This window comes from Catellatospora methionotrophica (assembly GCF_011297335.1).
In the GTDB taxonomy this organism is placed as follows: domain Bacteria; phylum Actinomycetota; class Actinomycetes; order Mycobacteriales; family Micromonosporaceae; genus Catellatospora; species Catellatospora methionotrophica.
Genome location: NZ_JAAOTJ010000013.1, coordinates 167,940 through 211,736, shown reverse-complemented (window position 1 = coordinate 211,736; position 43,797 = coordinate 167,940). Strand labels below are relative to the sequence as shown.

General features: G+C 71.8%; 37 protein-coding genes and 4 pseudogenes (1 of these 41 cut by a window edge). 17 read left to right on the top strand and 24 right to left on the bottom strand.

Annotated elements, in window-relative coordinates:
- Positions 1-123: 123 nt before the first annotated feature.
- Together HAV40_RS26100 and HAV40_RS26095 are read right to left on the bottom strand one after the other, a co-directional pair.
- Positions 124-888 carry a sulfite exporter TauE/SafE family protein gene (locus tag HAV40_RS26100; protein WP_205694006.1) on the bottom strand — a complete coding sequence of 255 codons (765 nt, stop codon included), beginning with the start codon at positions 886-888 and terminating at the stop codon, positions 124-126.
- 155 nt (positions 889-1,043) lie between these two features.
- A complete protein-coding gene (locus HAV40_RS26095; protein ID WP_166385692.1) occupies positions 1,044-2,486 on the bottom strand; it encodes a sigma-70 family RNA polymerase sigma factor in 1,443 nt (480 codons plus the stop codon).
- A gap of 204 nt (positions 2,487-2,690) precedes the next feature.
- Between HAV40_RS26095 and HAV40_RS26090 the strand changes: the two genes are divergently transcribed.
- Positions 2,691-3,206, top strand: coding sequence for a DinB family protein (locus HAV40_RS26090; protein WP_166385690.1), 516 nt, complete (start codon positions 2,691-2,693; stop codon positions 3,204-3,206).
- A 1-nt stretch (position 3,207) separates the two neighbouring features.
- Here the strand turns inward: HAV40_RS26090 and HAV40_RS26085 are convergent, their stop codons facing one another.
- The 4 genes from HAV40_RS26085 to HAV40_RS26070 form a co-directional block, all read right to left on the bottom strand.
- Positions 3,208-4,251 carry a coiled-coil domain-containing protein gene (locus HAV40_RS26085; protein ID WP_239086675.1) on the bottom strand — a complete coding sequence of 348 codons (1,044 nt, stop codon included), beginning with the start codon at positions 4,249-4,251 and terminating at the stop codon, positions 3,208-3,210.
- Positions 4,252-4,421: 170 nt separating this feature from the next.
- Positions 4,422-4,916 (bottom strand): GNAT family N-acetyltransferase, encoded by a 495-nt coding sequence (locus HAV40_RS26080; protein ID WP_166385688.1) that lies wholly within the window; start codon positions 4,914-4,916, stop codon positions 4,422-4,424.
- A 106-nt stretch (positions 4,917-5,022) separates the two neighbouring features.
- On the bottom strand, positions 5,023-5,361 hold the full coding sequence (locus tag HAV40_RS26075; RefSeq protein ID WP_120319291.1) for an RNA polymerase-binding protein RbpA: 339 nt from the start codon (positions 5,359-5,361) through the stop codon (positions 5,023-5,025).
- Positions 5,362-5,535: 174 nt separating this feature from the next.
- Positions 5,536-6,984 carry a cellulase family glycosylhydrolase gene (locus HAV40_RS26070; protein WP_166385686.1) on the bottom strand — a complete coding sequence of 483 codons (1,449 nt, stop codon included), beginning with the start codon at positions 6,982-6,984 and terminating at the stop codon, positions 5,536-5,538.
- A 251-nt stretch (positions 6,985-7,235) separates the two neighbouring features.
- Here HAV40_RS26070 and HAV40_RS26065 point away from each other — a divergent pair, with 251 nt between their 5' ends.
- Both HAV40_RS26065 and HAV40_RS26060 read left to right on the top strand, forming a co-directional pair.
- The gene (locus HAV40_RS26065; RefSeq protein WP_166385684.1) at positions 7,236-7,775 is read left to right on the top strand and encodes a dihydrofolate reductase family protein; all 540 of its coding nucleotides are present in this window, start codon (positions 7,236-7,238) and stop codon (positions 7,773-7,775) included.
- A gap of 152 nt (positions 7,776-7,927) precedes the next feature.
- Positions 7,928-9,169: a lipocalin-like domain-containing protein gene (locus HAV40_RS26060; protein ID WP_166385682.1), complete on the top strand. Its 1,242-nt coding sequence runs from the start codon at positions 7,928-7,930 to the stop codon at positions 9,167-9,169.
- Between the two features lie 39 nt (positions 9,170-9,208).
- On the opposite strand, the pseudogene HAV40_RS38640 reads toward HAV40_RS26060, so the two are convergent.
- The 3 pseudogenes from HAV40_RS38640 to HAV40_RS38635 form a co-directional block, all read right to left on the bottom strand.
- Positions 9,209-9,634 (bottom strand): annotated as a pseudogene (locus tag HAV40_RS38640) (cellulose binding domain-containing protein); the annotation flags it as partial.
- A 69-nt stretch (positions 9,635-9,703) separates the two neighbouring features.
- Positions 9,704-11,689: pseudogene (locus HAV40_RS38110) on the bottom strand (cellulase family glycosylhydrolase); the annotation flags it as partial.
- Positions 11,690-11,791: 102 nt separating this feature from the next.
- Positions 11,792-13,342, bottom strand: a pseudogene (locus tag HAV40_RS38635) (glycoside hydrolase family 6 protein); the annotation flags it as partial.
- Between the two features lie 478 nt (positions 13,343-13,820).
- Here HAV40_RS38635 and HAV40_RS26050 point away from each other — a divergent pair.
- Both HAV40_RS26050 and HAV40_RS26045 read left to right on the top strand, forming a co-directional pair.
- A complete protein-coding gene (locus tag HAV40_RS26050; RefSeq protein ID WP_166385678.1) occupies positions 13,821-14,462 on the top strand; it encodes a response regulator in 642 nt (213 codons plus the stop codon).
- A 252-nt stretch (positions 14,463-14,714) separates the two neighbouring features.
- Complete coding sequence (locus HAV40_RS26045; protein ID WP_166385676.1) at positions 14,715-15,413, top strand: response regulator transcription factor; 699 nt, start codon at positions 14,715-14,717, stop codon at positions 15,411-15,413.
- On the opposite strand, the gene HAV40_RS26040 is transcribed toward HAV40_RS26045, so the two are convergent.
- Positions 15,385-16,971, bottom strand: a complete 1,587-nt coding sequence (locus HAV40_RS26040; protein WP_166385674.1) for a cellulose binding domain-containing protein — start codon at positions 16,969-16,971, stop codon at positions 15,385-15,387. The genes HAV40_RS26045 and HAV40_RS26040 overlap by 29 nt on opposite strands.
- Positions 16,972-17,086: 115 nt before the next feature.
- Here HAV40_RS26040 and HAV40_RS26035 point away from each other — a divergent pair, with 115 nt between their 5' ends.
- From HAV40_RS26035 to HAV40_RS26025, 3 genes are all read left to right on the top strand, one after another.
- Positions 17,087-17,662, top strand: a complete 576-nt coding sequence (locus tag HAV40_RS26035; RefSeq protein ID WP_166385672.1) for a TetR/AcrR family transcriptional regulator — start codon at positions 17,087-17,089, stop codon at positions 17,660-17,662.
- Positions 17,663-17,676: 14 nt separating this feature from the next.
- Complete coding sequence (locus HAV40_RS26030; RefSeq protein ID WP_203671588.1) at positions 17,677-18,345, top strand: lysophospholipid acyltransferase family protein; 669 nt, start codon at positions 17,677-17,679, stop codon at positions 18,343-18,345.
- Positions 18,346-18,538: 193 nt separating this feature from the next.
- Positions 18,539-19,051, top strand: a complete 513-nt coding sequence (locus HAV40_RS26025) for a hypothetical protein (RefSeq protein WP_239086674.1) — start codon at positions 18,539-18,541, stop codon at positions 19,049-19,051.
- A 12-nt stretch (positions 19,052-19,063) separates the two neighbouring features.
- On the opposite strand, the gene HAV40_RS26020 is transcribed toward HAV40_RS26025, so the two are convergent.
- From HAV40_RS26020 to HAV40_RS26010, 3 genes are all read right to left on the bottom strand, one after another.
- Positions 19,064-19,966: a hypothetical protein gene (locus HAV40_RS26020; protein ID WP_166385670.1), complete on the bottom strand. Its 903-nt coding sequence runs from the start codon at positions 19,964-19,966 to the stop codon at positions 19,064-19,066.
- A gap of 173 nt (positions 19,967-20,139) precedes the next feature.
- Positions 20,140-21,102, bottom strand: coding sequence for a CU044_5270 family protein (locus tag HAV40_RS26015; protein ID WP_166385668.1), 963 nt, complete (start codon positions 21,100-21,102; stop codon positions 20,140-20,142).
- The gene (locus HAV40_RS26010) at positions 21,099-21,641 is read right to left on the bottom strand and encodes an RNA polymerase sigma factor (RefSeq protein ID WP_166385666.1); all 543 of its coding nucleotides are present in this window, start codon (positions 21,639-21,641) and stop codon (positions 21,099-21,101) included. The genes HAV40_RS26015 and HAV40_RS26010 overlap by 4 nt, the downstream gene beginning before the upstream one ends.
- 149 nt (positions 21,642-21,790) lie before the next feature.
- Here HAV40_RS26010 and HAV40_RS26005 point away from each other — a divergent pair.
- The 4 genes and pseudogenes from HAV40_RS26005 to HAV40_RS25990 form a co-directional block, all read left to right on the top strand.
- Positions 21,791-21,898, top strand: a pseudogene (locus tag HAV40_RS26005) (helix-turn-helix domain-containing protein); the annotation flags it as partial.
- 88 nt (positions 21,899-21,986) lie between these two features.
- Complete coding sequence (locus HAV40_RS26000; protein ID WP_166385664.1) at positions 21,987-22,460, top strand: hypothetical protein; 474 nt, start codon at positions 21,987-21,989, stop codon at positions 22,458-22,460.
- A gap of 13 nt (positions 22,461-22,473) precedes the next feature.
- A complete protein-coding gene (locus tag HAV40_RS25995) occupies positions 22,474-22,914 on the top strand; it encodes a hypothetical protein (protein ID WP_166385662.1) in 441 nt (146 codons plus the stop codon).
- 97 nt (positions 22,915-23,011) lie between these two features.
- A complete protein-coding gene (locus HAV40_RS25990) occupies positions 23,012-23,881 on the top strand; it encodes an AraC family transcriptional regulator (protein ID WP_166385660.1) in 870 nt (289 codons plus the stop codon).
- A 35-nt stretch (positions 23,882-23,916) separates the two neighbouring features.
- On the opposite strand, the gene HAV40_RS25985 is transcribed toward HAV40_RS25990, so the two are convergent.
- Both HAV40_RS25985 and HAV40_RS25980 read right to left on the bottom strand, forming a co-directional pair.
- Complete coding sequence (locus HAV40_RS25985; protein ID WP_166385658.1) at positions 23,917-24,342, bottom strand: DNA-binding protein; 426 nt, start codon at positions 24,340-24,342, stop codon at positions 23,917-23,919.
- A gap of 99 nt (positions 24,343-24,441) precedes the next feature.
- Positions 24,442-25,092 carry a hypothetical protein gene (locus HAV40_RS25980; protein WP_166385656.1) on the bottom strand — a complete coding sequence of 217 codons (651 nt, stop codon included), beginning with the start codon at positions 25,090-25,092 and terminating at the stop codon, positions 24,442-24,444.
- A 198-nt stretch (positions 25,093-25,290) separates the two neighbouring features.
- On the opposite strand from HAV40_RS25980, the gene HAV40_RS25975 reads away from it, so the two are divergent.
- Positions 25,291-25,740 carry an SAM-dependent methyltransferase gene (locus HAV40_RS25975; RefSeq protein WP_239086672.1) on the top strand — a complete coding sequence of 150 codons (450 nt, stop codon included), beginning with the start codon at positions 25,291-25,293 and terminating at the stop codon, positions 25,738-25,740.
- 17 nt (positions 25,741-25,757) lie between these two features.
- Here HAV40_RS25975 and HAV40_RS25970 read toward each other — a convergent pair whose 3' ends face one another.
- The 3 genes from HAV40_RS25970 to HAV40_RS25960 all read right to left on the bottom strand — a co-directional run bounded on the left by HAV40_RS25970 (position 25,758) and on the right by HAV40_RS25960 (position 33,072).
- Positions 25,758-26,435: a potassium channel family protein gene (locus HAV40_RS25970; protein WP_166385652.1), complete on the bottom strand. Its 678-nt coding sequence runs from the start codon at positions 26,433-26,435 to the stop codon at positions 25,758-25,760.
- A gap of 749 nt (positions 26,436-27,184) precedes the next feature.
- Positions 27,185-31,795 carry a galactose-binding domain-containing protein gene (locus tag HAV40_RS25965; protein WP_166385650.1) on the bottom strand — a complete coding sequence of 1,537 codons (4,611 nt, stop codon included), beginning with the start codon at positions 31,793-31,795 and terminating at the stop codon, positions 27,185-27,187.
- Positions 31,796-32,259: 464 nt separating this feature from the next.
- The gene (locus HAV40_RS25960; RefSeq protein ID WP_166385648.1) at positions 32,260-33,072 is read right to left on the bottom strand and encodes an alpha/beta fold hydrolase; all 813 of its coding nucleotides are present in this window, start codon (positions 33,070-33,072) and stop codon (positions 32,260-32,262) included.
- 71 nt (positions 33,073-33,143) lie between these two features.
- On the opposite strand from HAV40_RS25960, the gene HAV40_RS25955 reads away from it, so the two are divergent.
- Complete coding sequence (locus HAV40_RS25955; protein ID WP_239086671.1) at positions 33,144-34,166, top strand: sigma-70 family RNA polymerase sigma factor; 1,023 nt, start codon at positions 33,144-33,146, stop codon at positions 34,164-34,166.
- On the opposite strand, the gene HAV40_RS25950 is transcribed toward HAV40_RS25955, so the two are convergent.
- Positions 34,163-35,407: an MFS transporter gene (locus HAV40_RS25950; protein WP_166385646.1), complete on the bottom strand. Its 1,245-nt coding sequence runs from the start codon at positions 35,405-35,407 to the stop codon at positions 34,163-34,165. The two genes, HAV40_RS25955 and HAV40_RS25950, sit on opposite strands and share 4 nt — an antisense overlap.
- Positions 35,408-35,752: 345 nt before the next feature.
- Here HAV40_RS25950 and HAV40_RS25945 point away from each other — a divergent pair, with 345 nt between their 5' ends.
- Positions 35,753-38,560 carry an AfsR/SARP family transcriptional regulator gene (locus HAV40_RS25945; protein ID WP_166385644.1) on the top strand — a complete coding sequence of 936 codons (2,808 nt, stop codon included), beginning with the start codon at positions 35,753-35,755 and terminating at the stop codon, positions 38,558-38,560.
- A 213-nt stretch (positions 38,561-38,773) separates the two neighbouring features.
- On the opposite strand, the gene HAV40_RS25940 is transcribed toward HAV40_RS25945, so the two are convergent.
- Complete coding sequence (locus HAV40_RS25940) at positions 38,774-39,238, bottom strand: hypothetical protein (RefSeq protein ID WP_166385642.1); 465 nt, start codon at positions 39,236-39,238, stop codon at positions 38,774-38,776.
- A gap of 255 nt (positions 39,239-39,493) precedes the next feature.
- Positions 39,494-40,057 carry a TetR/AcrR family transcriptional regulator gene (locus HAV40_RS25935; RefSeq protein ID WP_166385640.1) on the bottom strand — a complete coding sequence of 188 codons (564 nt, stop codon included), beginning with the start codon at positions 40,055-40,057 and terminating at the stop codon, positions 39,494-39,496.
- Between the two features lie 102 nt (positions 40,058-40,159).
- On the opposite strand from HAV40_RS25935, the gene HAV40_RS25930 reads away from it, so the two are divergent.
- The gene (locus tag HAV40_RS25930; RefSeq protein ID WP_166385639.1) at positions 40,160-41,419 is read left to right on the top strand and encodes an MFS transporter; all 1,260 of its coding nucleotides are present in this window, start codon (positions 40,160-40,162) and stop codon (positions 41,417-41,419) included.
- 107 nt (positions 41,420-41,526) lie between these two features.
- Positions 41,527-42,387, top strand: a complete 861-nt coding sequence (locus tag HAV40_RS25925; RefSeq protein WP_166385637.1) for an SAM-dependent methyltransferase — start codon at positions 41,527-41,529, stop codon at positions 42,385-42,387.
- A 4-nt stretch (positions 42,388-42,391) separates the two neighbouring features.
- On the opposite strand, the gene HAV40_RS25920 is transcribed toward HAV40_RS25925, so the two are convergent.
- The 3 genes in view from HAV40_RS25920 to HAV40_RS25910 are tightly spaced (at most 52 nt apart) and all read right to left on the bottom strand, a layout consistent with a single transcriptional unit that may run on beyond the window.
- The gene (locus tag HAV40_RS25920; RefSeq protein ID WP_166385635.1) at positions 42,392-43,006 is read right to left on the bottom strand and encodes a dihydrofolate reductase family protein; all 615 of its coding nucleotides are present in this window, start codon (positions 43,004-43,006) and stop codon (positions 42,392-42,394) included.
- Between the two features lie 52 nt (positions 43,007-43,058).
- The gene (locus HAV40_RS25915) at positions 43,059-43,346 is read right to left on the bottom strand and encodes a DUF1905 domain-containing protein (protein ID WP_166385633.1); all 288 of its coding nucleotides are present in this window, start codon (positions 43,344-43,346) and stop codon (positions 43,059-43,061) included.
- A 40-nt stretch (positions 43,347-43,386) separates the two neighbouring features.
- Positions 43,387-43,797, bottom strand: the end of a protein-coding gene (locus HAV40_RS25910; RefSeq protein ID WP_166385631.1) for an alpha/beta hydrolase family protein. Its footprint extends 1,182 nt past the window's final position; 411 of the gene's 1,593 nt are visible here — the last part of the coding sequence; its start codon lies beyond the right edge, outside the window; the stop codon is at positions 43,387-43,389.

Here is a 43,797-nt window from a genome sequence, read left to right as displayed (position 1 = left end):
CGGCTACAAGGTCACCATCGAACCGGCAGCCGCCTGACCGCGATACAACGACAAACCCTGTCCCGGCTCCGCTGCGCTACGCCGAGACGCTGCCGCCTGCCCACTCACCCTCAAGTTTTCGGACTAGGTGAGGAGTTGGAGCATGGCGGCTAGGCCGATGATGACGATCAGGGTGCGCAGGGCGGCGGGGGGTAGGCGGCGGCCCCAGCGGCCGCCGATGAGGCCGCCGACGACCGAACCCGCGGCGATGAGCAGCGCGGGCTGCCAGGAGACCATGCCCAGGGCGATGAACAGCACCGCAGCGACGCCGTTGACCAGCGCGGCCAGCAGGTTCTTGATGCCGTTGACCCACTGCAGGTCGGTGGACAGCAGCACGCCGAGCAGCCCCAGCAGCAGCACGCCCTGGGCCGCGCCGAAGTAGCCGCCGTACACGCCCGCACCGAAGACGCCGAGCAGCAGCAGCGGGCCCACATGCCGGTCCCGCTCGGGGCGGCGCGTAGCCAGCGACCTGGCCAGCCTCGGCTGCAGGATCACCAGCACCAGGGCCAGTCCGATCAGCACCGGCACGATCGCCTTGAACGCGCCCGGCGGCAGCCACAGCAGCAGCACCGCGCCCAGCAGCGCGCCCAGCGCGGAGGCGGTGCCCAGGCGCAGCAGCAGCGGGCGCTGCCCGGCGAGCTCCTTGCGGTAGGCGTACGCCCCGGAGAGTGAACCGGGCACCAGGCCGACCGTGTTGGAGACGTTCGCGACGACCGGCGGGTAGCCCAGGGCCAGCAGCACCGGGAAGGTCACCAGCGTGCCGGAGCCCACCACCGCGTTGATGCCGCCCGCGGCCATGCCCGCCAGCAGCACCGCCACGCCCTCGGCGACGGTCAGTGTCGTCTGCATCCTTGCCACGCCTTCCCCGGGCCGGTCGCCGCCGACAGGTCGCCGCCACCCGGTTCATCATGATCCGATGACGAGAGCCTAGGCGGCCGGGCAGCACGGCCCGCCACGATGCGGCGTAGGTCACCGTGGCCGTGTCGCGGCGCGCGAGCAGAGGATCAGCGGAAGCCGAACATCTGGGTCCAGTAGTAGCGGTAGCCGCCGCCGGTGGCCCGGCCGACACCCATGGCCTTGTACGAGCAGTTCAGGATGTTCGCCTTGTGGCCGGGCGAGTTCATCCACTGGTTCATGCTGGCCTTGGCGGTGGCGTTGCCCGCCGCGATGTTCTCCGCCGACGGCTGGGTGTAACCGGCGGCCTTGGCCCGGTCCCACGGGGTGACCCCGTCCGGGGTGGTGTGCGAGAAGTAGTCGCGCTTGACCATGTCGGCGCTGTGCAGGCGGGAGGCCTTGTCCAGCTTCGGCTCGGCGCGCAGCGCGCCGCATCCGGCGCTCTTGCGGGCCTGGTTGACCAGGGCCAGCATCTGGGCCTCCAGCGTCGCCGGGGCGGCCTTGGTGGGGCTGGGCCGCACCGACGCGGTGGGCGACGGCGACGGCGCGGCCGACGGGCTGACCGGGGCGGTCGAGGGCGAGGCCGAGGCCGGCACGGCGCCCGACGGGGAGGCGGAGCCCGAGGCGGCACCCGCCGCGGCGGCGACAGCGGCGGCGCCCGGCCGGTCCGCGCCGGGGCTGTGGTCGATGACGGGGACCAGCGCGTACACGCCGGTCGCGGCCAGCACGGTGGCTGCCGAGCCGAGGGCCAGCTTGCCGGGCAGGCGCAGGCCGCGCCCACCCGCGGCGGCGATCGCGGCGGCCGGGCTCTGCTGCGCCGAGCCGCCCGGCACGGGGCCGTCGGTCAGCGCCAGCAGCGCGGCGAACACCGCGTACGCGCCGTTGCGGGCGGACAGGCGGCTGCACTGGTCGCAGCCGCGTACGTGCCGGTCGACCTGGGAGCGTTCGCGGGAGGTCAGCCGCCTGCGGCCGTGCACGATGGCGTCGAGCCCGGCGCAGCGGCCGTGGCGGCGGGCGATGAGCACGGTGCGCACCGCGCTGCCCAGCGCGGCACGGGACCGGTGCACCAGCACCGCCGCGTGGGCGGTGCCGACGCCGAGGACTTCGCCGATCTCGCGGGTCGACAGGTCCCAGCGCACGTTGAGTTCCAGGACCGCACGCTGGCGCGGTTCGAGTCCGTGGGCGGCGGCCCAGACCAGTTCGTACGCCTCCCGCTGCTCGGCGGCCTGCTCCGGGTGGCGGCCGGGGGCGTCGTCGACCAGCAGCGCCGGATCGGGCAGCGGCGCGGGAGCCACCCGGGCCGCGACCGACATGGCCCGGCGGTACGCGATGGAGAACAGCCAGGTCCGGATCACGTCGGGATCGCGCAGCTTGGCCAGGTCGCGCCAGGCCACCAGGAACGTCTCCTGGACCACGTCCTCGGCGGTGTGCCGGTCGCCTACCTGCCGGAACACGAAGCCGAGCAGGCCCGGCCGGTACAGGCGGTAGAGCCGGTCGAACGCCTCACGGTCGCCTGCCGCGGCGGCCCTGGCGAGGGACGTGTCTGACCGCATGACTGCCTCCCGAGGTAGCGGTGTGTCGCTGATAAGTCCCGCCACCCGTCGCGCCATTACACCCAACGCGAGAAATTCTGTCCACGCGAGCGGCCCGTCCGTTCGCGTGACGAGGATCAGATCGCCGTGGTGACGTTGCGTCGGCGGATCGTTCCGGGCGGCGGCGGGGCCGCCGGTGTCGGTGTCCCGCCATACCCTGTCGCGATGACGATCGATGAGGTGGCGGTGGTGTCGCGAGTCCGGCCGCCGGAAGACGGCACGGAGCGCGAGACCCTGGCCGGGTTGCTGGACTTCCTGCGCGCGACCGTGGTGAACAAGGTCGCCGGGCTGACCGACGAGCAGGCGTTCAGCCGACCGGTGCAGCCGTCCGCGCTGACCCCGGCGGGGCTGGTGCGCCACCTGACGGGGGTGGAGCGGTTCTGGTTCAGCATCGACTTCGCCGGGCTGGACGTGCCCTGGCCCTGGACCGAGCAGGAGCCCGACGGGGCGTTCCCGGTCCGGCACGGAGAGACGCTCGCCGGGATCGTGGCGGGCTACCTCGCCGAGTGCGAGCGGTCCCGGCAGGCGGTACGCGACGCCGGGCTCGACGAGCGGGCGAAGGCCGAGGGCAACACCTTCAGCCTGCGGTACGCGTACGCGCACATGATCGAGGAGACCGCACGCCACTGCGGCCACCTCGACCTGCTGCGCGAAAGCCTCGACGGGCAGACCGGCGCGTGAGCTAGTAGACCGACAGGTGCACGTGGTCGGTGTGGTCGGCCGACGGCGAGTCCCCGCACTTCGCCCCGGTCGGGGAGTACCGGTGCCAGCCGCCGCCGGTGGCGGTCCACACCTGGCAGAACCAGATGACGTACATGACTCCCAGCGCCCTGGCGTTCTTGACGAAGTATGCGGCGAGCTTGTTGCCGTAGGTGCGGTCGCCGCCCGCGGCCGTGCCGCCGAAGCCGCCCGCCGCGGCCGAGAAGTCGCAGGCCCGGCCCTTGGGGTGCTCGTACATGTCGCCGGGTCGCCAGCACGAGGTGTAGCGCTTGAACCCGTCCTCGCGTGCCTGCTCGTAGGCGTGCAGGGTGCGCGGGGTGATGCACGCGCTCGACGACGGCCGGGTGGGGTCGTTGATGCTGCAGATCTCCTTGGGCCAGGTGCCGTCCGCGTTGCGTTTGGCAGGAATGGCCAGCGGCGAGTCCGGGTCGACCCAGCCGAGGGTGGCCCCGCCGCCCAGCGCGCTGAGCGCCTTGTCGGCGGCCTTGCGCAGCTTCGCCATCTCGCCCAGGTGCTTGGCCTGCTCCTTGACGGAGGCGTCCACAGCCGCCTTGGCGGCGGAGATCTCGGCCTTGACCTGGACCAGTTCGCTGATGCGGGCCTCGTCGCGGGCGGTCATCTTCTCCAGCGCGGCGGAGCGGGTCAGGAACTCGTCGGGCGAGTTCGCGTTCAGCATGACGCCGACGACGCCCAGACGCCCCGACTTGTACGCCTCGGCGGCGTACTTGGCCACGCTGGTCCGCACGCGGGTGTACCGGTTCTCCGCCGCGAGCAGCGTCTGGTTCATGGTGCTCTGCTCTTTTTTGGCCTTCGCCAGCGCCGCCTCGGCCTCCAGATACTGCCCGGCGGCGCTCTCCAGCGCCTGGCGCGCCTGGCCGACCTTGGTCGACGGGATCTCGTTGGGCTCGGCGTAGGCGGACGTCCCGAAGCCGGTGATCAGCAGCACGGCGGCCACGAGCAGGGCGAACAGGGACGCGGGGCGGGGGCTGCGCACCGGGGTGGGCACGTACTGGATCCTTCCGTCGTCCGCCGCGCAGGAGCCGGGGCGCGCAGCGGCGGCCGCCAGGGGTGAGGGGGACTCTGCACGGGCGCGGCCGCCTGGCAGATTACCGCGATGCGGCGGCGCGGGAAAGTCTTCGAGGTCGCGGTACGTGACCGCGCAGCGCTATCGGACCCTCACTCTGCCGGATTCACCAGGTCACGGACGTACCGCTCGCCCGGCCGATCACCGAGCGTGATCGGGCCGTCGACGGTGAACCCGTTGCGCCGGAGCACCGCGGCCGAGGCGGGGTTGTCGAGGGTGGTCACGGCGGTGAGCCCGGTCAGCCCGTACGCGTTCGCGGCCAGCGCGCAGACCTGCGCCACCATCGCCGTGGCCAGTCCCCGGCCGGCGGCGCTCGCGGCGATCCGGTAGCCGAGCTCCGCGCTGCCGTCGGCGACGTCGACGAGGTTGACCCGGCCCGCGATCTCACCGGCCGGGTCGACGACCACGTGGAAGTGGTGCAGCCCGGCCGCCTGCTCGGCGAGGATCGCGGTGTGCCGCTGCGCGAAGTGCGTGAAGTAGTCCTCGCCCCGGTCGGGGATGGTCCGGGCGAACCAGGCCCGGTTGGCCGTCTCGAAGGCCAGCAGCGCCGGGGCGTGTTCGGCGGTCAGCCGCCGCAGCGTGTACATGCGGGTGGACGCTACCCGAGCGGCACCGCCGGTCGCGTCGTGCGGCGGACACGCGAAAGCCGGCGCGGTCCCGCAGGACCTGCGCCGGCGTCGGCGGTATCCGGGATCAGCGGCCGCGCTTGGTGCGCACCTCGGCCAGGCGCTCGTTCAGGATCTCCTCGAGCTCCTCGATGGAGCGGCGCTCCAGCAGCATGTCCCAGTGCGTACGCGGGGGCTTGACCTTCTTCTGCTCCGGCTCGGTGCCGTCGACCAGCCGCGCCACCGCGCCGTCGAACTTGCACTCCCACGTCGAGGGCACCTCGGCGTCCACGGCGAACGGCACCTCGAAGCGGTGTCCGTTGACGCAGGAGAACTCACGGGTCTGCCGGGGCGCGAACTCGGTGTTGCGGTCAGACTCGTAGCTGACGGCGCCCAGTCGGCTTCCCCGCAGCACGCGCTCGCCCATACCAGCTCCTCACGGTTGAATTGGCCTCTGGTGACGCAACGACGCGCACACCCGTCGTGTTTCCCAGCGGCAGACGACAGTACGCGTCCGGCGCCAGCCTCGACAACCCGACACGACACGGCGCGGCCCCCTTCGCCGGGCACGAAGGGGGCCGCGCCGCTGTTCAGGGGCGGGTCAGCTGGTCGGGAAGTTGTCGGCGGTCCGGATCCGGCTGCGCATGAAGTTGCCGGACTCGGTCAGCACCGAGGTGCCCGCGTACTGGCTGCCGTTGCAGGTGCCCGGCTTGAACGCGGCACTGCCCTCGCTCGCGTCGGAGTAGGTCCAGTTCGCGTAGCCGATCTTCAGCCGGTCCAGCATGTCCAGCCAGGCGGTGCTGCTGGACTGGTCGACCGCGCCGCCGCCGGTGTAGGTGACCGTGCCGAACTCGGTGACGAAGATCGGCAGCGCGGCGGCGGCCCGCTCGACCTCGGCGCGGTAGTTGTCCTTGTGCGACGCGGCGTAGAAGTGGAACGCGTACATGATGTTGGTGGCGTTGACCTTGTTGTTGATGATCTCGGTGGAGTTGCCGCCCTCCGAGACGCCCAGCGACGACCAGCCGCGGGTGCCGACGATGACCACGGCGTCCGGGTCGTTGGCGCGGATCACCGGGATGACCTGCTCGGCGTAGTTCTTGATGGTCGACCAGCTCACGCCGTTCGGCTCGTTGGTGATCTCGTAGATCACGTTGTTCTTGGCCGCGTGGCGGGCCGACACGGCCGCGAAGAAGGTCTTCGCCCGCTCCAGGTTGTACATCGGGTCACCCGGCGTCAGCGTGTGGAAGTCGATCATCGCGTACAGGCCCCGCTCGGTGGCCTCCTCGACGAGGTTGTTCACCTGGTTGGTGAACCCGGCCGGGTTGGTCTCGTAGCCCTGCTCCTGCACGTACATCGACACCCGCAGCAGGTCGGCCTGCCAGTCGCCGGCCAGCGCGTTGAGCGAGTTGTCGTTGTAGCAGTTCGCGAACCACTGCAGGCCGTGCGTGCTCATGCCGCGCAGCTGGATCGGGCGGTTGAACCGGTTGCACAGGTTCACCCCGCAGACGCGCAGCTGGCCGTTGATCGCGACGGGCGTCTGCCCGACCGGCTGCGACGGGCTCGGCGAGGCGGACGGCCGGGGCGACGCCGAGCTGCTCGGCGCGGGCGAGCTGGGGGTCGTCGAACCGGTGCACACCGTGCCGTTGAGCGTGAACGACGTCGGCACCGGGTTGGCGCTGGTCCAGCTGCCGTTGAAGCCGATGCCGGTGGAGGCGTTGGTGGCCAGCGAGCCGTTGTAGCTCATGCTCGCCGCGGTGACGTTCGCGCCGCTCTGGGCGTACGTGGCCGACCAGCCCTGGGTGACCTGCTGGCCGGAGTTCGGGAAGGTGAAGCCGAGCGTCCAGCCGTTGAGCTGGTCGCCGAGGTTCTTGACGGTGACGTTGGCGGTGAAGCCGCCCTGCCACTGGTTGGCGATGGTGTAGGTGACGGAGCAGCCGCTGGCGGCCATCGCGTTGACCACGGGCAGCGCGACGGTGACGCCCATGGCGAGCGCGCCGACCGCGCCGGCCGCGATCAGGGCGCGCCGGGACGCGCGCGGGAGGAGTCTCATGACGAGCCTTTCGTCGGGATCGGGCATGGGCGCGCGCAGACGCGACCCTCGTCGGGCAACAAGGGGGCAGCAAACGCCCTGGCCAGCGACCGGGAGCGCTCCCATCGACCAGAGCTTAAGGCTCCGGTAATCCCTTCGCAACATATGCATCCATCGAAGCCTCATATCGCCGCAGAGCCACTGAAACTTTCAGAAATACGTCTCGTCGTGATCGGATGTAGCGCATACGCCGCACCACGGGAGGAACACGCATGGGCAAGGTGCTGTGGCACATCACGATGTCGCTGGACGGCTTCGTCACCGGACCGGGCGGCGACATGTCGTGGATGGCGGGATACGAGGGCCCGAACCCTGCCGTCGACGAGGTGATGTCGCGCATCGGCGCGGTCCTGATCGGCCACCGGACCTACTTCGGCCCCGACGGGCAGGGGCCGAGCGACGAGGGCCGGGTCTACGGCGGAGCCTGGACCGGCCCGCAGCTGGTCTACACCCGCGACGCCCCCGACGACCCCGACCCGGACTACATCTTCGTCGACGACCTGGCCGAGGCCGTGGCCACCGCGAAGGCCGCCGCGGGCGACGGGTACGCGGTGCTGATCGGCGCGGCCATCGCCCGTGACTGCCTGGACGCCGGACTGCTGGACGAGGTCCTCATCCACGTGGTCCCCACGCTGCTCGGCGACGGCACCCGACTGTTCGACCGCCCCGGCGGCGACGGCACCCGCCTGGAGCAGCTCAGCGTCACCCACACCCCCGCCTGCACCAACATCTGGCTCCGCGTCCCCCGCTGACCCCGCCCCCTTGATCACCTGACCTCGGCTCACGGCCAGGTTGGCGATCTCGCCTACACGCAGGTCGAACGCGAGCTACATTACGCAAACCAGGGCAATAGGGTGATCCACCTGAAAGGCCGGCGCTGCGGCGTGATGGGACGGCGAGCACGATGAGTGAGGTTCCCGGAAGGTTCTCCCGCCGCACGGCGCTGCGGGCACTGGCAGCAGGATCGTTCGTCGCGCTCCCCGGGCTGTCCGCGTGCAGCCGGTCCGCGCCGACCGGCCCGCCCGCCCAGGGCCCCACGCTCAACCGCTACGGCACCACCCCGAACGACTACGCGCTGCTCAACCTCAAGCCTGACACGTTCTACGCCTGGGAGGACGGCTTCCGCACGGCCGCCACCAACGAGGACCCCAGGACGTACGAGTGGTGGCACACCGAGCTGACCGGCGACGACGGCATCGTGGTCTCGTTCACGCTGAAGACCCGCCCCGGCGACGGGCTGGGCACCGAATCCGACCGGCGACCGGCGGTGAACCTGCTGATCACCACCCCGTGGGGCAACGAGTTCAGCGTGTTCCAGACCTACGACTGGCGCGAGTTCGCCAGCGCCCCGGACCACTGCAACGTCAAGGTGGGGCCGTTCACGCTCACCGGCGACCTGAAGAGCTACCAGCTACGGGGCAAGGCCAACGACATCACCCTGAACCTGAACCTGACCAGCACCGCCGCGCCGTTCCGGCCGGGAACGGGCTACGTCTACCTGGGCGGGCCGGAGCAGTACCAGGCCTGGTTCGCCGCGGTCCCGTCGGGCAAGGCCGAGGGCCACATCGTGTTCTACAACGAGAAGCGCGACTTCATCGGCACCGGCTACCACGACCACACGTGGGGAAACCTGCCACTGCCGCAGTTCGTCGACCGGTGGCGCACCGGCATGGGCGTCGCCGACCGCTACTCGGTGATCGCCCGCGACATCCACCTGCGCGGCAAGTACGACTCGACGGACCTGACGGTGCTGCTCATCGACGACATCGAGGCGGGCAAGCGGCTGGTCGCGGCGTACAACGACGACACGCTCAACGCCACCGAGATGCAGACCGGTGAGGGCGACGACGACTTCGCCGAGGTGCAGTGGAACTACACCGGCGACAACTCCGCGATCGTGACCATGTCGGCGACCGAGCGCCTGGTGCCCGGACGGCCGTACGTCAACGGGACCGGCTCGGTGCTGCCCGCCTCCCGCACCAGCGAGGCCCCGCGCAAGCGCTGGTACACCCGCAACGAGGCCGAGATCGCGCTGAGCCTGGGCACGATGGGCCCCGGCTACCGGGTAACCGGCAAGGGCACCCTCGACAACGCCCAGTTCGAGCTGCTGTCGGGGCAGCCCACCCCGAAGCCGAAGCCGTCCTGAGCGGCCGGCGCGCGGGGCGACGCGCGCCGGCCGCCGCTTTCAGGAGGGGATCACGCCCCACGCGAGCGACGAGCCCACGTGCGCGGTGATCTTCGGGGCGTCGGCGAAGGAGCTGCCGGTGCCGTAGCTGTAGTCGTTGTTCTCGTTGAACGCCGACCAGTCGTTCTTGTTCATCCGGACCTGGATGTCACCGGTGCCGCCACCGGCGGCGAGGCTGCCGCCGGTGAAGGCGATCTCCAGGTACGCGTCCGCGCCGTTCTTCGGCGAGGCCATGCTGACCACGGTCGCGGTCAGGTTGCCGCAGCCGACCACGGCCCAGTCGCAGTACACGCTGATCGGGGCCGAGCCGTCGCGGGTGAAGTAGTAGCGCACCTTCACCGTGTTCAGCGCGACCGCCGACGTGCCGGTGTTGAGCACCTGCACGACCGGGCGGATCTCCCCGTCGGAGGCGTTGCCGCCGCCGTTGCGGTACTGCACCTTGAGCCCGCCGGCCGGCGTGGACGGCTGCGTCGTCGCGCTCACGCTCGACGAGGCCGCCGACACGTTGCCCGCCGCGTCACGCGCCCGCACCGAGTAGCTGTACGCCGTCGCGGGCGTCAGGCCCGCGTCGGTGTACGCCGTCGCGGTGACCGGGTTCGCGTTGACCTTCGTCGACCCCCGGTACACGTCGTAGCCGGTGACGCCGACGTCGTCGGTCGACGCCGTCCACGACAGGGACACGCTGGTCTGCGTGGTGCCGGTGACGGTCAGCCCGCCCGGGACGGACGGGGCCTGGGTGTCGCCGCCACCGCCGGTGGTGGTGCCGGTCGCCGAGGCGGACGCCGCCGAGACGTTGCCCGCCGCGTCCCGTGCCCGGACCGTGTAGGTGTACGCGGTCGAGGCGGTCAGGCCCGCGTCGGTGTAGGTCGTGCCCACCACCGGGTTGGCGTTGACCTTGGCAGTGCCCCGGTAGACGTCGTAGCCGGTGACCGCGACGTTGTCCGTGGACGCGGTCCACGACAGCGACACGGTCGACGACGTGGTCCCGGTGACGGTCAGGCCGCCTGGGACCGACGGGGCCTGGGTGTCGGTGGTGCCGCCGTACAGGTCGGTCAGGCTGATGCCCGTCGTGCTGCCCGTACCGCCGAGCTTGACCTGGTGGTCGAGGCTGACGAACTTGCCGCCCGAGGACCACAGCGCCGGCTTGAGCATGGCGTACTTCGCCTCGTCCCAGGTGGCCCAGTCGTCGAGCAGCAGGCCGCCGGTGTCACCGGAGTTGGGGTTCAGGCACCAGAACGTCTGGTGCAGCCGGTGCTCGACGATGGTGTCGCGCAGCGCCAGCATCCACTTGTCCTGCCGGGCGTCCATGCCCAGCCGGCCGCCCCACTCGCCGATGAGCAGCGGAGCCTTGTTCTGCTTGTGGATGTAGAGCCAGTTCGGGTCCCACACGTCGGTGGTCAGCGAGGCCTTGTCGAACGGCTTGTCGAACCACGGCTGGTTGTAGACCAGCGGGCCGTAGTCGTGCGGCGAGTACACCAGCTGGTCCTGGTTGACACCCAGGTTCACCGGGTAGTTCGCGACGCCGCGCAGGTTGCCGCCCCACCAGTTGAAGTGGTAGTCGCCCTCGACGGTCGAGGACCAGTTGGTGCCGTTCTTCGGGAAGATCTCGATGCCCTCGCAGAGGATGAGCACGTTCGGGTTCTTCGCGAGGATCCGGTTGCCGGCGACCTGGCAGGCGTTCTTGAAGTTGTCCTGGTCGGTCGAGTTGTCCCACTTGGCGCGCGGGCTCTCGTTGTGCTTGCCGTGCGGCTCGTTCTTGACGTCCATGGCGACGACCGTGTCGTTGTTCTTGTACCGGTCGGCGACCCACTCCCACGCCTGGTAGAACTGCTCGCTGGTGACCGAGCCCTTCCACCACACCGGGTAGATGTGCCCGGAGTTGTCGGCCTCGGCGCTGTGCACGTCGATCATGACCTTGATGCCGTACTGCTCGCACAGCCCCAGCCAGTAGTCCCACACCTGCAGCGTGGTCTTGCCGACCAGCTCGGGGTTGGCGAACGTGTTGACGCCGCTGGGCACCGCGGCCTGGCCGTTCTTCCACTCCAGCAGCAGCTGGGTGGAGATCGGCACGCGCACGATGTTGATGCCGCGCTGCGACATCGACCGGGTGATCGAGGTGATGTTGCCCGACCACAGGCCGTGGAACACCTTCTCGGTGGCGTTGAAGCCGAACCAGTTCACACCGGTCAGCCAGACCTCGTTGCCGCTCTCGTCGACGATCTTGTTGCCGACGGTGTGCAGCCAGTCCTTGCCGGTGCCGCCGCCGGTGCCCGAGGTCGTCGCACTGAACGCCGCCGAGGCCGCCGAGACGTTGCCCGCCGCGTCGCGCGCCCGGACCGTGTAGCTGTACGCCGTGGAGGCGGTCAGACCCGTGTCGGTGTAGCTGGTGCCGACCACCGGGTTCGCGTTGGCCTTGGTGGTGCCCCGGTACACGTCGTAGCCGGTCACGCCGACGTTGTCGGTCGAGGCGTCCCAGGCCAGCGTGATGCTGGAGGTGGTGACCGCACCCGCGCGCAGGTTCGCCGGGACGGTCGGCGCGCTGGTGTCACCGCCGCCCGCGGTCGTGGTGCCGGTGACGGACGCCGAAGCCGCCGAGGTGTTGCCCGCCGCGTCCCGCGCCCGCACCGTGTAGCTGTACGCCGTGGAAGCGGTCAGGCCCGTGTCGCTGTAGGTCGTGCCCGTGGCCGTGCCGACCTTCGTGGTGCCCCGGTACACGTCGTAGCCGGTCACGCCGATGTTGTCGGTCGACGCGGTCCAGGCCAGCGCCACGCTCGAGGCGGTCGTGCCGGTGACGGTCAGCCCGCCCGGCACGCTGGGCGCCTGGGTGTCGTTGACCGGTGCGGTCGGCACCGCCGGGTTGGCGTTGGCGACCAGCATCGCGAACTGGTCGTGGAACCAGTGCCCGGCCAGCGGCGCGTTCGGCAGCGCCCCGGTCTTGTTGCCGCCCCCGGCGGGGGCGTTGAAGTCCGGGTTGCACATCGGGTCCGCGAGCTTGCCCTCGTCGTTCGGGATCGTCGAGCTGGAGCCGTCGGACTCGCCCGGCGGCTTGACCCAGATGTAGGCGTCCAGGTGCGAGGCCGCGAACCCGCCCGGCGCCGACTGCGGCGGAGCGCCCAGCCCCGCTCCGGACGTGTTGCACCACAGGCCCCGGTGCACCCGTCGGTCCACCTTGGACTCGGTGACGTACGTGTTCAGGTTCGTGCTGGTGGAGACGGCGGTCGGCCGTCCCGCACCGCCCCAGCCGTTGCGGGACGTGTCGACGACCATGCCGATGCCCGCTGGCCAGCCCGCCCCGGTGAACGCCGTGTACAGCGCCGCGGTGAAGTCCGACTCGTCGAACTGCGGGTTCCACTCGTAGTACGTGCCGCTCTTGATCGGCTGGCCGCCCACGTTCAGGCTCGGGTCGGTCAGGAACGGCTCGGCGGTCGGCGTGTAGTTCGACACGTTGGTGACGAAACCGTCGACGCTGGCGAGCCCGGCCGTGGTGCCCTGCACCGTCTGGGTGTAGAGCTGCACCACCCCGGTCAGGTTGTTGTCCCAGCCCAGCCAGCCCGAGTGCGCGATGTCCATGTACGTGTACACGTTCGAGATCGCGTGCAGCTTGTTCAGCGCGTACTGCACCGCCTGCACCTGGAGGCCGGACGTCTTCGCCGCCTGGCACTCCGGGTCACTGGCCACGTTGGTGACCAGGTTCGGCAGGCCGTCGGGCTCGATCACCGCGATGATGCGCACGTTGGCGTACGCCGGCTTGGCGAACTCGGCCGCGATCGCGTCGATGTACTCGGTCTTGTACCGGGCCAGGCCCGCCGCGGTCAGCGGCAGTTCGCCGTTGGAGGCCAGCGCCGCGCAGTCGCGGCCGGGCAGGTCGTAGACGACGAAGGTGGCCGTGATCGGGCCGGTCCCCTTCTGCGCCACGGCCAGGTTCAGGTGGTCGGCCAGGCTCTTGCGCCCGGCGTTGGCGGCCCCGCCGTGGATGGCGGCGATCCGGTCCAGCCAGACCGCGGTCGGGTACGACTTGACCGTCTGCATCTTGGCCTTGAGCGTCGCGTCCGGCGTCTGCGCGATGGACCCGTCGATCAGGGTCGCGTAGTCGGGGTTGACGTAGGTGGTGGCCCCCGCGAACGGGTTGTCCATGTGGGCTTCGGCGGCCTCAGCCGCGCTCGCCACCGCGGTGACCAGGGCCGCCGCGGTCGCCACGGCCAGGGCGGCCGCGCCGAGACGCCAACCTCCCGGCCTTCTTCTGGTGCCTCTCATCATCGAGCCTTCCGAGTGGAGCGGATGATATTGGGAGCGCTCCCAATCTGCCCACGAGGCTGCCTCCTCGTTTCACCGCCTCAACGGCGCAGGCACTGGTGCGAGTACGGTCCGCTGGACCGGCTCCACGGGCATGACCACCAGGCCATACGCCGGAAGGAGCGCTCCCGTGGCGGTGAGCCTAGGAGCGGAATTCACCGGCGGGCAACGCACCGGCAATCGTTGGCATCAATGTCCCCGGAAAGCCGGGACAGTCGCGAAAGGATGTCCCGGACGCGCGGGGACGTACGTCGCCGCCGGTGACAGCCCGTTCACGCAATCTCTGGCCCACGGGCGGATACGCCGTTACCTTGAGCCCATGGACGAGCCCACCACCGTGCTGGTCGCCGACGACAACAGCGTCGTGCGCTCGGTGCTGCGGGAGATGCTGCACGGGCAGGGGCCGCTGTCGGTCGTCGGCGAGGCGGGCGACGGCGAGCGCGCCCTGGAGCTGGCCAGCACCCTGCGCCCCGACGTCACCCTGCTCGACCACCGCATGCCCCGGCGCGACGGGCTGTCGGTGATCGCCTCGATCAGCGCGCACAGCCGGGTTCTCATGCTCACCCGCACCGTCGACGAGGACGTGGTGCTCGCCGCGATCCGCGCGGGCGCGGCCGGTTACCTCGTACACGGCCAGTTCGGACCGGCCGAGCTGCGCCAGGCCATCCAGGCCGTCGCCGGTGGCGAGGCGCACCTGTCCCCCACCGCCGCCCGGGTGCTGGTCAGCAGCGTCCGCCGGGCGCCCGAGCCGCGCACCGCCGACCGGCACGGCCTGTCGCGCCGTGAGCGCGAGGTGATGGAGCTGATCGCAGGCGGCCTGTCCAACGGGGCCATCGCCAACCGCCTGGTCGTCGCCGTGAAGACGGTCGAGAACCACGTGAACCGCGTCTTCGCCAAGCTCGGCGCGCGCACCCGCGACGAGGCCACCGCCATCTGGCGCGGCCCCCGCCGCCGCGCCTGACCCGGCGGTTCACCCCCCAATTCCGGCCCGCCGACACCCAGCGGCTCTGGGTGCCGCCAGCGCCGCCACCTGCACCGCCGCAGCAGTAACGCGCCGAGTCGCACCCGTCTCGCACATCCGCGCACCGTCGCCGGTCCGCGCGCGGCGTGGTCTGCTCTCGATGCCCCGCGCCCGACGCGGTCACCCCGGACGGGTGGGCGCCCGCGACTCCGCCGGGCCGGTGAAGTGGTGCCGACAGGACGAGGTGACGGGATGACCGGGTGGGAGGGGCGCGTGGTGCGTCCGGCCGCCGTCGCGCAGCCGGGCGCACCACGCATGCTGGTGGTCGCGTCGCGGCCGGACGAGATCGCCGCGCTGGTCGGGTCCGCGGCGGCGGTGACCGCCCAGCTCACGCCCGCCGACCTGCTGCCGGGACGCCCGCTGGCCGTGCCCGACCTGGTGCTGCTGCACAGCGCCCAGCCGCTGCGGGACCTGGGCGCGCTGGGCCGCCTGCTCGCGCACGTGCCCTGCCTGCTGATCGCGCGCTCCGCCGCGGCGGACACGGTCGCCTGCCTGCGCGCCGGGGCGACCAGCGTGCTGGTCGAGGGGCAGTTCACCCGGTGGGAGCTGCTCGACGCGGTGCACGCCACGACGCACGGCCAGAGCCGCCTGTCCCCCGCCGCCGTCGCCGACGTGGTCGCCCACCTGCGGCGCGGAGACTCCGCACCGCCCCCGGCCCGGCCGGACCTGTCCCGCCGCGACCGCGAGATCATGGAGCTGCTGGTCGCCGGGGAGTCCAACGGCCAGATCGCCGTGCGGCTCGCGCTGGCCGAGAAGACGGTGCGCAACCGGGTCAGCCGCATCTACGGCAAACTCGGCGCGCGCAACCGCGCCCAGGCGGTCGTGTCCTGGCTGGAGGGACGGCCGTCGCCGTACGCGCCGGTCAGCCGCAGCGGCGGCCGTTCAGGGTGAACACCGACGGCGCGGGGTTGGCGACGCCCCAGGTGCCCTGGATGCCGAACGTGACGGCCTCGCCCGGCGCGAGCCGCGGGTGGTAGCCGCCGTCGTTGGCGGTGACCTCCCGCCCCGACTGGCCCACCGTCGCCGACCAGCCGTTCATCAGCTGCTGGTCGGCCGGGAACGCGAACCTCAGCGTCCAGCCGTCGACGGTCGTGCCCCCGGTGTTGGTGACCGTGATGTCGGCGATGAACCCCGGATCCCACTGGTTGCGGATGCTGTACCGCACCCGGCAGGCGGCGGCGTCCGGCTGCGGCTTCGCGCTCGGCCGCGAACTCTTCGGCGGTACGCCACCGGCGGCTGAGCTCGTCGCCCGAGGTGACCCCGCCACCGGCGAGGCGGACGGTCCCGCCCCGAGCGACGGCGACGGCGACCGGGTCACCATCGCCGACGGCGACGGCACGGCCGGCGGGAGGGCGCTGGGCGGCCGCTGCCCCGGACTCAGCGCGACGCTCACCGCCGCCGCGACGAGCGCACCGGTCACCAGCAGCGCGACCTTGGCGGCACGACCGGCGCCGACGGCCACGACGCCCGGTGGCCTGATCGGCATCCGGGCCGTGATTACCGTGCCCCGGCCCGGCGCGCTGACCACGTCCAGCTCACCACCTCCGGCGGCGGCTCGTTCGGCCATACCCACCAGCCCGTATCGGCCGCCTTCCGGGACGGGGCCCGGGTCCGCCACCGACCACGATCCCGGCCCGCCGGTCACCGCGAACCCGACGCCGTCGTCGGCGACGCGCAGCAGCACGTCGTCGCCCTCGCGGCGCAGCAGCAGCACGCCGACCCGGGCCGCTCCAGCGTGCCGGGCGACGTTGCGCAGCGCCTCGCGCAGGATCCAGCACAGGTCGACGGCGGTCTGCGGGTCGGCCTCGACCGCGCCGACCGTCAGGTCCACCGCGACTCCGGTGTCCGCCGACCACCCCCGCGCGATGTCGCCGACCAGGTCTGGCAGCGGCGCGTCGGCGGGGTGTGCGCGCAGGCCGTCGATGATCGCGCGGGCGTCCCGGGCCGCGTCGAGCGTCCCGTCGCGCAGTACGCGGGCCAGCCGCCCGGCCCGGTCGGGTTCGTCGAGCGTGTCCGGCAGCGCGGCCGCGCCCAGCGCGATCGCGTCGAGGGTCTTGCCGAGCGAGTCGTGCATCTCGCGGGCCACCCGTGCCCGCTCGGCCGCCACCGCCTCGGCCCGCGCTGCCAGCCGGTCGCGGGCCGCCCTGGCCGACGCGATCCGCCACAGCCCCGCCGCCCCGGCCAGGACCAGCGCCGCCACGGGCATACCGAGGACGACCACCGGCTCCGGACGGCCGAACACGGCGAGCACGACGAACCCGGCCAGCACGGCCGCGATCCCGCGCGCGCCCCATACCGCGCCGCACAGCGCCGACAGCCCGACCAGCACGGCCGACACGATCGGCTGCCCCGGCAGCGCCGACTCCACGCCGACCGCCACGGCCAGGGCGGCGACGCCCGCCACCGGCCACCACGCGGGCTGCCCCGCCAGCACGGACCGGCCTGCCATCACGCTCCCCATCCCGCCGACGGTCGGACTGTGGAGTGTAGATGGCCGTCGAACTCCAGCATCGCAGCGGAGTCGGCTAGTAGACACTGTCTACCGGGTCTGGTAGACAGTGTCTATGCCTGATCAGGACACCACCCTGCGGGCCCGTCTGATCGAGGTGGGCGTGGACCTGCTCACCCGGGAAGGGCCCGGATCCCTGACACTGCGCGAGATCGCCCGGCGGGCCGGGGTGTCGCACGGCGCGCCGCGCCGCTACTTCCCCAGTCACCTGTCGCTGCTGTCCGCCATCGCCCAGGTCGGCTACCAGGACCTGGGCGGGCGCATCGCCGGACTGCGCGACGAGCACGACCCGCGTGACGGGCTGCTCCTGCTCGGCCGCGCCTACCTCGACTTCGCCCGCACCCAGCGCGGCATGTTCGAGCTGATGTTCCGCCACGAACTGCTGCGCGGCAACCAGATCGGCCTGCGCGACGCCAGCCGCCAGCTATTCGGCGTACTCGTCGACCTGGTCACCCGCGCCCGCCAGGGCCTGACCCCGCCCGAGCCCGTCGTCGTCGCCGGGGCACTCTGGGCCAACCTGCACGGCATCGCGCAGCTCTGGCTCTGGGGCAGCCTGCAGATGACCGTGCAGACCGACGACGTCGACCCGCTGCTGCGCGCCGCGCTCGACGCCCACCTGGGCCAGGCCTGACCATCGGAGGACACGTGTCGATCCAGTCACTCACCCGGATGCTGCTGCTCCCGCTCTCGCGGGTGGCGTTCCGGCCGATCGTCGAAGGCCGCGAGCACGTCCCGCTGGACGGACCGCTGATCCTCGCCGCGAACCACCTGTCGTTCCTGGACAGTTTCATCATCCCGCTGATGACACCCCGCCCGGTCGCGTTCCTGGCCAAGGCCGAGTACTTCACCGGCACCGGCCTCAAGGGCCGGCTCACCCGCGAGCTGATGACCGGCCTCGAAGCCATCCCCGTACAGCGCGGCGGACACCGGGCCGCCCAGGAGTCCCTGGAACTGGCCCTCGGCGTGCTCAACGACGGCGGCGCGTTCGGCATCCACCCCGAGGGCAGCCGCTCGCGCGACGGCCGCCTCTACCGGGGCCGCACCGGCGTCGCCTGGCTGGCCCTGGCCTCCGGCGCACCGGTCGTACCCGTAGCCGTCCTCGGCACCGACCGCATCCAGCCCGTCGGCGCGAAACTCCCCCGCCCCGGCCGCGTCACGATCCGCTTCGGCGCCCCACTGCGCTTCACCCAGCCCCCCGGTCTCAGCGTCGCCCGCGCCCGCCGCCAGACCACCGACGACATCATGCGAGCCATCCAGACCCTCTCCGGCCAACCCACCGCCGACACCTACAACGACCTCTCCGCCGCCGCCTGACCGCCTCGCCCCCATGCCCCGCCGCGCCGCCGCGCGGCCGCGCGGCCCCCGCTTCATGATCACCGTTTCGGGTCATGATCTGCGGTTCCACCAGAGGTTTTGACACGAAACAGCGATCTTCGCCGGGGAAGGGTCCGGGGAGACCGCGAAACCGGGTCGCCGAGGTGGAGCCAGGTGGCGCATGCTCGGCGGTGTGGTGGTGGTTCAGCGGGTCAGGGTGCGGTGGTCGGCGGACGCGCGCGGGGCGGGCGACGCTGACCTGCGGCGCGGGTTGTCCGAGGCGCGTCGTATGCCCGAGGCGCTGCCGGACGGGCCGGTCGTCGTGCATGACGTGTTCGCCGATCACGCGGACGGCTACCGGTTCAGCGAGCAGGTCAGGTCCGGTGGGGACGCGGCGTCGCTGGAGTTCAGCGAGAGCGAGCAGGGCGTGACGGTCCGCGCGTGCGTACGCGATGCGGTGTATCCGCCGCACGATCGCGCGACCCGGCTGTTCACCCTGGCCCCCGGCAAGGTCGGGCTGTACCGGGCGAACTTCCGGTTCCGGGGACAGTGCTGCTGCTCGGCGTCCTGGTGGTACGAGGACTGGACCGTACGCGTCGCGAACGCCCCGGCCTCGCCGGAACTGTTCCTGCACCGGTCACCGCAGTACACGGCGGACCACCGGGTGCAACTCTACGGCGGCCGCGCACGCCGCACGGCCGCCTGACGAATTCACGGTTCAGGACGGGAGCAGGCACCAGGTGACGTCGGAGGGGCAGTTGTTGGCGGTGCGCTCGTAGTAGACCTGGGCGGCGGGCTCGTCGTAGCCGCTGGTGCGGAACGGCTTGCCGTGGTCGTCGATGACGAGGGTGCCGCTGCGGCCGTCGCCGACCCAGCGCAGCCGCAGCCGCCACGTGCAGTCGCACCGGCCCGGGTTCGCCTCGATGAGGAAGATCTCGGGATCGCTGTCCGAGACGCTGAACGGGAACGCCGCCGCCGGGATCTTCGCGCCACCCACGGCGACGCCGTCCTGCGGCTTGGCCTGCGGATTCGGCTGGTCGAGGGCGATGTTGAACAGCCGCGGACTCTCCTCGGCCCCGCACCCGTCCTCGATGATGAACACCGCCGGGGCGGCGGGGGCGGGCGACCGCTCGACGATCTCGACGTCCAGCCCCTGCAGAACGACGGCCTTGCCGGACACGCCCTGCACGGTGAGCACGAGGTTGCCCTTGCTCGGGGTCGCGCCGACCTTGCCCATCCAGGCGACCACCTCGTCGTCACTGGGCCGGGAACCGCGGGCGGCGCTCGCGTCGCGGTGCGGGCTCGCCAGCGTCGCCGGGTCGGCGTCGACCACGTACGGCAGGCAGACCTCGCCGCGCGACAGCATGTTCACCGTGAAGGGCTGGTCGGGCGCGGGAGGGGACGACTGGGTGCCGCCGGGCGGCTCCGCCGTCGGGGTGACGAACGCGAGCACGACCCCGCTGATCACCGAGACGGCCACCGCGGACGCGACCCCGGCGAGCCAGTTGCGCAGCACCCGGTGCCGCCGCCACCAGCTCATAGGCGGGCGCGCGACCGGGTTCGGCGGCTGCGGCGGGCCCGGCACGGGGCGGCGCTCGTAGGGATCGATCGGCAGCGTCACAACGCTCCCCTGTCCGGTGTGGGGGCAGTACCGGACGATGACCCTACTGAGTGGCGGGGGCCGGTCGCAGCGCCGCCATGGGCAGAGTTGCCCGGCCGATCGACCAACTCCTGTCGGGTGACGACACACGGGCGGCGCGACCCATCCTGGCCGCGCCGCCTGCGTACCCCCGATCAGTTCAGGGTCGAGGCCTGCGGCAGCGGGCCGTCGGCCCAGCGGGCGCCGAGCAGCACCGTCCAGCTGGCCGCCCGGTTGCCGACCCACGACTCACGCGCCAGGGCCTGGCCGGTAGTCCGGTCGACGATGAGGCGGGCCTGCGACTTGCCGAAGTCGCCCTGGCGGGTCAGCCCGATCGCGATACCGGCACGGCCGTGCTGGTCGGTGACCGGCCCGAGCGACGTCATGCCCGGCAGCGCCGCGAGCATCCGGTATGCGGCGGCACGCACCCGGGGTGGCACCGGCAGATCGATGACCAGGCCCATACCCGCGTGGAACAGGTACACGTCGCCGCCCTCGGCCTCGCCGTCCTTGCCGTCGTACCAGGTGAGCAGCTTCTTGCGGAGCAGTGCCGGGTCGGTGGGCAGGGCGGCCAGTTCCGCGACCGTCCGGGGCGACCCGGCGAGCAGGAAGTTGTTCGCCGCGCTGTGGTCCTGCATCGGGCGGGCGGTCCACGACCCGTCCGCGTTGCGGAAGTAGCCACTCGACGGCAGGCCCTGCACCGTGGCCAGCCACTGCTCCTCCTCGACACCGGGGCGGGAGTTCTCGCCGTGCCCGCGCCGGATCACCCAGTACCGGCCGGTGGTCGCGGGCGTGGACTCGCTGCGCTGGGCGGCGACCAGCAGCACGCCGCCCGCGTCGGTGGGCAGTTCGGCGGCCGTGCTGGCAGGAGGTGCGGACGGCTGCGCCGTCGGAGCCTGGCCGGACTGGTTGTTCAGCAGGATCGCGCCGGTCACGGCGAGGGCGACGGCGGGCAGTCCGGCGGCGAGCACGAGGCGGCCGACCGGGCGGCGGGCGGTGCGGGTCACGGTCTTCTCCTGGGGGTACGCCATGATCAGGGCGGGGTCGGCGGCCTCGGTCGGGTCGAGGCTGTTCGGGCGGGCCGCGGTCAGGGCCCGCAGGGTGTCGCGGTGGCTCATCGGGAGGACTCCTGAGCGGTGAGGCGGACAGGGCGGCGGCGTTCCACCGGGGACGCGACCATGGCCTGTTCCAGGCGTTTGCGGGCCCGGTGCAGGCGGACGAAGAACGTCGCGGACGAGCAGCCGACGACCCGGGCCGCGTCCTTGGCGGACAGGCCCTGCCAGGCGGTCAGCGTCAGCGCCTCCCGGTCGTCGTCGCCGAGGCCCGCGAGCGCGGCCAGCATCGTCGCCCGGTCGGCGACGCCGTCGGCCACGTCGGCGTCGGCTTCCACCGCCCAGGCGCGCAGCTCGGCGGCGATGCTGGCCTGTCGGATGTCGTCGCGGAAACGTTCGCGGATGACGTTGCGGGCCACGCCCAGCAGCCACGGCAGCGGCCCCTCGGGCACGGCCTCCAGCCTGCGCCAGGCCACCAGGAACGTGTCGGCGACGACGTCGTCGGCCAGCGTGCGCCCGGCGCGGCTCACGGCGTACGCGTACACCTGGCGATGATGTCGGTGGTAGATGGCGGTGAACCGCCCGTTCGGGTCCCCTGGGGTCACTGGTTCGTGCTCCTTCGCTGCGAAGGTGTTCCGTCACCAGGTAGTGCGCCCGGGGCCCCGATTCTTACCGGAAACGGCGAAACTCCGACCGCCTCGCGACGTACACCCGCGTTGTCGTCGTTGCCGCAGCCCGCACGGAGAGTCTCGGTGGGCACATCTCTGGTCAGCAAGTCCTTGCCCGGTTTGCCACTGCCCTCGGCGGGCGACTGCACCAGGCGATCTACTTCGACAACGGAGACATCGCCGCAGCGGCCTGATACCGCAACCCGCCCATGGAGTGCGACTTGTGGATTTGTGGTTCATACTCGTAAGCGCCGGGCTCGGATCGAGGGACAGGAGCCTGCCATGACCGTCGCCTCCGACCGGGAGAAGATCGCCGCGCTGCTCGCGTCTGTCGAGGAGCTGGAGGACATCGCCCGCACGCTCGACGACGAGCGCCGGGCGCGGCTGCTGCGCGTCGCCAGGCAGTGGCTCGCGACCTGCGAACCCATCCGGCCCGTGATCGCGGCCGAGCTGCTCGACCTGAGCGAGCCGACGATCCGGGAGTGGGCCCGCACCGGCATCTTCGCGATCGTGGAGGTCAACGGGCAGCCACGGCTGGAGCCGCGCCGCTTCCACGAGGTCTGGCACCTGATCCGGGACCTGCGCGCGGCCGGGCAGACCCGAGGGCTGCTCGACGCCGTATGGCGCTACCTGGAGGACACCGCGTTGCTGGAGCGCGACGACGTGCGGGAGAGCCTGGCCCAGATGCGCCGCGGCGAGGGCCGGGCCATCGACACCGGCGAACTGCTCGCGCGCACCCGCCCGAGCCAGGCCTAAGCAGGTAGCCGACGTGCCCGTCGCCCTCGACTGGACCCCCCGCGCCGAGCAGCAGTTCCACGGCCTGCGCAACCGCCAGCAGCACCAGGTCGCCCAGTTCCTGCGCCACCTGGAGGTTGAGGGCTGCGCGGCGCTCGGCTACCGGCTCACCGGCGGGGCCCCGCTGGACCGGCTGTGCGTGAAGCACGTCGGCGACCTGCGTATCGTGGTCGCGTTCCGGTCCGGCAGCCGGGCCTGCGTGATCCTGATCGGCCGCCACGACGACGCCGACCCGGGCCTGGACGTGTACGCGGTGCTGTATGAACTCGCCGGGGTCAAACCGCCGACGGACCCGCGCACCAAACCGCCGTGCTGCGAGGACGGCGGCCTGCCGCCCGAGATCGGCGCGGCCGTCGACGAGCTCGCCGACCGGGCCGTCCGGATCCGCCGCACCCGGCGCGGCGACAGCCGCTAGCCTGCGACAGCCGCCCGTCGGCATGATCGGATCGGTCCGCCACGATCGGGCGCGGGCAGGGGTCGACCGGCCAGGCTTGACGTCGAAGGGAGGCCACATGATCTCGGCACTCAACCGGCTCGTCGACGTCGTCGAACAGCACCTCACCGAGGAACTCGACCTCGGCGGGCTGGCCGCGTCGCTCGGCACCACCGAGTACCACCTGCGCCGGATGTTCTCGTCGCTGTCGGGCATGCCGCTGTCGGAGTACGTACGCCGACGCCGCATGACCGTCGCCGCCGCCGACGTGGTCCGGGGCGAGGACGACCTGCTGGCCATCGCGGTCCGGCACGGGTACGGCTCCACCGAGGCGTTCGGCCGGGCGTTCCGGGCGGTGCACGGGGCGAGCCCCGGCGACGTCCGGCGCGACGGTGGCCCCCTTCGTACACAACCGCAGCTCAGGTTCCGCCTGACCGTCGAAGGGAGCATCCCCATGGAAACCCGCATCGTCGAGCGCCCCGCGTTCCGCCTCATCGGGCACGCCGCCCGGGTGCCGCTGATCCACCACGGCGTCAACCCGCACATCCAGCAGCACATCGCCGGACTGCCGGTGACCGAGCACGCCCGGCTCAAGGCGCTGAGCGCCGCCGACCCGGCCGGTCTGCTCCAGGTCACCGACGGCGTCGACCCCGACGCGGTCGAGGGCACCGAGCTGACCTACCTGCACGGCGTCGCCGTGGCCGCCGACACCCCGGTGCCCGGCGACCTCGACGCCATCGAGGTGGCGGCCGGGCGGTGGGCGGTCTTCAGCAGTTCGGGACCGCACCCGCAGACGCTGCAGACGACCTGGGCCGCGACGGCCACCGAGTGGTTCCCGTCGAACCCGTGGCGGCTGCGGCCGGGTCCGTCGATCGTGGCGATCCTCGACCACGCCGACGACTTCAGCACCGCGACCTGCGAGCTGTGGCTACCCGTCGAAGCGGCGTGACCACAGCGGACTAGCCCGGCCCGGTCCGGGCCGGGCTAGTCCGCCGGACGGGTCCGGCCGGTCAGGCGCTCGTAACGCTGCCGGGCGGCCTGCGGGGTGCCTAGACCGAGGCCGAAGGCGATCGCCTGCCAGGTCAGGCCCCGGGCACGGGCCAGGTCGAGCAGGCCGATCTCCAGGGCGTCGAGATCAGCGCGTACGCGGGGAAGCAGGGTCAGCGCGGCGGTCAGGTCGGCCTCGTCGAGCGCGGCCTCGTCCGGCTCGGGCAGCGCGGAACCGGCCGCGAGCGACACCGTGAGGCAGACCGCCTCGTACGGGTCGAGCACCATCGCGTTGCGCCAGCGGTCACGCTGCCCGCCCGTCGCGGCGTGCCGTTCGGCGATCCGCGTCAGCGCGGCGAAGTCCCGCATCGCGCGAGCCCGCCCCGCATCCGGCGGCGTGAAGAGGTCATCGTTCTCAGCCATACCCCCCAGTCAACCTTCACAACTCGCCGTTGTCAACACTTCGTGTTGAACACTTCGTTTCACGAGGCTCGGCGCTGCAGTTTCGGGGCACTGGGGGGGTTAGGAGCGCATGAGGGGGACCATCAGGTGGGTGCCGAGGACATCGTTCATGATCGGCGGGGTCGCGGTGTCGTACTTGCCGGTGCCGGAGCGCACCGACAGCAGCATCCGGCCGAGCGCGCCCGGCGCGGTCTCGTACGCCTGCAACGACGAGCCCCGGAAGATGACCGGCTTGCCGTACTGCGCGCCCAGCCGGACCATCACCCCGCCGATGAGTTTCTGGCAGGTCGAACACGGGCTGTTGGTCTGGTGCGCCTCGATGACGACCGCCAGCGTCGACGCCTGGTTCAGATTCACGGCTGCCGCCTCCACCCAGGCCAGGAACGCCTGGAACTCGGAGTGCGCGACACCGGAGACGCCCTTGAGCTTGTGCGGCTCGACGGTGTCCTTCGCGGCAGCCGACTCCTGCTCGATGGCCCCGCCGACGGTGCGGACCACGGTCAGACCGGCGAGCAGCGAGTTCCCGGACGCGCCACCGGGCAGTGCCGTCCGGTGCAGCGCGGGGGCGGTGACGGTGTAGTACGTGTCCGGGGCGGTTCGGAGTAGCACGTCGAGGGTGTCGGCGACAGCCCACAAACTGTCCCCGGTATGGGCCTGGCCGCCCGCCTCGTACTCGTACTGCTCGCCGGTGAAGCTGAAATGACTGGGCATCTGCGCCTCCTGTGTCGGTCGGACGCCGATTAAGAGGAGGAACACTGAGCGGTGATACGGGACTTCGCCCCGGAGCCGGGTCGGGTCGGCGACTGCGCGGGCCCTGCCACTGGACGGGAATGGCCTACCTCTACCGGAGGCTCGTCTCGGGTAGAGGCGAACAGGCACCACCTCACACAGGAGTAAACGATGATCGACATGACCCCCGTCGGTACCGTCCGCAACAGACGGCTCGACCCCCAGGACTCCGACCACTGGGGCGGCGAGGAGAGCACCATCGTGGTCGACGAGCGCTTCGGTGACGCCGGGCTGACCGGTCTGGCCGAGTTCTCCCACGTCGAAGTCCTCTTCTTCTTCGACCGGCTCGCCGAACGCGATGACTACGCCAAACCGCTGCACCCACGCGGCCGCATCGACCTGCCCGCCGTCGGCGTCTTCTCCGAACGCGGACCCCGGCGGCCGAACCGCATCGGCACCACCATCGCCGAGATCATCGCGGTGAACGGCCGGGAGCTGCGCGTACGCGGGCTCGACGCGATCGACGGCACCCCCGTCCTGGACATCAAACCTGTCATGCGACAGTTCGTGCCCAGCGGCGTCCGGCAGCCCGAGTGGGTGGACCAGATGATGTCCGAGTACTTCGACTAACGGCAGACCGAGCGCCGTCAGGCGTCACCTGACGGCGCTCGTGACGTGTCGCCGCCGCCCGTTCCGTCGGTGAGGTGCCGGGTCAGTGCGGCCAGCTGTACGCGCAGGTCGGTCAGTACTTTCACCTCTGCCCGGAGCTGGGCCAGCTCGGCGAGCACCGCGTCGTCCGTGGTGGCGGGCTGCTGGGGCGTGGGCTCGCCGGACTGGAGGCCGAAGAAGTTCGCGAGCGAACCGGCGAGCAGGCCGAGCAGGGCGACGCCCATGAACATGATCGCGGTCGCGTCGACGCGGCCCGCGGTCGTGATGGGCACGATGTCGCCGTACCCCACGGTGGTCAGGGTGACGGTGGCCCACCAGATCGCGTCGCCGAAGGTGGCGAACTCCGGGTTCGTCGGGTGCTCGGCGAAGTAGGCCATGGTCCCGCCCACGAACAGGACCGACGCCGCGACGATCGCGACCCGGCCGAGCCGGGCGAACAGGCGCCTGACGCCCTTGGTGGCGATCAGCAGGCGGCTGAGCCTGGCCAGCCGCAGGATCACCACGAAGCCGCCCGCGTGCGCACCGGCGACCAGGAACCAGGGTGCGGTGAGGACGACGATCGTGAGGTCGAACTTGCCGACGCGGGTGCCCATGAAGTTCACGAGCAGCCGCTCGTGCACGAAGAAGTCGACCGCGAACACCAGCCAGGAGACCACGCCGATCAGGACCGCGACCCAATTCCCCTGCTGAGGGGCGATGATCAGCGGGAGTACGGCGGACAGGATGATCGGAAGCCGGGCTCGGCGGTCATACCTCGCCAGGGCATCCGCAGCGGCAGCGGTTCGGGGCTGGCCACGTGCAGGAACCTTGCCCGCGCTCCCCTCCTCCGTCGCTCTCACCCCGTAGATCCTGCCCGCCCGAACCTTCCCCGCTCGGTAACCGCGCAGGTCACGACACAGCGTGTTGCCGCCCGAAGGGGACGTGAGGCGGCACCACGCGCGACGACCTGAGATCGGTGGCTAGCGCGGGCCGTCCGCGGTTGCGAGCCGGGGGCCACGCACTCGCCACCTCACCTGCCACCAGCAGCAGGAGCACATGGTGTGGGCGGCAATGGGGAGCTTCGCCCCTAGGCGGGCCGCCTTTGGTGCCCGGCTTGTCCACTCTGCCCGGCTTTCCGGAGCGCGGCCTTAGCGAAGATCGCTGTTTGAGGTCACAAAGTATGGTGTGACCCCAGGTTTTGACCACAAGCAGTGATCTCCGCCCGCATCCCTCCCGGAACCGCTCCGCCGAGCGGCCCCACCGCGCAGCCGAGGGCACCGCCGGTCCCCGTTCAACTTGCGCGGAGCGTTGGGCACACCCAGTACCAGCCTGCCCGTGGTGAGCTACCTGACGCCAGCCCTGAATGACGGATGGAGGCCTGCCGGCGATGTCGCCGGCAGGCCTCCACTGTTCCTAAGCGACCAGCTCAGCTTCCCGAGAAGGTGAACGTCGAGCCCGGCTGGGTGACGATGTTCCCCGTACCCGAGTTCGTGATGGTGACGTTCGTCAGCGTCGCACTACCGCGCGCCTGGGCCATGGCCAGCATGCCCGCGCCGTTGTTCGACTTGTCGATCTTCACGTTGGTGATGATCACCCCCGGAAGCTCACCGGCCTTGAACTGGATGCCGTCGTACGTCGAGTCGTAGATCTCGGTGTCGCGGATCGTGACACCGGGGATCGCGACGGTCGCCGCGAACAGCGTGATCGCGCCGAACTCCTGGTCCTCGTTCCAGAACGCACCACCCGTGCGGTACAGCGCGTTGTTGGCGATCAGCGTCTGACCCGTGAAGGGGATCGGGTCGTGGTCGGTCGCCAGCATGATGCCCGGGTAGTTCATCGTGTCGTAGATCAGGTTGTTCTCGATCTTGTTGCCGTAGCCGCCGTACACCGCGATGCCGTTCGCCCGCCACGGCAGCTGCACCGTGTTGTTGAGGAAGCGGTTGTCGTGGCCGATGTCGACCGAGGTGTCCTTCACGTACTTGCTGGCCCAGACCGCGAGCGCGTCGTCGCCGTTGTTGCGGAACGACGAGTTGAACACGGTGGAGTTGCGGGTGCCGTTGGTGAAGTTGATGCCGTCGGCGTACGTGTTGCGCACGCGCATGCCGCTGAACTCCAGCCCGTCACCGGGTCCCCACAGCTCGGGGATGTTGGAGTAGTCGCGGCCGACCCAGGCACCGACGTTGGCGTGCTCGATCCAGACATTGGTGATCTTCGTGCCGACACCGAGCCGGCCGTTGATGCCGACGCCGCCTTCGGCGTTGCCGTCACCGCCGCGGATCCGGCCGGAGCCGAAGATCGCGATGTCGGAGATCTGGGTGTTCTTGTCGATGTCGAAGCCGAAGTTGCCCTCGTGCGGGTGGTTGATGCCGCCCGCGTTCTGCGGCTGGGTCAGCGTGTAGAGGCGGGAGTGCCACATGCCCGCGCCCTTGATGGTGACGTTGCTGATGCCGACCTGGTTGTGGGTGCCGCGGTTCAGCGGGTCGTCGGTCAGGATCTTCTGCTCCTGCCGCCACTGGCCCTCGGGGATCCACACGCAGCTGATCTGCCCGTTCTGGTCGGCGGTCACCGCGGCCTGGATGGCTGCCGTGTCGTCGAGGCCGTCGTTGGGCACCGCGCCGTAGTTGGTGATCGAGGTGCACTCGGCGGGCTTGCTCAGCGGCGCGGCCACCTGCTCGAGATCGATCATGTCGATCACGTAGAAGGAGGCGTTGTCGCCGGAGTCGCGCTGCAGCTTGAACTTCGTGCCCGCCGGGTACGAGGTGCCCAGCAGCGCGTTCGACTCGTCGAACAGGCGGCGGGCGTTCGTCTGCGGGGTGTTGGACAGGCCCTCGGGGTCGTCGGTGGTGCCGTAGAGCCAGCTGTGCACCGAGGACAGGGTCAGTTTGCGGTTGAAGGTGCCGTTGACGTACAGGCTGATCGTGAAGTCCTGGCCACCGCCGCCGGCGGCGTCGGGGACCGAGTTGCGGACGACGATCGAGTTGGCCTGGTTGGTCGAGGTGAACTCGACGTACTGGCCCTGGCTGGTCAGACGCACCGACTTGCGGCCCGAGGACTCGGTGGCGAAGTTGGTGTGCCCGAAGGTGCGCAGGGCGTCGGTCTGCAGCAGCTCGCCCTGGTAGGCGGCGGACTCGGCCTCGTACGAGGTGTACGGGACGGCCGCGCCCCGGCCGACGACGATCGACTGGGTCCGCGAGTTGTTGGTCTCGTTGGTCTCAGTCACGACGTTGGTCGCGTCGGCGCTGGCCGTGATGGTCGCGCCGCCGGAAGTGGCGGTCCAGGTGCCGTTGACGGCCACGTTGACGGTGGCGCCCGCGGCGACCGAGGCGGTGTTGGTGTTGAGGGTGGTGGAGCCGACCGTGACCCGGGTGACCGTGGTCGCGCCGGTGGCCGAGGTGCCGCGGTTGTTGAGGGTCACCGTGAAGCTGACCGCCGCGCCGACGGCCGGGTTGGCCGGGTTGGTGGAGATGGCCGTGACCTGCAGGTCAGGGCCGGGCGCCTGGGCCACGACGAGGTTGCTCGCGGCGTTGGCGGTGTTGTTGTTCTCGTTCTTCTCGGTCACCGTGCTGGCGTTGTCGGCGCGGGCGCTGACGGCGTACGTGCCCTGGCCGAGGTTGCCGATCGGCAGGCTGACCGACTGCGAGCCGCCCGCCGCGATGGCGGCGACGTCGACGGTGCCCTTGAGCGCGCCGTCGAGGTACAGGCCGACCTTGGAGGCCGGGGCGGCCAGGTCGCCGATGTTGTTGACGGTGGCGGTCAGCGCGATGCTGGACGCCTCGTTCGGCGAGGACGGGGTCCACGACACGTTGCTGACGGTGAGGTCAGGGTTCGGCGCGGGGGTGCCGCAGACCTCGAACTCGGCGACCTGGCCCGAGGGGGCGCCGGTGTTGGAGTTGAAGGACAGCCGCACGTCGGCGGTGGTCGCCGAGACGGGGACGCTCACCACGTTGTTGCCCTGGGTGAACTGGTAGCTCGCCGCCGACACCAGGTTGGTGTAGGTGGAGGAGGACTGCTCGCGGCCCAGGATCTGGAAGTTCTGGGTACGCGTGCCCCACGAGGAGTCCGGGTTCAGCTTGACGTTGACCTGGGTGACGGTGTGGTTGCCGCCCAGCGCCACGGTCAGGGTCGCCGGGAGCGCCCCGCCCTCCCAGTAGGTGGCGAGCTGCCCGTCGTTGGCCTTGTCCGGGGTGAACGTGAAGATGGACCCGTTCGCGGACATGGTCTTGCCGGACGCGACGTTGACGCAGCCGGGCTGCTGGGTGCCGGTGCGGGTGACGGTGTTGCTGTTGCCGGAGACGTTGCCCGCGTTGTCGCGCGCCCGCACGTAGTACTGCACGGTCGTCGTGGCGGCCTGGGTGTCGTTCCAGGTGGTGACGGCACCGACCTGGGTGGCCAGCGCGCCGTTGCGGAAGATGTCGTAGCCCGCCAGGCCGCTGCCGCCGGTGTCGGTCGACGCACCCCAGTTGAGGGTGATCGTCGTGCCGGACGTGCTGTGGCTCAGCGTGCCGGGGATGCTCGGCGCGGTGACATCGGTGGTGGTGCCGGTGCGGGTGACCGTGTTGCTGTTGCCCGAGGTGTTGCCGGCGTTGTCACGGGCCCGCACGTAGTAGGACACCGTGGCCGTGGCGGGCTGGGTGTCGTTCCAGGTCAGAACAGTGCCCACCTGCGCCGCGAGGGCGCCGTTGCGGAAGATGTCGTAGCCGGCCAGGCCGCTGCCGCCGGAGTTGTCGGTCGACGCGCCCCAGTTGAGGGTGATCGTCGTGCCGGACGTGCTGTGGCTCAGCGTGCCGGGCACGCTGGGCGCGGTGGTGTCGGGCGAGGTGCCGTTGCGGGTCACCGTGTTGCTGTTGGCGGAGATGTTGCCCGCGTTGTCGCGCGCCCGCACGTAGTAGGACACGGTCGCCGTGGTCGGCTGGGTGTCCTGCCAGGTGGTGACGTTGCCGAGGGTCGCGGCGAGGGTGCCGTTGCGGTAGACGTTGTAGCCCGCCAGGCCGCTGCCGCCGGAGTCGGTCGACGCGCCCCAGTTGAGGGTGATCGTCGTGCCGGACGTGCCGAGGGTCAGGTTCGACGGCACGGTCGGGGCGGTGGTGTCGGGGGTGCCGGTGCCGGGCCCGTACACCTCGATCTCGGAGAGCTGGCCCGCCGGCCACGCGGAGTTGGCGGTGATGTTGATCCGCACGTACCGGGTGGTGGTCTGGGTGAAGTTGATCGTCACCGCGTTGCCGGCCACGGCCGGGTTGAAGGTGTACGACGCCGAGCCGACGATGTCGGTGAACGTCGAGCCGTTGGTGCTGCCCTGGACCGCGAGGGTCTGCGAGCGGGTGCCCCAGCCGGAGGTCGGCAGCTTCAGCACGACGCGGTTGACGGCCACGGCCGCGCCGAGGTCGATGGTCGCCCACTCGGGGAAGGAGTTGTTGACGCTCTCCCAGTAGGTGCCCTGGTTGCCGTCGACGGTGCGGCCCGCGTCGTAGACGTCGGCGTGGCCGCTCTCGGTCGTCGGGCGGCCCTGGGCGAGGTTGGTCGACGAGCTGGCGGTGCCGTAGATCTCCAGCTCGGACAGCTGCGCGGCGGCCCAGCCGGTGTTGGCGCTGACGGCCACGCGCACGTAGCGCGGCGAGGTCGCCGGGAAGTTGATCGTCACCGCGTTGTTGGCGACCGACGGGTTGAAGGTGTAGCCCTGCGACGCGACGATGTCGGTGAAGCTGGAGCCGTTGGTGCTGCCCTGGACGGCCAGGGTCTGGGTGCGGGTGCCCCAGCCGGCGGGCAGCTTCAGCACGACCTGGTCGATGGCGGTGGCGGAGCCGAGGTCGATCTGCGCCCACTGCGGCAGGGAGCCGGAACTCTCCCAGTAGCTGCCCTGGTTGCCGTCGTTGAGGTTGCCGGTCACGTAGGGGCCGTTGACCGAGCTCGCGGAGGTGGATTTGCCGAGGCTGAGGTTGGGCCCGCCGGCCGCTTGCGCGACCGCTGCCCATCCGGCCGTGGCGATCATGGCAGCGGCGACCGCGGTCGCCACCGCCCTGATCGGATTCGAGGTTCTCATGGCTGTCCTTTGTCACGGAGGGACGGTTCCGCGTGTGGAGGGGGTTCCGCACGCGTGCGGTGGAACGGGTGTGACTGATCAGCCGCGACGGTGAGCGGGGCCGGGCGGTTGATGTTTTGCAGGCATGGTGTAACCGGTGACGTGGTGTGGGCGTGGACTCAGCCCGGACCACGCGGAGGTGATCGACCAGTGTTTACGAACGCCGACGTCATACCGGGCCTCTCCTGAACGTATGGAGAACACCGGCAGGTGAGCGGCCTGCAGGGAACTTGCACAAGCTAACGACAAAACTAAACATTCGTTTGTCGAAATCTTGCACTGCGTCGGGGGCAACGTTACCGACACGTCACGAACACGTCAACAGTTCGACAGTCGTGAGCCGACGAACGGATGAACGGCACGGACGACAACAGGGCCGTCCGGCTGAAAACCGGGCGGCCCTGTGTCCATTCTCGACGGTACCTTCAGATCGCGGCCAGCACCTCCCGCAGCCGCACCGCGAACTTCGCCGGGTCCCCGGCGAAGCCGACGTGGTCACCGGGGAACATCGTCGGGTCGATGCCCAGCCGCGCCGCCAGTGCCCGCGAGGTGCGGTCGCAGAGCTGGCCGGTGGAGTCCTCCCCGATGCCGACGACCACCCGCGTGCCGCGCAACGCGTCGGTGTCCGGGACGAAGCTGACGGTCGGCAGCAGCATGTGGGCGTACTGGAAGTGCTCGTCGGCGACCGTCTGCTCGTCGCGCTCCCCGCCGACGATGGCCTCGAACACCGGCGGCGGCAGCTCGATGTTCGCGATCCTCAGGAACTGCGCGAACGCGCCCCGGTGGTCCCCGGCGAGGTAGGTGGCGATCATGTCGTCGGTCTGCGCGCGCAGCTCGGCACGGTCCTCCACCAGTTCGTCCAGCGGCGGCTCGTGCGCGATCACGGTGCTGACGAGGTCGGGCCGGGTCTGGGCCAGGGCCAGCGCGCTGACCGCCCCGCCGCTGGAGCCCAGCACCACGGCCGGGCCCGCGCCGAGGTGGGTGATCAGCCGGGCCAGGTCGTCGCCGCGCTGCTCGGGCGTCGCGTCGGAGTCGCGGTCGTCGACCTGGCTGCGGAAGATGCCCCGCGGGTCGGTGGTGAGCACCGTGTGGTCGGCCGCGAGCAGTTCGGCGAGCGGGGTGAAGGCCCGCGCGTCCATCGGCGCGCCGATCAGCACCAGCAGCGGGCCGCTGCCCCGGACCTCATAGTGCAGCCGGGCTCCGGGCACCGCCAGTTCGCCGGTCGAATAGTCGTTCATCAGGTCTCCCTACCAGGTGAGATGGCTCTAGTACCTGAATGTGACCGGCGCGGTGCGGCACAATCGTCGCTGTGAGCGAACCTTTCTCCGCCGTGACAGAGGACCTGGTCCGGGCGCGGGGCGGGGACGACGCCGCGTTCACCCGGCTGGTCGGGCCGCTGCGGGCGGAGCTGCACGCGCACTGCTACCGGATGCTCGGCTCGGCCCACGACGCCGACGACGCGCTGCAGGACGCGCTGCTGCGGGCCTGGCGGGGGCTGGACGGCTTCACCGGGCGCGGCACGCTGCGGGCCTGGCTCTACACCGTGGCCACCCGGACCTGCCTGGACCTGGTACAGGCGCGGGGGCGGCGAGCGCTGCCGATGGATCTCGGGCCGTCCAGCGCGCACGCCGTGCTCGGCGAGGCCCCGCTGACCGAGGTCGCCTGGCTCGGGCCGTACGCCGACGCGGGTCTGGGGGCGGGCCCGGCCGGGCCGGGCGCGCGCTACGAGCAGCGTGAGGCGGTCGAGCTGGCGTTCGTGGCCGCGTTGCAGCACCTGCCGGGCAACCAGCGGGCGGCGCTGCTGCTGTTCGAGGTGCTGGGCTTCTCGGCCGCCGAGATCGCCGAGATCATGGACACGTCGGCGACCTCGGTGAACTCGGCGCTGGCCCGCGCCCGGCGGGTCATCGCCGACAAGGCCCCCTCCCCCAGCCAGCAGCAGACCCTGCGCAAGATCGGCGACGCGCGGGTGCGGGACCTGGTCGGCCGGTTCGCCGGGGCCCTGGAGCGCGGCGACGCCGACGCCCTGATCACGCTGCTGGTCGAGGACGTGACCTGGTCCATGCCGCCGCTGCCGCACTGGTATCACGGCCTGGCCGCGGTCACCGACTTCGCCGTACGCGTGCCGCTGGTGTGCGGCTCCTGGCGGCACCTGCCGGTCAGCGCCAACGGGCAGCCCGCGGTGGGCTGCTACCTGCTCCCCGGCCCCGACGGGGCGCACCTGCCCTGGGCGGTCAACGTGCTGACCCTGCGCGGGGACCGTATCGCGGCAGTCACCTCGTTCATCGGCGCGGAGCACTTCGCCCGGTTCGGCCTGCCCGGTTCGCTGCCCTAGGCGGGTGCGGGGACGGGTTCGTCCTCGTGGGCGATGCGGGTCAGCTCGCGCCACAGCAGCACGACGAAGGCCGCCGACCCGGCGAAGGCGAACCAGAACGGCGCGGTGACGCCGTAGTGGGTGGCCAGCACGCCGCCGATCACCGAGCCGACGACCAGCCCGCCGAACACGCAGATGGTGTTGAGGCTGTTCACCCGGCCCTGCAGCTGCTCGGGCACGGCCCGCTGGCGCACGGTGACCGAGGTGGTGCCCCAGACGAACGCGTGCGCCCCGAACACGAAGAAGATGGCCGAGGCCAGCACCGGTGAGGTGGTCACGGCCAGGCCGAGGTGGGTCAGCGTCTCGATGATCAGGCCGACCCGCATCACGTTGCCCAGGCTGACCCGCTTGGTGATCGCTCCGTACAGCGCGGTGCCGAGCAGGCCGCCGACCGCCGAGACCGTGGTGAGCAGGCCGAACCCGATCGCGCCGAGTCCCAGCTGGTCCTGTGCGTAGAGCACGAGCACGGACCAGGCCGCCCCGAACGTCACATTGAAGATCAAGATCGTGAGCACCAGCGTACGCACCGCAGCGTGGTTGACCGTCCAGCGCCAGCCCTCGGCGACGTCACGCCGCAGGCTGCCGCGTTCGACGTCCGGGCGTTCGCGCAGCGGCAGCCGCACCCGCGACACCAGCACCACGCCCGCGGCCACGAGCACGACCTCGGCCGCGAACGGCCACGCCGTGCCCGCGGCGAACAGCGCCGCCCCGATCGGCGGGCCGATCAGCTGGTTGAGCGTGATGAAGCCGGTCTGCAGGCGGGCGTTGGCCAGCGCCAGGTCGTCGCGGCGGACCAGCATCGGCGGCAGCGTGCCCGCGGTGTTGTCGGCGAACACCTCGCACACGGTCAGCAGGCCCAGCGCCACCAGTGCGCCGGTCGCCGACAGCGTCCCGGCCAGCAGCGCCGCGACGAGCCCGGCCAGCACGGCGACCCGGGCCACGTTCGCCGTGATCATGATGCGGCGGCGGTCGTGCCGGTCCGACAGCACGCCCGCGTACAGCCCGAACACCAGCGGCGGGGCCCAGCGCAGCAGGGCGGCCAGCGAGATCAGGAACGGGTCATCGGTCAGCGAGGTGACCAGCAGCGGACCGGCCGCCAGCGCGACCCCGTCGCCGAGGTTGCTCGACCATGACGAGGCCAGCAGCCAGCGGTAGCTGCTGCCCAGCCGGGCGGGCACGACGGACTCCATCACCTTGCGCATCAGGCCGGGACCCTACGGGCAGGCGTCATGCGTCCGCAACGGCAATGCGGCATGTGCGGCAGGGTGCCCGATGCCGCCGCACCCCGCCGGGTGGCGACGGTCACACCAGCCATGGTCTCGGGGCGGCCGAGGTCCCCCGAATCTCGGCCAACCCCGAGAGCATCGGCACGCCGGCGTGCCAGCCGACGCACACGCACGGTTCGTCACAGGCGCTTGTGCGCCGTGCCGTACGCTCGCCGATAACGCGCATCGTGCCCGATGGCGGTACAGGCGATGTACAAAGCGGAAAGTCACCGCCTGGGCACGTGTCGTTATCGGAGTCGCGGTCGGGGAAGCGAGACGGCAGTGGAGTTCCAGGTCCTGGGACCCCTTCAGGCGGTACAGCGCGGACAGCCGGCCTACCTGCCCACGGGCCGCAAACCACGGCTCGCGCTCGCCGTCCTGCTGTCCCGGCTGGGCCGGCCGGTCGCCATGGACACCCTCGTCGAGGCGCTGTGGGCCGACCAGCCGCCGGCGTCGGCCCGGCGCAACGTGCACCAGTACATCAGCCAGCTGCGCGGCGCGCTGGGCGCCGAACGCGTCCAGAACGCCGGGGACGGCTACACCGTGCCCTCCGCCGAGCTGCTCGACGCGGACCGGTTCGACCAGCTCAGCGCCGCAGCGGCGGCGGCCCTGGACGGCGGGGACGTCGAAGCCGCCGCCCGGGACTGGCGAGCGGCCCTGGACCTGTGGCGCGGCCCGGCGTACGCCGAGTTCACCGGGTGGCCGCCGCTGGCCGACGAGGCGACACGCCTGGACCAGCTGCGGCTGGCCGCGTACGAAGGCTGGGCCGAGGCCGAGCTGGCCCTGGGGCGGCACCGGCAGCTCGCCGCGACCCTGGAGGCGCTGGTCGCCGAGCAGCCGTTCCGCGAGTTCTTCCGCTGCTGCCTCATGCTCGCCCGCTACCGCAGCGGCCGCCGGGCCGAGGCGCTGGAGCTGTTCCGCGAGACCCGCACGCTGCTGCGCGACGAACTCGGGCTGGAGCCCGGACCGCACCTGCGGGCGCTGCACGAGGCGATCCTGCGCGACGACGAACGGCTGACCCTGCCCGGCCGGTACGCCTTCGCGCCCGAGCCCGCACCCGAAGCCGACCCGGTGGCGGTCCCCCGGCAGCTGCCCGTCGACGTCGCCGGGTTCACCGGCCGTACGCAGCCGCTGCGGGAGCTGGACCGGATGCTCGACACCGACGCCACGACCGGCCCGGCCCGAGTCGCCGTCATCACCGGCAGCGCCGGGGTCGGCAAGTCCTGCCTGGCGGTGCACTGGGCACACCGGGTCGCCGACCAGTTCCCCGACGGCCAGCTGCACGTCAACCTGCGCGGCTTCGACGCGGGCCGGCCGCCGTCGAGCCCGTCACAGGCGGTGCGCGGTTTCCTCGACGCGCTGGGGGTGCCCTCGACGCGGGTGCCCGCCGACCTCGCCGAGCAGGCCGCGCTGTATCGCAGCCTGCTGGCCGGGCGGCGGATGCTGCTGGTGATCGACAACGCCCGCGACGCCGACCAGGTGCGCCCGCTGCTGCCGGGCGCGCCCGGGTGCATGGTGCTGGTGACCAGCCGCAACCAGCTGTCCGGCCTGGTCGCAGCGGAGGGCGCGCGGCCGGTGTCGCTGATGATGTTCACCGCCGCCGAGGCGCGGCAGCTGATCACCCACCGGCTCGGCGACACCGCGGTCGCCCGCGAGGCCCGCGCGGTCCGGGACCTCATCGCGCGCTGCGGGGGGCTGCCGCTGGCCCTGGCGATCGTGGCGGCACGGGCCGCGACCAGCCCCGCGCTGCCGCTGGCGGCACTGGCCGCGGAGCTGGCCGAGGGGCGCGACAACCTCGACGCGTTCAGCGGCGACGACACGGCCACCGACCTGCGCGCGGTGTTCTCCTGGTCGTACCGGCAACTCAGCGACGGCGGGGCGCGGATGTTCCGGCTGCTCGGGCTGCACCCCGGGCCGGACGTGTCACTGGCGGCGGCAGCCAGCACCGCCGGGCTGACCGTGCGGCAGGCGCGCCCGCTGCTGGCCGAGCTGACCCGCGCGCACCTGGCCGTCGAGCACGGGCCGGGGCGGTTCCTGCTGCACGACCTGATGCGGGCGTACGCCGCCGAACTGGTCGCCGACCACGACCCGGAACCGGACCGCTTCCTCGCCCTGCGCCGGGCCTACGACCACTACCTGCACACCGCCAACAGCGCCACGCTGATGGTCTACCCGCACCGGCACCGCATCGCGATCCTGCCGTGCGACGAGCACGTCACGCCGGAGGTGCACGCCGACCGGGACCAGGCCTACGCCTGGTTCGCCGCCGAGCACGCGGTGCTGCTGGCCGTCATCCGGCAGGCCTACGAGCTCGGCTGCGACGGGCACACCTGGCAGCTGGCCTGGACGCTGATCACCTACTTCGACCGGCAGGGACACTGGCTGGACCAGGCCGCCACGCAGCGCGTGGCACTGGACGCGGCGCTGCGCTCGGGTGACGTCACCGGCCAGGCGCACGTCTACCACGGCCTGGGCGTGTCCAGCACCTGGCTGGAGCGTTACGACGAGGCGCAGCAGCACTACGACCAGGCCATGTCGCTGTTCGCCGAGGAGGACGACGCGGCCAGCCAGGCCAACACGCTGCTGGCGCTGACCTGGCTCGGCGAGCGCACCTCCCGCTACGCCGACGCCTACGGGTACGCCGAACGCGCCTACCAGCTGCACCGGGCGACCGCGGACCGGTCGGGGCAGGCCAAGGCGCTCAACACGATGGGCTGGTTCCAGTCGCTGCTCGGCGACCACGCGGCGGCGATCACCGCCTGCGAGGAGGCGCTCGCCCTGCACCAGGAGGTCGGCGACCTGGCCGGGCAGTGGGAGACCTGGGACAGCCTGGCCCACGCCCACCACCACCTCGGCGACCACGCCAAGGCGGTGACCGGCTTCAGCAACGCACTGGACCTGGTCCGCCAGACCCGCGACCGGTACTGGGAGGCCTTCATCGCCGACCACCTCGCCGACGCGCACCTGGCGCTGGGCGACCGGCCGACCGCCGACGGCCTGTGGCAGGACGCGGTCCGCATCATGGAGGACCTGGCCCACCCCGACGCCGAACGCATCCGCGCCAAACTAGCCCCACCCCACACCCCGTGACCCGCCCCACCTCCGCCGCCCCAGACCCCGGTTCGCGGGTGATGATCGCCGTTTGAGGTCAGAATGTGGGGCTGAACCACGCCTTTCGACCTCAAACGGCGATCATGGCTGCGGAAGCGCGACGGCGATGATCGCCGTCGTGGCCGAGCGGGGCGTGGCCGAAACGGCGTCGGGGCCGCACCGATGTACGGTGCGGCCCCGACGAACTCAGTTTCAGCGGGTGGACAGGCGCTCTTCGGCCTCGATCTCGGCCTCGCGGTCGAGCTTCGCCTCGCGGGCGAGCTTGGCGTCGCGGGCAGCCCGCTCGGCCTCGATCTCGCGCTCGGCGTCGGCGGCTCCGGCCTCGGCGGCACGCTGCGCGGCCAGCTCCGTGGCGATGGAGTCGTGCTTGCGCTTGAGGTCGAGGTTCTCGGCGCGCTGCGCCTGCAGCTCACGACGCGACGCCATGCGGCGGCGGGCACGGCGCCCAGCCCCGCCGAACAGCATGAACAGGCCGACGAGCACCAGCGCGCCCGCGCCCGCGCCGATGAGGAAGACCTCACCGACGGACAGGTCCGCCTGGTAGCCGAACATCTCGACCGCACCCACCGAGGTGGAGAACAGGCCGTCATTGTCCATGAAGGCCACGAGCGCCAGTCCGGCGAGGCCGAAGACCAGCAGCAATCCGAGCAGAATCATGGTGGTGCCTCCTGCGTGCCGACAGCGGTGGTGGTTCGTGGTGACGGCGCGCAGATACCCGCCCGGCGGTGGGCTAAACCGCTGCGGAAACGAAGGTTCCCCGCCGACCACGGGGGAAGTCGGCGGGGAACGTCTATGACGATACTCCTCCGGGCGCGAGCCCGAAAGTCCACGGTGCGAAGCAATCCGTTCGGATATCCACCGTCGACATCGGAGCTGTCGCCCGGTGGCCGACAGTCGTGATCGGATGGCTGTTCAGCGCCCTGCGAACAGGCGGTCCACCAGCCGGGCCGCCAGATCGTCGTCGAGCGTCCACGGTCGGAACAGGACGCGGTAGACGACCGGCGCGATGACGTGGTCGATCACCTCGTCCACCGGCAGCCCGCTGCCCGCCCGGTCGAGCAGCATGGTGGCCTCGGCACGGCGGTTGCGCAGGCAGTCGGAGTCGCCGTCGCCCGCCGCGGCCGCCCCGCCGCGCAGCAGCGCCGCCGCGGCCGGCTGCCGGAAGTGCTCGACGAGTTCCTGCGCCCAGCCGGTCAGGTCGGCGCGCAGATCGCCGGTGTCGGGCAGGGGCCGGTCCGGCGCGATCCGGTACGTCGCCAGGTCGTTGATCATCGAGGCGGCGTCGCCCCACCGGCGGTAGATGCTGGTCGGGTTGACCCCGGCCCGTTCGGCCACCATCGGGATGGTCACCTGGGCTATGCCGCGCTCGGACACCAGGTCCTCGACCGCGGAGCGCACCGCGGCCAGCACGGCGGCACTGCGGCCGCCGGTGCGCCGGGCGGGTCCAGGAGTGGCGGGACGGGATGTGGCAGACATGACTCCACTCTAACGCAGAAATATTTGCTTTAAGTCGGGCGCTGTGGCTACGGTCGCCTGGCGACGTAAAAGCAAAGACTTTTGCCTTAGGGAGCCCACGTCATGACGATCGCCGCGCGGACCACGCCATACCAGGCCCGCCACACCGCCTCAGCGCCACGTTGGGCACTGTCACCGACGGCCGCTTTCACCGGCGCCGCACTCGCGTACGCGTCGCTCTACCTTGCCGCAGGTGCGCCCACCCCCCTGCTCGTCCTGTTTCAGCGCGAATGGGGCTTCCCGGCGTCCATGCTGACCGTCGCCTTCGCCGCGTACGCCTTCGCGCTGCTCGCCGCCCTGCTGGTCGCCGGATCGCTGTCCGACCACGTCGGCCGGCGTCCCGTGCTCGTCGGCGCGCTGCTCGTCGAGCTGGTGTCCATGGTCATGTTCGTGTTCGCGCCGAACCTCGGCTGGGTCATCGCCGCCCGCGTCGTACAGGGCCTGGCCACCGGCGCGGCCAGCAGCGCCTTCACCGCCGCACTGCTCGAACTCGCCCCGCCGCGCTTCCGCCGCTGGGGCGGCCTGATCGGCAGCGCCGCCCCGGCGGGCGGCCTGGGCCTGGGCGCGCTGCTCACCGGTGCCGCGGTCCAGTTCACCCACTCCGCCAACGTGATCGTGTTCAGCACGCTGACCGTGATCATGGCGCTGGGCACGGTCGTGCTCTACCTGACCGCAGAGACGTCCGCGCGGCGGCCGGGCGCGCTGGGCTCGCTGGTGCCACGGGTGACCGTGCCGCACCCGGCCCGCCGCGAGTTCACCGCCGCCGTCCCCGTACACCTGTCGGCCTGGATGATGGCCGGGCTGTTCATGGGACTGGGCCCGACCATCGTGCGGGGCGTGTTCCACCTCGACAGCGGCCTGGTCAACGGCGCGACCGCGTTCCTCGCCCCCGGCGCGGCCGCCGTCGCGGGCGTGCTCACCGGGCGGCTGCACGGCCGCCGGGCGACCCTGCTCGGCACCACCGGCGTGCTCGTCGGCACGCTGATCGTCGCGGCCGGGATCGCCGGGGGCCTGCTACCCGTGGTCTGGCTCGGCGCGGCCGTCAGCGGGTCGGGCTTCGGAGCGGCGTTCGGCGGGGCCCTGCGCCTGATCGGCCCGCACGCCCAGCCGCACCAGCGCGGCGGCCTGTTCGCCGCCGTGTTCCTGGTGGCGTACCTGTCGTTCGGGCTGCCGCTGATCGTCGCCGGACAGGGCGTCGCGTCGCTCGGCCTGCTGCCCACCGTGCTGACCTACAGCGGGATCGCGGTGCTGGTCGCCGCAGCGGGCCTGCTCACCCAGCTCCGGCTGGGCCGCCGCGACGCACGTGTGCCCGTGGCGGCCTGACGGCCTCCGCTCCCTGGCACCCGCGCTTCCCCGCCGCTTGCGACATACGGCCTGGCAGACCGTCGATGCCACCCGCGCCGGCTGGGGACCGTCTAGTGTAGGCGGCCATGACCTCCCAGGCCGATGCCGCAGCCGGTGCCGAGCGGGTGCGCCGCTACTACGACAACAACGCCGCCGCTTTCGAGCGGCTCGGGCAGGGCGGCGCGTCCATCCACCGCGCCGTCTGGGGTCCCGGGGTCGAGAACCGGGAACAGGCCTTCCACCACGTCGACGAGCTGCTGCTCGACACCCTGCCACCGGACCTGGACCGGCCGTCCGTGGTGGACCTCGGCTGCGGGCTCGGTGCGAGCCTGCTCTACCTGGCGTCGCGCAGCGGCCTGACCGGGCAGGGCCTGACCATCAGCCCGCTGCAGGCCGCGCGGGCCGCCGAGCTGATCACCCAGGCGGGCATGGACGCGCGCGTACGCTGCCGCGAGGGTGACTACCTGGCCGTGCCCGAAGACCTCGACGGGACTGCCGACCTCACCTTCTCCATCGAGGCGTTCATCCACAGTCCCGACGCCGACGGCTACTTTCGCGAAGCCGCCCGCACCCTGCGCCCCGGCGGCCGCCTGGTGATCTGCGACGACTTCCTGACCTCCGCCGCCGCGCCGGACTCCCCGCGCGTCGCACGCCGGATGGCGGAGTTCCGCACCGGCTGGCACGTCGGCTCGCTGCTCACCGTCGGGCAGGTGCGCACCATGGCCGCGGCGCACGGCCTGGAGCTGGTACGCGACCTGGACCTGACGCCGTATCTCGAACTGCGCCGCCCCCGCGACCGTGCGATCAGCGCCCTGCTGGCGGCCGGCCGGGTGTTCCGTCCGAGCGGCCTGTACTGGCAGTCGCTGGTCGGCGGCGACGCGCTGCAGTGGGCGCTGATCCACGACCTGCTCAGCTACCGCTTCCTCGAACTGCGCCGCCGCGGCTGACGGCTCACTCGACCTCCATCGAGCCGTATTCCGGCGCACCGGCCAGTTCGAGGGTCTGCACCGTCACCCCGGTCGGGGTCGAGGTGAGGTCGGCGAGCCGGAAGCCCGACGGCGTACGCCCCGGCGCGAACAGCCGCGTCCCGGAGCCGAGCACGACCGGGAACACGATGAGCCGCACCAGGTCGATCAGCCCCGCGTCGAACAGCGTCTGGGCGAGCGCGCCGCTGCCGTGGATCTGCAGCTCCCGGCCCGGCTGCTGCTTGAGCGTGGCGACCTCGGCGGCCACGTCCCCGCCGAGCACGGTGGTGTGGTGCCAGTCGGCGCGGTCCAGCGTGCGCGAGGCGACGTACTTGGGCAGCGTGTTGAGGGCCCGTGCGACCGGGTCGGCCGGGTCGGTCGACTTGGGCCAGGCCTGCGCGAAGATGTCGTAGGTGCGGCGGCCGAACAGGAACGCGTCGGCCTGGCCGAACACCCCGTGGATGAACCCGCCCAGAGTGTCCTCGAAGAACGGCACCACCCAGCCGCCGTGCGCGAAGCCCCCGTCGGTGTCCTCCTCGGGGCCGCCCGGTCCCTGGTACACGCCGTCGAGGGTCACGAACTCCGTCAGTGTCAGTCTCATACCCGTGATGACGATCCGGCCGCCCGGAAGTCATCGGTCCGGGCGGGCGATCTCAGGCGTCGACGTCCAACCGGACCGTCACGGTGTCACCGGCGTCCAGCCCCTCGGCGCGGCGCACCACCGCCTTGACCGGCACCAGGTAGCGGCCGTCCTTGGGGAACAGCGACGTCGTCCAGCCGGTCGCGCCGATCCGGGCGGTCACCGGGATCATGCCCCAGCCGTAGCTGACCTGCGACGACGCGTCCTGCAACGCCTGGCACTGCTCGTCGGGCACGGTCACGAAGTACCAGGGCGCGGGGCCTCTCCAGAACCAGATCTCGCCGCTGAACTCCATGTCCATCGGGCCAGGATAACGAGCCCGTCCGACAACGCCGTGGGCGTCACGAGGGTCGGCGCGGGACCTTGCTCCGGCCGTGGGAACCGTTCGAGGCGGCGGGCTCGTGCCGGACGGCGGGCTGCGGGTGGTCGGGCGGCGGGCTGCCCTTCTTGCGGGACCCCCGTGCCCGGCCCGCGGGTTTCGCCGGCTGGTCGGCGGGCGGGACCGGCGCGGGCGGCCCGGACCGCGGCTGACCCGACGGCTCCGTTGCCGCCTGCACCAGCGGCTCGGCCGGCGGCTCGGCGAACAGCTCGGTCACCGGCTCCTCGATCGGGTCGGCCTCGTCGAGCGGCTCCAGCGCGTGCAGCGGGCTGCGGTTGATCCGGCCGCCGCTGTCGATGATCCACTGCTCGGTCGGGAAGGCGTCGCCGCGTACGCGGGCGGCGAGCCAGTCGGCGACCAGGCCGGGCGCGGA

Coding starts and splice junctions, on each gene's coding strand:
- HAV40_RS25930 (WP_166385639.1), top strand. CDS start 40,160: ATGACGATCGCCGCGCGGACCACGCCATACCAGGCCCGCCACACCGCC.
- HAV40_RS25990 (WP_166385660.1), top strand. CDS start 23,012: ATGATCTCGGCACTCAACCGGCTCGTCGACGTCGTCGAACAGCACCTC.
- HAV40_RS25960 (WP_166385648.1), bottom strand. CDS start 33,072: ATGAACGACTATTCGACCGGCGAACTGGCGGTGCCCGGAGCCCGGCTG.
- HAV40_RS26035 (WP_166385672.1), top strand. CDS start 17,087: ATGCCTGATCAGGACACCACCCTGCGGGCCCGTCTGATCGAGGTGGGC.
- HAV40_RS25925 (WP_166385637.1), top strand. CDS start 41,527: ATGACCTCCCAGGCCGATGCCGCAGCCGGTGCCGAGCGGGTGCGCCGC.
- HAV40_RS25935 (WP_166385640.1), bottom strand. CDS start 40,057: ATGTCTGCCACATCCCGTCCCGCCACTCCTGGACCCGCCCGGCGCACC.
- HAV40_RS26060 (WP_166385682.1), top strand. CDS start 7,928: ATGAGTGAGGTTCCCGGAAGGTTCTCCCGCCGCACGGCGCTGCGGGCA.
- HAV40_RS25975 (WP_239086672.1), top strand. CDS start 25,291: ATGACCCCCGTCGGTACCGTCCGCAACAGACGGCTCGACCCCCAGGAC.
- HAV40_RS26050 (WP_166385678.1), top strand. CDS start 13,821: ATGGACGAGCCCACCACCGTGCTGGTCGCCGACGACAACAGCGTCGTG.
- HAV40_RS26015 (WP_166385668.1), bottom strand. CDS start 21,102: ATGAGCCACCGCGACACCCTGCGGGCCCTGACCGCGGCCCGCCCGAAC.
- HAV40_RS26070 (WP_166385686.1), bottom strand. CDS start 6,984: ATGAGACTCCTCCCGCGCGCGTCCCGGCGCGCCCTGATCGCGGCCGGC.
- HAV40_RS26080 (WP_166385688.1), bottom strand. CDS start 4,916: ATGTACACGCTGCGGCGGCTGACCGCCGAACACGCCCCGGCGCTGCTG.
- HAV40_RS25920 (WP_166385635.1), bottom strand. CDS start 43,006: ATGAGACTGACACTGACGGAGTTCGTGACCCTCGACGGCGTGTACCAG.
- HAV40_RS26000 (WP_166385664.1), top strand. CDS start 21,987: ATGACCGTCGCCTCCGACCGGGAGAAGATCGCCGCGCTGCTCGCGTCT.
- HAV40_RS25985 (WP_166385658.1), bottom strand. CDS start 24,342: ATGGCTGAGAACGATGACCTCTTCACGCCGCCGGATGCGGGGCGGGCT.
- HAV40_RS25965 (WP_166385650.1), bottom strand. CDS start 31,795: ATGAGAACCTCGAATCCGATCAGGGCGGTGGCGACCGCGGTCGCCGCT.
- HAV40_RS25950 (WP_166385646.1), bottom strand. CDS start 35,407: ATGCGCAAGGTGATGGAGTCCGTCGTGCCCGCCCGGCTGGGCAGCAGC.
- HAV40_RS26090 (WP_166385690.1), top strand. CDS start 2,691: ATGACGATCGATGAGGTGGCGGTGGTGTCGCGAGTCCGGCCGCCGGAA.
- HAV40_RS25980 (WP_166385656.1), bottom strand. CDS start 25,092: ATGCCCAGTCATTTCAGCTTCACCGGCGAGCAGTACGAGTACGAGGCG.
- HAV40_RS25940 (WP_166385642.1), bottom strand. CDS start 39,238: ATGATTCTGCTCGGATTGCTGCTGGTCTTCGGCCTCGCCGGACTGGCG.
- HAV40_RS25915 (WP_166385633.1), bottom strand. CDS start 43,346: ATGGACATGGAGTTCAGCGGCGAGATCTGGTTCTGGAGAGGCCCCGCG.
- HAV40_RS26065 (WP_166385684.1), top strand. CDS start 7,236: ATGGGCAAGGTGCTGTGGCACATCACGATGTCGCTGGACGGCTTCGTC.
- HAV40_RS26075 (WP_120319291.1), bottom strand. CDS start 5,361: ATGGGCGAGCGCGTGCTGCGGGGAAGCCGACTGGGCGCCGTCAGCTAC.
- HAV40_RS26040 (WP_166385674.1), bottom strand. CDS start 16,971: ATGGCAGGCCGGTCCGTGCTGGCGGGGCAGCCCGCGTGGTGGCCGGTG.
- HAV40_RS26100 (WP_205694006.1), bottom strand. CDS start 888: ATGCAGACGACACTGACCGTCGCCGAGGGCGTGGCGGTGCTGCTGGCG.
- HAV40_RS26045 (WP_166385676.1), top strand. CDS start 14,715: ATGACCGGGTGGGAGGGGCGCGTGGTGCGTCCGGCCGCCGTCGCGCAG.
- HAV40_RS26095 (WP_166385692.1), bottom strand. CDS start 2,486: ATGCGGTCAGACACGTCCCTCGCCAGGGCCGCCGCGGCAGGCGACCGT.